Raw genomic sequence first — 57671 nt, forward strand, 5'->3', positions numbered from 1 at the left:
GAACAATTGGTCGTTGCTGTTTCTAAATTGAGTATTCTGGCCATAGCGGCCACAAAGATACTAGTTTAAGGAAATTGGAATGCCAAAGTAGAACTCCAAAATCTTCAATCTAAAAATATAATCGTATTTGGTTCGAATTACAGTTGCTTCGGCATCGTCCACTCTTGACTGTGCTTGACTAAAATCGAAAGCGTTCATCAATCCAACGTTAAATCGTTCTTTGGCATAATCATAAGCCAATCTTCTAGCTTCCAATGTTTTAACAGCAGCCTCATGTGCCTTGCTAAAAGTAGTCACATCTACATATGCCTGTTGGATGTTTGTTTCCAAATCCAATTTATCCTGTTCCAATTGAAGTTTAGCTCTTTCTAAATCGATTTTTGCACGTTTTACACCATTACGTGCATTCCATCCATTAAAGAAGGGTACATTAAGTTGAAATCCATAGGAAAGACCATCAAATCTGTATAACTGTTCCGTAAATGGTATAACTGTTAAATCTTGGGCGGAAACCAAGTTTTGATCACTATATCTGGTGTTATAGTTTATAAAAGCATTCAACGTTGGATAGTAAGCCCCTTTTGCGATTTCAATATCCTTTTCAGCAAGTTCCACATTGGATTTGGAAAACTTAATATCGTTTCTAAAGCTCAATGCCTTGTCAAAAATTACTTTAGCTGAATTGTTCAAAATATCCGAAGGAGGAATTTCAAAAGACTCATCGGCAATATCAAAATTTTCATAATCCGTTATTTGCAACAATTGGGCAAGGTTGATTCTTGAAATCAGCACCAAGCCTTCTCCGTTAACAATTTGCTGTTCTTGAGAAGCTGCTGTGGCCTCAATTTCTAAAAGATCGCCTCTTGGGGAAACTCCAGATTCCACCAATTCTTTGGTTCTTTTTAAATCCTGCTCGGTAACGGCATACTGAGCTTCAGAAACTTTGAGGGCCTCCTTGTTTGATAAAACCTGTAAGTAAGCGTTTGCCACATTAAGACGAATATCATCTTTTAAATCATCTAAACGGTATTGACTTGCAATTGCATTCATTTTAGCCCGAGTTAAATTTTTGAAATTTCTAAGGCCATCAAATAAAGTTAATGAAGAAGTCAGGTTACCAGTAAAATTAAGTTGGGTGTTTACTGGTTCTTGAGAAGTTGGGTTAAAAGACAGACCTAAATTCTCGGTAAGGCGAGCATCTCCATTAAGGTTAGGTATTAAGTTACCTAAAGCGTCCCTTTCCTCAATTTTAACTGTTTCTAGATCAAGCTGAAACTGTTCAACACTTAAATTGTTGTCAATAGCAAAAGTGACACACTCCTGCAGTGTCCATTTTTTCATTTGTGCATTGGTGATGAACATAGCACAAATTATCATGAATAATGTGATTTTAAATTTCATTCGTCTTTTGATTTTTTGATTGATATAATTGGTTGGTTCATTAATCATCAGTGTCATCCTTCTTCTCCAGTTTGTTCCATACTTTAACTTTAGCACTTTCTTCAAGTCCTGAAACCACTTCTACATCTATACCATCACTGACACCCAATTCCAATTCTTTGCGCTCAAATTCATTTTCACCTGTTTCAATTTCAACAAACGGCTTTTCAGTTTCTTTATCAAATTGCAACAGAGCTTCTTTAAGCGTTAGAACATCCTTTTTTTCCTCTAATACAATTGATGCATTGGCACTATATCCGGCTCTGACATATATGCTATCGTTAACTACTAAATCACCTTCAATTTTAAACTGTACAGCACCTTCTGTCTCTACTCCTTTTGGAGCAATGAATTTGAGTTTGGCATTAAACTTGTTTTTTTCCAACGCTCCCAGACTAATCTCCAAAGGCATTCCAATATTCAACTTGCCAACTTCTGCTTCATCAACTTCACCTTCAAAAATCATTTTGGACATATCGGCTATAGTGGCAATTGTAGTACCATCATTGAAGTTGTTACTTTGAATTACCTGATCTCCTTCTTTAACCGGAATTTCCAAAATTGTACCGGAAACCGTTGCTCTAATATTGGTATTGGCACTTGAGGAGCCGCCCGCTGAACCTTTACGGATGATTTGATAATCCGCACGGGCATTCTTTAGTTCTTGTTGGGCCTGATCAAAAGTCAACTGCTGGGTATTAAAATCTTGGCTGGCTATAACACCTTTATCAAACAATGCCTTATTTCTGTTATACTCAATCTTTGCGTTGTTCAATGCCAACTCCGCGTTACGAACACGACCCGCTGCTTGGTTTAATGATTGTTCATTGGGTACAACTTTGATGGATGCAATCAAATCTCCAGCTTTGACCTCAACACCTTCTTCCAGATATATGTTATCTATAATTCCAGAAATTTGTGGCTTAATATTGATTTCATCTTCTGGAATTACTTTACCCGTTACTATTACTTTGTTTACAATGTCCTTTTTTTCTAAAGACTCTGTTTTATACAATTGGGCTGGAGTACTGTTTTGTTTTAGGAAATATACTACTGCATATAAAATTCCAAGAGTCAGGACTCCTATTATACCGTACTTTACATACTTGTTCATTATAGCTTATTTGATTGTTATCTAATTATTTTGGTTATTCTTCTCGTAATGCTTCTATGGGTCTAACTTTTACCGCTTTATTTGCCGGAATCAATCCTATTAATACGCTAAGACTCACCATCAACAGGAATGAGATTCCAAATTGTGGTATGCTTACCATAGGGTTAACAAATGGAAAATCTTCACCACTGCCCCATAAAGAGTTTAAAATTGCCAGTATGCCTACTGAAATAGCAAATCCTATTAGTCCTGCAAAAGCTGTTAAAACAATAGCTTCTACTACAATTTGACGCTTTACGGTCCTTGGAGTAGCCCCCAATGCTCTTCGCACCCCAATTTCCTTGGTGCGTTCCTTCACTGTAATCAATAGAATATTGCTAATGGCAATAACACCAGCCAATAAGGTGAATATGCCCACAAAGAAGGAAAATCCTTTGAGTACTCCGGTAAATGCTGAGATGTTGTTAAAGATTTCAGACATATCAAAACTGCCTATAGCCCTTTCATCATCTGGGTGTATATCGTATTTTGTCTTTAGTATTTTCTTTATTTTATTTTCCACCACAGGAACTTTTGTATTTGGTTCCACTGAAATGGCCATCCAGCCCATGCGGTCTCCTGTATTAAATGCTTTTTGAAAAGTGGTAAAAGGAATGAAAACCGCATTTTCGCCATCAATATTTATGTTGTTGTTTGGCTTGTAAACTCCTACCACAGAAAAGAATACGCCATTGATTCGGATATCAGCACCTACGGCATTTTCACCTTTATCAAACAGTAATTTATAGGTTTCCTCTCCTATTACGCATATTTTTTTGGAATCAGCGATATCGGTTTTGTTCAAAAACCTGCCCTCAACCAATTTCTTTTTGGTAATGTTATCTATTTCAGGATAATCTCCATAGACCGATGAGCCACTCGTTCTGCCTTCCCTATAAACAGTTACCGTTGCTCTATGACTTCCCAGCTCTATTCTGGGGGCCAATACTTCAATCTCTGGTATTTGTTTTTTCAGAATTTCGGCATCTTCAATCTTATAGCGTATTCTTCTACCCCTTTCAAAACCTTTATAGGGTTCAGAAGTAGATTGTCCCCAAACAAATAAGCTATTTGAAGCAGTACCTGCAAAAACCTTATCAAAACCGTTGCTCATTCCATTAGCGGAGCCCAGTAGTAGTATCAAAATAATCATAGCGAAGATGACCCCCAACATGGTCAAAAATGTGCGAAACATATTCTTTCCCAACGTGTGGAAAATTTCTATCCATAAATCTTTATCAAACAACCACATAATTACTTATCGCTTAATGCTACAATTGGTTTAACATTCGCTGCCTTAATTGCCGGTATTAAACCTGCTAAAACTCCTGCCACAATTAAAATAATTGTCGCTGTAATAACCGTAGACAAACTAACCGAAGGATTACTAAATGCCGGAGTATTTATATTTGGCCCAATAAGAGACAGTATTATCCATGCAAAAATTAAACCTATAAAGCCAGATAGTGCAGTAATAAATGTTGATTCCAAAAGCACTAAATTGATTATCTGTTTTGGCATGGCTCCCAAAGCTTTTCTAACCCCTATTTCCTTTGTTCTTTCTTTTATGGTAAAAACCATGATATTACCAATTCCCACTATTCCCGCTATCAATATTAAAAAGCCAACGCCAATACTAATGGTGCTCAACACTGTCGAAAAACTGCTAATGTTATCAAAGGCTTCTGCATAATTCCAAACATTAATCCCGGCTTGATCCTCTGGAGAAATCTTGTGCCTTCTCTTCATGATATCCTCCAAGCGTCCAGAAAACTCTAGTGCCTTGGTCAAATCATATGAAGGGTTATAGGTGAGGGCTATAGCACTAATATTATTAGTGTTTCCGTAAATTCTCTGAAAAGTGCCGATAGGAGCATATATTCTTCTTTCAGCATTATCATCCCCTTCGTCTATAAAAACCCCAATAATCCTAAAGAGCGATCCATTAAATTCGACAAACTTTCCGACCGGATCTTCTTTTTTAAATAAATCTTCTACCACCTTTCTACCAATAACAGCTACCTTCGACTTGTTTGTAAGATCTGCTTCATTAAAATATCTCCCACTAGTTACTATGGTTTTTTCAATCATCTGAAACTCCGGGTGCACTGCCTGTATTGGATATGACCCTGTTTCACTTTTATATCTGGCAGATGTATTGCTATAGTATCTAGCGCTTAAGTATTCAATATCATCAGGAAAACTTCGTCTAATGTATTCAACATCGTCATTCTTAAACTGGATACGACGACCAGCTTCAAATCCTGCATATGCCTTAGCTGTAGTTCCAGGTCTAATAAAAATTGAATTGGTCGCATCGTCATTAAACTGATTGGTGAAACCGTTTTGCATACCATTAACAGATGCCAACAGCATAACAAGAATAAAGATTGCCCAACCCACGGAAAAGCCCGTCAAGAAAGTCCTAAGTTTATTATTCTTAAGTGTATGAAATATCTCTTGCCAAATATCCCTATCAAACATATTGTTCTGCCCTAACTTGTTCTATCTTTTTATCTTCTACTATAACGCCATCTTTAAGGTGTACAATCCTTTTGCACATATGAGCTATATCTTCTTCGTGGGTAACTACCAGAATAGTGTTTCCGTCATCATTGATTTTCTGAATCAAATCCATAACTTCATATGAGGTTTTACTATCCAAAGCACCTGTTGGCTCATCTGCTAAAAGTACTTTAGGTTCTGCGGCCATAGCACGTGCAATTGCTACACGTTGTTTTTGACCACCGGACAGCTCGCTTGGTAAATGTGTTGCCCACTCTTTTAACCCAACCCTGTCCAAATAATTCAATGCTTTCTCTTGGCGCTCTTTTCTTGCCACTTTTTGATAATATAAGGGTAGCGCTACATTCTCAACAGCAGATTTATAGTTAATCAGGTTGAACGATTGAAAGACAAAACCCAAAAATTTGTTTCGGTACTGAGCAGCCTTTGTCTCGGTCAAGTCTTTGATGGGCACCCCATCTAAAATGTACTCACCACTATCCGCACCATCCAACATACCCAAAATGTTAAGTAAGGTGGACTTTCCCGACCCTGAAGACCCCATAATGGCTATTAGCTCTCCTGCTTCTGCTGTAAAATTTATTCCCTTTAAAACATGAAGGGAATTGCTTCCCATTTTATAGGACTTGTGAAGATCTTTGATTTCTATCATGATTGGTGATGTTAGCTATCCGGCATATTAACTCCTGTAATAAGACTTACAAGTTGTTAAAATGTTACAAGATTATTTGAAATTTTATGTTAAATGATTAATTGGCGTTTTCTTCCTCTTCGATTGCATTCCAGACTTTAATCCTATCATCTGCATTGAGTCCGGATTTTACTTCAACAAAAATACCATCGCTTATCCCCAACTCTATATCCTTACGCTCAAATTTTTGTTCTGAAGTTTCAATTTCAACAAAGGGTTCCTTGGTTTCACCATCAAATTGTACTAGGGCCTCTTTTAGAGCCAAAACGCTGTCGGCACGAGCCAAAATAATGGAAGCATTGGCACTTAGGCCTGCCCGTATGAACACAGTATCCTGTTTCTTCAATGTTCCTTTGATTTCAAATTGTATGGCGCCATTTTCTTCTTTTCCTTTTGGCGCTATATAATCCAATACCGCGTTAAAAACCTGGTCCTCAATAGCTCCAACCGTAATTTCCAATGGCAAATCCTCTTTGATCTTCCCTACTTCGGACTCATCAACTTTGCCCTCAAAAATCATTTTTTCTACATCTGCAATGGCAGCAATGGTAGTTCCTTCATTAAAGTTATTGCTTTCAATCACCTGATTGCCCACCTCAACAGGAACTTCCAGAACCATACCGCTTACGGTAGCTTTGATCAATGTGTTGGCAGCATTTCCAAAACCTCTTGTGGTTCCAGTATTTACAATATCAAAACGTTTGTTCGCCGCTCCGTAAGACTGTTTTGCCTGATCATACGTAACCTGGGCACGTTCCAAATCGGCTTTAGAAATTACCCCTTTGTTGAAAAGCGTTAACTGGCGCTCATAGTTCCTTTTTTGATCATCTAAATTAATTTTAGCCTCGTCAATGTTGTTTCTTGCATCATTCAGTGCATTTAGATTGGGCACAACCTTTATCTTGGCCAATAAATCACCAGATTTTACATAGTCTCCACCTTCCACATATATTTCTTCTATAACTCCAGAAATGTTCGGCTTAATCAACACTTCTTCCAAAGGAAGTATGCTTCCGGTTGCAATTGCCTTTTTAACAATGTTCTGTTTAGAAAGCTTTTCTATCTCGTATACCACTGGATTTTCAGCGTTCTTTTGATACAAATAATACATTGAGCCACCGAAAACTATCACGATGAGCAACAGGATGATAATGGTTACTGACTTTTTCATTTTACTTGATATAGTTATTTTGATTGATTTTATTTTTTATTCTGTTCTTAACGCCTCAATGGGCCGCACGCGAATTGCACTTTGGGCAGGTATGAATCCTGCCAATAATCCTGAAATCATTAATATCATAAGGGCACCACTTACAACTCCCACACTTACGCTTGGATTAACAAACATGTCCACAGGACCTACACTATCCAACAAGGAGTTAATTCCATATATGACCAGAGCGCCAAAAATAATTCCGATCATTCCAGAAATAATAGTTAAGAAAATGGACTCCATTAATATTTGCTTTTTAATGGATACCGGCGCCTCACCTAAAGCTCTGCGTATCCCTATTTCCTTTGTTCTTTCTTTTACTACTATCAGCATAATGTTGCTCACCCCAATAATACCGGAAAGCAGCACCATTATACCAACAAGATATGCTATGGCCTTTAGGCCAAAAAACAAGCTTTCTACCCGATTAAACTCTTCGTACAAGTCAAAGTATCCTATTGCCCGGTTATCTTCAGGGTGCACTTTATGCCTTTCGCGCATTACATTAACAATGCTTTCCTTGAGTTGAGAAATTGAGCTCCCATCATGGGCAGTTATAGCCATCCAACCTACATCTTCACCTCTATTAAAAGCTTGTGAAAAAGAAGTGAACGGGACAAAAATTTCTTTTTGAGCTTCTTCTCCATCACCATCATTACTATTCTTTTTATACGTTCCAATGACCATAAAATTTACTCCTTGAATCTTTATGTAAGTCCCTAGAACCTCTTCTCCTTTTTCATAAAGCTCCGACTTAACTCCTTGCCCAATAATTGCTACTTTTCTTTTTTGTTGGATATCATTATGGTTTAAAAAACGCCCTGAAGTAACTGTCATAGGGTCTTGGTTAATAATTTCTGGATAATCTCCATAAACATTATAAGCACCAACCCGTATTCCCCTAATTACATTCCCACCACCTCTAAAGCCTCCCAATTGGTTCCTGGGCGAGATAAATTTTAGATTGGGTACATTATCTTCAATCGCTTGGACATCACCCACTTTAAACTCAAAACTTCTTCCTTTTGGCAGCCCTTCATATGCTTTTGTAGTACTTCTGGTCCACATGAACATGGTATTTGTTGCAATGTCTCCAAAATCTTTTCGTATTCCGTTTTCAAAACCTTTTCCAGCAGCCAACAATACTATTAAGATGAAAATTCCCCAACAAACGCCAAAAGCGGTCAGTATTGTTCTACCAACATTACTGGTAAGAACCTCCAAAATTTCTCTCCATCTGTCTCTATTGAACATTGCTCTTATTTATTTCGAAAGAATATTTTATTCATCTCTTAACGATTCTATTACCTGCACCTTGGCTGCCCTCCACGCCGGAACAAATCCTGCAAGGGTTCCTGCAAAAATGAGCACCATAACTGTTGAAAATGCAACATTGAAATTGACTGAAGGGTTGACGATGTAATCTATTTCCACATGTGGACCAACGACTTCTAACAATGTCATGCTAAAAATAAGTCCGGCAAATCCAGAAATAGCAGTCACAAAAATGGATTCATGTAAAATCATTCCAACAATGGACCATGGTTTAGCGCCAAGAGCTTTTCTAATACCTATTTCCCTTGTGCGTTCCTTTACCACAATAAGCATAATATTACTTACCCCAACCACACCTGCTATAATGGTACAAACACCAACAAACCAAAAGAAGAGTTTCATATTACCCGTAATGCCATAGTACCGCTTGGCCTCTTCCATTGCACTCCAAACCCTTACACCCGAATCATCTTGTGGAGCAATTGTATGCTCTTCTTTAAGGTAGTTTCTTAAATTGTCTTTAAAGCTTATTGCTTGAGCAACTGCTTCTTCAAAATTTTCTACTGGAGGAAGTGTATATGACAATGTATTAAGTGTGTCATCACCATTAAAAACTCGTTGGGCCGTGGTTATAGGAATGTAGATTCTTTCTTCTTCTCTTTCATTTTGTTCATTGAAAACCCCAATAATGGTAAATCTAATGCCAGAAATATCGATTTGTTCACCTACAGGGGTATCAACTTTGCTAAAAACATCTTCCTTGATTTTTCTACCAATAATTGCCACTTTTCCAAGCGAAACCTCATCTTTATAATTTATAAAACGGCCTTCTACTGTGCTAAACCCTTCAATAAATTGAAATTCTGAGGACACTCCCTGAATGCCATAGACCAAAGCTTCATTTCCATAGATGATGTTTACATTTCTAACAAAAACTCTTGGAGATTCGTACTCTATTTCTTCTTTGAATAAACGACCAGCCATTTCATAGTCGTTGTTCTTAAATCGAATACGTCTTCCTGGATTTAGGCCCTTGTACGCTTTTGATGTAGTTTCTGGCCATGCCCATATACTTGTAGTGGCATCTTGCTTGAACTCCTTTTCAATACCGTTTTGCATTCCCTGGCCAAAACCCAATAAAATAACAAGGATAAAAATACCAGAGGCCACGGATAACCCAGTAAGGAAAGTCCGCAATTTGTTCTTTCGGATGGTGTCAAATATTTCTTGCCACCTTTCAATGTCGAACATAGTGGTTGGTGTTTGATGATTGATGAAATACGCAAGCGTACTTCAATAAGACATAATCTACATCATATTGTTACACTTCACCGTTAAAAAAATTGTTAAAATTTGAAAAATGCCTTAGTTCCGCATCTTTTTATAGATAAAATAGAACAGTCCCGCTACTAAGATGTAGGGAATTGCCATTAGGTAAACAATACCGTTATTAATTCCTTCCGCAGTTTTTCCATCCGCCTCGCTTTCCACAACGGCTCTGCACATAGCACATTGCGCATCCAATGTCTGTGGAAGCGCTAATAAGACAATCAGCAATATGGCAATTCTAAACTTCATACAGATTTTCAATGTTGGTAATAGGGCGAAATCATTGCATATACTATTACACCTGTAATAGCAACATACAACCAAATTGGAAAAGTATATTTAGCCCATTTTCTATGAGCTTCAAAATCATTTAGATAGGCCTTTGCATATGTTCTCAAAACCAAAGGGATTACCGCAATTGATAGCACAATATGTGTTATTAGAATAAAGTAGTATACGTATTGTATTAATCCTTCCCCTCCATATTTTGTGCTTTCTGAAGTCATATGGTAGGCCACATACATTATTAAAAATAATAAGGAAAGCCCAATGCATGTGGTCATCGCTTTTTGATGAAGGTTTCTCTTCCCATTTTTAATGGCCCAAACAGCAAAAATCAATAGAATTGCTGTTACGCCATTAATGGACGCATAGATAGGAGGTAAAAAAGATAGCGGCTCTGCATTTGGGATTTTATATCCAAACAAAAGGGCCACTACCAATGGTATTACGATGGATATTATAGTAATCCATCTATTAAATCGTTTTTCCCTAACCGAAATTTCTTTGGTCATTCTTCCAGCAATAATTTTTTAATATCTTCTTTTAACATTGTAATCTGCTGTGGTTCCCCTTCCTTATTTACGCTTTGCTTTTCTGTAATGGTACCACGGTAATATATTAATGGATTTCCGTGTTCATCATCTCTGGAACGAATGTATCCTTGCTTATCAACCAACGCAAACATTCCCGAATGTTCAAAACCACCTGGAGCATCCTCTACTTCATTAGCAACAATGTAGAAACCTTCCTGAGCCAATTGGTATATTTCATCCCTATCACCTGTCATTAAATGCCAATCCGCATCAGTAATTCCGTAACGTTCCGAATATTTTTTTAACACCGTTGGGGTATCATATCTAGGATTAATAGTAAAAGAAGCTACTCCAAAGTCTTCGTACTCTTTAAACGTATCCTGGAGTTCTACCAAGTTTTTGGTCATTATAGGACAAATAGTAGGGCAGGTCGTAAAGAAAAATTCTACCACATAGACCTTTCCCAGGTAATCCTTGTCCGAAATAAGTAAACTGTCCTGATTTAAAAATGAAAAAGCGGGAACTTTTCTTTTTTGGCCATTGTTAATAATAAAACCAACTCCTTTTTGAAGAGAGCGAACACTCATGCGGTCTTTTTGAACCACCGAATCACTCTTAAGTCTGTTTACGATTTTTGGAATAAAAATTATTCCAAATACCAGAATGATAAGGGATACCCAGACATAAGTGTATTTCTTTTTATTATTTGCTCCTGTTGGCATTGTTTTTCTTTAAAGCGAGACGATATTCTGCAAGGATTATCTTAACATCATCTTCCATTTTATTGTTTAGTTCCGCGACGGAGGTTGTATTAAAGCCATACATAACCCCCTCATCTTCGTCATCATTACGTCCTCTTAGATTCCTGTCTTTGTCAATTATAAAAACATACGTTGTTCCTAAATTTTCATCTAGGCTTACATTGGTTTTCAAACCTTGGAAGAAAGTTTTTATTTCCTCTTTACTACCGTACGCAAAATTCCATTTTTCAACATCTGAGAGCGTCCCCAATTCATCCTTTAAAGATTTGACTTTCTCCTCAGTTCCTTCAGGAACAACCATTACAATTTGAAAATCATTAAAATCACTGAAGCGTTTGTAAATCTTCTGATTTAGATTGAATGCATTTCCTTTCTTCCTCTCTATATCACTCCCCAAAAAACCCAAAATGGTAATCTTGTCATCTAAATTCACCTTACTATCCAGTTCCGATACATTAGGGATTTTCTCAGTAAGAATAGGCAACCTTCCAAAGTTGTTGATACCTGAAGCAAAAAACAAATAGGCCACCAATGGAAAGATGAACAAAACAACGAGAACAAAGGCCTTTTTCATGATATTCTTACTTGTGCAAAAATAAAAAAGACGGTTTAAAAAACCGCCTTTATTACTCTTAATAATTAATACTTTCTTAGAAGTTCCAAGCTAGGAATCCATCTTTAAATACGTTATAAATATAATCTGCCTCAAAAAGCAAAATGAATATCAAATAACAAACCAAGAAAATTGGAGTCCATACAATTGCTCTACGCAAAGCGCTTTTTTCATCTCTTAAGTGCATAAAATCCCATGCAATGTAATATGCTTTAACCAAAGTAAGGATGATGAAAATCCAGTTAAGAAGTTTCATTCCCAAAAAGTAATTTTTGGTGAGTATTTCTGGCTTATATATTCCTAAAACTACCTCAACTATGGTAATCAAGGACAAAAAGGCCAACACCCCCCATATCTTTTGGACGTTTGACTTGAATTTTACAAGTCCTCTAAAAATTTCCAGTTTGTGTTCGTGTGCCATCTAAAAAGTTTATGTCTTGACTTCCATTCCTATGGAAGTGAAAATTAAAATTTTATACCAAATAAAAGAATGTAAATACAAATACCCATACTAAATCCACAAAGTGCCAGTAGAGACCAACTTTCTCTACCATTTCATAATGACCTCTTCGTTCATAGGTACCCAGAATGATATTAAAAAATATAATAATATTAATGACCACCCCAGAGAATACGTGGAAGCCGTGGAAACCAGTAATAAAAAAGAAAAAATCCGCAAACAGCCTACTTCCGTATTCATTACGAACAAGATTTGCCCCTTCTACCACCAGGCTTGCATCCTTAAGCTTTGCCAGAGATTCTTGACGGGTCAATAACGTTTTCTCCCCTTCCTCATTGATTGTTTCTGTACGAATTAAAATATTTGGATTCGCTTTAAAACCTTCAACTACTTCGTTAAGTGAAAAAGACGTTGTAAAGCCATCTTTCTGGTACCAGATACCGGCATTGCTCTCATGTTTTATCCTATCTTCGGGTAACGCTGTGGAGAAATCCCTTAAAGCGGCCCGCTCACCTGTGTCAGCATTTACAAACTGAAGTATTCTACCTCCTTTAGTTTCAATAGCACCATAATCGCCCTTAATAAAAGTTGCCCATTCCCAAGCCTGCGAACCCACGAAAATTGCACCTCCAATGATGGTCGCAAACATATACCAAATGACAGCATTCTTTTTCATTTTATGACCAGCATCCACAGCAAGTACCATCGTCACAGAAGACATAATCAGAATAAATGTCATAAAAGCAACATAAATCATGGGGTAATTCCCATGGAAAAAAGGTACGTGGGTAAAAACCTCATCGGCAATTGGCCAAGTTTCTATAAACTTAAACCTGGAAAAGCCATAAGAAACCAAGAAACCAGAAAAGGTCAAGGCATCTGAGACTATAAAAAACCACATCATCATTTTTCCATAACTAGCATTTAGAGGACGATTTCCGCCTCCCCAAACACTGTCTTCTGAACCGGTTGTTACCGTTGTATCCATAAAAAAGGTCGTTTTAATAAAACTTTCACAAATTTACATCTTTTGGCGTATTCAAAAAGATAAAGTTGAATGAAAACTCTTTCTCTTAAAAATTATTTCACGAAATACATGAATAGTATTAAATACACCCAAAGAAAATCTAAAAAATGCCAAAACGTGGCACCTAATTCCATCCCCAACATATTATTGGGAACATATTTTCTTCTTAGTTGTTGCACAAATACCACAAGTAGGGAGATTAATCCCGCAAATACGTGAACTATATGCACTGCCGCAATTAAAAAAACATAAGACATTTTAATGCTACTGGTAGGTCCCGTAAAATAATATCCGTTTTCAAGCATTTGAGAAAATCCTACAAATTGAAGCACAATAAAAGAGATTCCCAAGACCAAGGTTATCAATAAAAATATTGTTCCTTGTTTTTGATTATTTTTTCCTACTGCCAGCTTGGCCAACAAATAGGTCAAACTACTAAGGATAATTATGGCCGTGCTTATGAAAAACGCTTGCGGTAGTTCTAGGTCACTAATCCAATCATCTCTTTTACTACTTACAATATAGGCACTTGTCCAACCTGCAAAACCCATGATTAGGCTCACAATACCAAACCAAAGCATCATCTTCTTTGAGCGCCTATTTTTCTCCTCTATACTCCCTTGGGTTAAATCCATATTTTTCTAACTAATAAACTTATCAATAACATAAATTATCTGAATCAGTGAAATATAAGTAACACTGGCCAGCATTAATCTTCTTGCCGAAACATTATCTCTTTTCTCATAGAGTCTAAAGGCAAAAACCAACATTACCAAACCTGACAACAATACAATAACCGCAGCTGCAATAGACAAATGCAACCTTCCTGTAAAACCAAAAGCGGGCATTATAGAAATTACAATCATCCAAATGGTGTACAATATAATCTGTAATGCCGTTCCTGCATCTTTCTTTCCGGTTGGCAACATTTTAAAGCCTCCTCTTTTGTAATCTTCATCCAACATCCAACCCAAAGCCCAAAAATGAGGAAATTGCCAAAAAAACTGAATCATGAACAAAGTTCCGGGTTCAATTCCAAAATCATCTGTTGCCGCCACCCAACCCAACATAAAGGGAATTGCCCCAGGAAAAGCGCCAACAAAAACAGAAAGTGGTGTTTTTGTCTTTAATGGTGTATATACACTTGTATAGAGGAATATTGATATGGCCCCAAACATTGCTGTTTTGGGACTTAGTAAGTACAGGGCAATAACACCAAGGATTGTTAATGAGATAGCAACAACCATTGCTGTATTAACCGACATACGGCCAGAGGGAATAGGACGATTTTTGGTGCGATTCATCAACGCATCCAAATCTTTTTCTATAACTTGATTATAAGCATTGGAAGCCCCAACCATACAGTAACCGCCAAATGCGAGCAAAAGCAAGGAGATTAAATCTATCTGATAAGCCCCTAAAAAATAACCGGCTATAGATGAAAAAACCACGCTAACAGCCAGTTTGGCTTTAGTGATTTCCTTAAAATCAGTAAAAATCAAGGACCAAGACGTATTTTTTACGGAACCTACGGCAGACTTCATCCACATTTTGTATTGGCTGGCAAAGATAACGTCAGCATACATCTTTTCCAACCTATTGACTGTCTTTATGTTATTTTTGAACCACCATTACGTCTTATTTAAAGCTAATTCAAAATAATAGCCATGAACCGAAGATTATTTTTACCATTCCTTTTTCTTTTTACCCTTTTAGTGCAATCCCAAGATCAAGAAGTTACCATCACTGTTGACACTTTAACCCAAAAAGTATATATGCTTACTGGGCGAGGTGGTAATATTGGCATCTACGTTGGAAATGACAAAGTGTTTATGGTAGATGATCAATTTGCCCCATTAAGCAATAAAATTAAAGCTACCATTGCCACTCTTACAGACAAATCCATTACCTATTTGGTAAATACCCATATGCATGGTGACCATACTGGAGGTAATGTAAATTTTAACTCGGAAGCCACTACGTTGGTAGCCCAAGATAATGTTCGCAAGCGTCTGGAAAATAAAGGGAAGAAGAATTTAGCAGCCAACAAGATAAGCCAAGAAGACTACGAGAAAAATCTTCCTGAGATAACTTTCTCCGATGACCTTACTTTTTACGATGGCGATGAAACCATTATGGCATTCCATGTTCACAATGCCCATACGGATGGGGACGCCATGATTTATTTTGTTAACGAAAATGTGCTGCACATGGGTGATACTTACTTTTCAGGTCGTTATCCATATATCGATTTAAAGAGCGGAGGAAGTATTGACGGTTATATTGCTGCACATAGAAAGGCGTTGTTGGTTATTGATGAAAACACCAAAATTATTCCCGGTCATGGAAGACCATCCAATAAAGCTGAGTTAGAAGTATATGTTACCATGCTTGAAGATATAAGAACCATCATCCAAAAAGAGCTAGTTGCCGGAAAATCCCTGGAAGCGGTAAAAACCAATACCACTTTATTGGCAAAATATGATGCCACGCATGGCAATGGATATATTAATGGTGAAAAAATGCGAGAGGCAGTTTATACCAGTTTATCTAAAAAATAACATATTACTCTAAGCTTGATTTGAATGAAAAAGGGGCGTCGTTGTTTCTTTTTTTAGATTTCTAGTTACATGACATTGATTACCCCATAATTTAAGACACAAAAAAAGCCCTAACGTTTCCGTTAGGGCTTTTTCTTTCCTGCCTCAACAGAAAATAATATTTTACTGAAGCTTAAATGTAATTGGAATACTAAAAGGAACTTTTACAGCTCTACCTCTTTGTTTTCCAGGTGTCATTTTAGGAAGCTTATTGATAATACGCAATGCTTCTTTCTCCAAATTTTTGTCCGGTCCACGCATTCTAATGTTCCCGATACTACCATCTTTTTGGATAACGAAAATAACGTTAACCCTTCCTTGAACGCCCATTTCTTGAGCAATCTCTGGATAACGGAAGTTTTTACGGATATGCTTTTGCATCATATCCTGAAAACATTTCTTTTTATTGCTTGCTCCTTCACAACCTGGAAAAACAGGTACATCTTCAATTACGGCAAAAGGAACTGAAATATCTTCATCAATTTCCTCAACCTCAACCTCTTCAACTTCCATTACTTCCTCTTCTTGACTGGTCTCTGTTGATTCGATTACGGTTTCTTCAACTTCTTCTTCATCTTCAACAACCTCGATAATTTCTGGTGCAGCTGGTGGTGGTGGTGGTGGTGGAGTTTTTATCTGCTCCGTCATTGGCACCTCTTCATCCAATTGATCTTCAATGTTCATTGAAATATCATACTCATTGGATTTATCATATTTTTTCCACTCCATGGCTCCATAAACCAACCCTAAAACAGCGGCCAACCCTATGACAAAATAGAGCGAACTGTTTTTACCTACATCTGCTTTTGGATTCTTTTTTAGTTCCATCGTTTTAATTTTAGTGTTTGCTAATTTAATTATTAATTGGTTAAATAAGCAATTAAATTTTCCATTTTAACGGCCTTTCTTTAGAAAAATACCATTTAATTAAGCTAACTCCTACAAATGCTCCTAATGAATTGGCCAAAACATCACCATATTCAGCCATACGATTTGCAGTAGCTGTGTATTGTAATACTTCAATAAATATGCCATACGCAATGGCTATAAGCAACATTATTATAAGGGTTTTGCTCAGACCCATTTCACCTTGTGTTCTTTCTCTTACAAACATACAGCCCAAAACAGCAAAAATTAAATAAAATGAAAAGTGTGCGATTTTGTCCGCATAAGGAACGTTCACTGTACCAGTATCCAATCCAGAAAAAGAAAATAAGCTGAGCATTGTAATAAACAATACCCAGCTTATAAATAATAAGGTGAAAATATACTTCTTAAGCACCAATTAGCGCTTTATAGTCTTCATCAGTCATTAAAGTATCTACTTCAGAAGTATTGCTCATTTTTATTTTGATCATCCAACCTTCTCCATATGGATCGGTATTTACCTTTTCAGGCTCATCTTCCAAGGCTTCATTAAATGCCACAATCTCACCACTTAGTGGCAAAAACAAGTCAGAAACGGTTTTTACTGCTTCTACAGTACCAAAAACTTCTTCCTTTTCTAAAGTCTCGTCCAAAGTTTCAACTTCTACATAAACAATATCACCCAACTCTCCTTGGGCAAAGTCTGTGATGCCTACAGTTGCGATATCCCCATCAATTTTGATCCATTCATGATCCTTAGTGTACTTTAATTCTGCTGGTATGTTCATTGTTTAATTTGTATTAGTCAGGTCACAAATGTAAAGGATCAGAAACTGCTTTTCAAGTAAACTTGAAAACAAAATCTGTGCACTTAAAAATGGTCTTAGGCAAGGAAATATTAGTTCCCAAAGTTATATCTAAGCGTAAACCCTGTATTGATAGTGGTTTGCGGAAATGCAGTGGATACCGCAAATTGGGAAAATGAATGATCGTAGAAGAACAACGCATTCAAACTCTTGCTCAAGGCATAGTCTGCCGTGAATTTGATGGACATTAATTGCTGTCCTGATGTAATTTGGTTATTGTCAATATCCAGATTTCGAATTATGGTGATATTGTCTCTAAGGGATAAATCGGCCTTAAGGTTTAAGTCACCCTTCAATCTCGTTTTCTCGCCGCCAATATTGGTGACAAATTTTACATCTTTAAAACGATAACCCAATCCTAAGGTATATTCCTTTCCATTAATTTCCGTAAGCAGGTTGTTATCAAAACTTAAGGATAAGGTTCTATCCGTTCTTACCTCAGCTAAAAAACTAAACGAGTTCTTCATTTCAAAATCTACCCGCATTAAAGGGTTGAACTGATCGGTAAGCACTACATTATTTATAATGTTCTCTGGAAGAAAGTCTTCGGTTTCAGGGTCCGTTGCTGTATTTTCTCGCTCTAGATTGGTTTGAAAAGAGTTGATACTGTATGCTGCGCGATAGCCATGACTTAGTGAAAAACGCTTGAATTTCTTTTTAAACCATCTGTTTTTCATTAATCCAGTATACTTGATGTTCCAATTTGGAATGGGTATTTCACGGAAGGCATCTAGATTCACACGATTTACATCTTGTCCTGTATAGGCGGCAAAAAATGCTGGAAGCAATACTTCCTGTTGTGTTTTCCCATAACGTTGCGGAAATCCATCAGCATCTAGGGTGCCAGGATTCTGTCCTCGATCAGAAACCAATCTGTTAGCGATAGTTATTCTGTTCTCTTTGAATTTTTCAAAGGTTTCAGAATCGAATTCATCACTTTTGCTGAACACAGTCCCGATCATTATGGTAGATATACTAAAATTTCCAAAGGTATTGCCCAACAAATTTTCATACTCAAACTCACCACTACCCAAATCATTTACCTGGAAATTTTCTTGGTAACTATTGGACAATTGTCTATCCGCGGTAAAATCTATGGTCAAGTCTTGAGTGGGTTGTGCTGTAGCTGTAATGTTTAATTGTTTGTTTGAATTTTCAAGATATTGGGAGTTAAATTCTGGAAAAGTAGTTAACCAACCATTTCTAGCTGCTTCAAAGCGCACATCTGATTGACTTCCAAAAACAAACCCTAGAGTAGGTCTGGCAGTCCCAATAAAACCAATGGATTGTGTATACCCTGGCAATACTTTACCACTGTTCTCACTATAGTTTACGTTAACTCGTTTTACCATGGTTACAATATCAACCAAAGTATTAAAGGCCTTACTTGTCTTTTTGGGTGGTTTTTCATCTTCTGATGCAGGGTTACCAGCCTTGTCACGTCTTACACGTGCCTGAGTTGCCGTCACTTTTCCACTTTTCTTTTTAAGACCTAAAAAGTCGTAAAAGCGTTGCATGGTTAAGTTGGCCGTTATATTATGTGTATTGGCATTTTGAACCGTATTAATGTTTTCTCCAGCAACCTCATTTAAAGCATCACCTCCACGTTGCCAGTCAAAATTACTGGTGTAGGTGTATTGCGCATTGATAAAATTCAAAAACGGAAACTTACTAAACGGCAGTTCATAATTTAGTTGCATTTGTTGGGAATGTCTATTGGGTTCACCAATGTCAAAAAATCCATCCCATAAGTCCAGTGCTTGATTAATTCCTGAATCCGAATCATCATCAACATTAAAATAATTACGTACTATATTATTGTTAGATGCCGTTAGGTTTAATCGCAGCGATTTGGAAATACTATAATTTAATGCATACTGCCAGTTAAATAGGTAATTACGTTGTTGTAGCAATGGCAACTCCAAAGCATCTACACCTGGCTCCAACACATCTCTAAACCGTTGTTGGTTAAATGAACGATTGTAGTTTGCATTTACCGATAAGCTCGTAGGCAATAAATTAAAATTGAGTTCTTTAAGCCATTGCCAGTATTTACTCATAAATAATGAATCCTTCTTAACAAATGGCGCAATTGGAGCGGGTTTGAAATTATGATTGTAAACAAAACCAGTTGTTACGTTTTGGTCGCGTAAATCCGCCACTTCAAAATCTCTATGATTGGTTTCATTATAAGAATAATTGAAGGTGAAATTTTCTACATCAAAAAAGTTTTCTTCAGCTTCATCACTTCTATTTTTGCGAACTCCAATAAGATTGATGCTCGTCCTTTTGGTGTAATCCTCTGCCTGTTTTTGAATGGTTTCAGCATCTTCTGGTGTTGTTGCGGCGGCAATACGGTCATCCAACTTTAAATCGTCATAAACGGGATCAAACTCAGGAGTAATGAGACTTTCCGAAATACCGTAATTAAATGGAAGTTGAAGTCCCCATTTTTTAGGAAATAATTGGCCCACATTTACATTGGTGACCACATCATAAGAAATGGCATCTTCACGTGAACGCTCATTGGGCATCTGGTCAATGGAACCAAAACCTGAAGTACTTCTGCTTCCCGTTGCAGTAACATTTGCAAAATCTGCCATGTTCGCATCCAAAGCGGCAATTGCTGCCCATCCACCATTATTATCCAAGCCGGCCAAGCGAAGTTCGTTAAACCAAACTTCGCCTCTTGCAGGCAAATCATCAATGTTTTTAACACCCACCATCATTCCGCGAATACTTCCCAATGATGGATTACCACGGATTCCTATTCGTAATCTTCCTAAAGTTCTGGGCGCAAATTCATCCACCAAAACAGCATCACCGTCTATAATCTCGTAATAGTTAATATCATTTAGTGTCTGCTCGGCAATTCCTCTGGATTTAACTTTGTTCAAATCACTTAGGTCAATATCTATCTCATTTACATCTGGCCATATTTCATCTGGAGATGTTACATTAAAGGATGTAAACTGAAGTGGTAATTCTATTTGATAAAAGTTCTCCGAGAAATCTGTTCCTATCCGAAGAAAACCAACCAAAGGTGTGTCATCATCTGAATAATCTCCATTTAATATTTTTTCGGCATGCATGAACATCTTAATGCGCTCATACTGTCTCACATCAATATTTACGTTTTTGAAAACGCCCCGTGAATCCTCAGATTCCAGGTTTTCCACTACAAAGGACAAAGACTGCTCATTTTGTCTTATAATGGTGTTATTGTTGTTCAATTGTTCTCTTACTACTCCAGGAGGCAAAACATATGGTATAGGTTGTCTACCAAAATTCTCTTCAATATTAACCGTGTTAACATCTGTTACCGTACCGTCATCAGAAGGATCATTATCAATATCTGGCTGTAAAGAATTGGTATATGTTCTCCAATCTCCACGAACAAGGTCCAAAGTAGCAAAACGCAATGCCACATCGTCATTAAACCCGGTAAGGTACATCCGCATAAAACTGATGGAACGAAAATCTGTTATTCCACCGACCGCATCTGTAAAATCACTTAACGGAATCTTATATTGTATCCATCTTCTGTTCAACTGGGTTCCATTAGGAAGGTCTGGGGTAAGCCCTTCTCTTATGTCCGTTACGTATTGATCATCAATAGTTGTATTTGGCCTTATTTGAATACGATATTCATAATAGCTGTTAACCGTATTCATTGTTAAATCCCTATCAATATCTTCTACATCTGGCAGTGTTGTTGACCCTCTGTTTGTATTGCTTACTGCTACCGGAGAGTTACCATCAGTATTGTTGAAATCTAAATAACGTTCCAAAATACCACCTTCTCTATTTAAATAGTACTGATAGTTATCCAATGCTGGATCTTCACTTGGTCCATTATAAATTGCTTGTTCTTCCGCATCATCCAATCCATCTAACCCAATATCTTGTAATACTCTATTCGCCTCATCTGCATCAAAAGCATATACCAAAGATTGCGTAGAGGGAACTTCTCCCCAAATGGTAGTCCTGGGAATTTCTGTGTTGGTACTTGCCGGTAGCCCATTCTCATATTGTTTTCTTCCGTCTCTCAAAATATCTTCTGAGATGTTTCCTAAGTTCAACACCAACTCTCCTGCATTTGCATTATTGGTTTCTCCGTCCACATAAGGATCTAAAACCCAAAACTGAACAAATTCTACATTGGACTGTTCAAAGTTAGTACTACTCAATGGACGCATAATACCCGCCCACTTTTCATCTGGCGTTTCTGTCTCAAAGCTTGGGTTCGCATTGTAAGGCCCTTTGTCATTAGGGTAATACACCAAATCCAAAGTTCCCTGAACTTGAGTCTGGCCCTGCGCGATATCTGTTTCAGCAAAAACCTCATCAATAAAAACCCTTCGAGTAGAGTTCAGTGAAATGTCATTATCAGACATTCCAGAAGGTCTTTGATTGGTATAAAAAATTGGATCAATTGTATACCAGGCCATTTTCGCCCTTTCAAAACCGACATCAATATCTGTTCTATCCTGCAAAAATTCTACAGGTGGACTTGCCAAGGTCCATCCCAAGGATGAACGAATATCAATTAAAGCTTGCGCACCTTCAAAATCATCTAAGTACGTTGTGGTTTCTCCTTGAAAATCCGCATTCTTTGGAGAATTGGGTTTTAAGAAAGCAACTTCTCCCCTTACCGATAGATTAGAAGGAACATCCGTATCTATATTAGGAAGTTTATTTGCCAGCCTTGTTAAGAATGGTATCTCGGTGCTGAAGTTTCCGTTTAATCCAAAAATAGTATTGTTAACCGGTTCAACTCCAAAATTTGATTTTTGAGTCAGTGGTCTTTCGTTCAAATTCAAAAGAGTACCTCCCAATACAAAGTTCTCATTGAATTTATGTTCTACATTTATTCCCGTAAATCGCCTTGTTTGTTGGCCAAAAACAGCATTGTTTTCAACCGAAATATTGATGGGAGTATTGGAGGCAGCCAAACTAGGATCTAAAATCTGAACAGTACCTGCTTGATAATTTACAGTATAATCTATTCCTTCTTGTAGTTGACGACCGCCAGCCGTAACCCTAACTGAACCTCTAGGCACGTTAAACGCTCCTATTGGAATACCATTATTTCCTTGTGATTTATAACGCCCTTTAAGTTGGAAGCGATTCTTCTCAGCATCTTGCAAAGAAGCTGCTTTGGTCTTAGCATACATGTTACGGAATACATAACGCTGCTGGTTAACGTTATAACCTTGGTCATTATCCACATCATAGGTTCCACCGCCCAATTCTTCAAAAAGAAACTCCCCAAATGGCTCTACTTTTGTAAAAATAATGCGTCCCGACTGTGTATCTACCGTAATTCCTGGCACATAGTCAAAGAAACCGTCTCCACCAGGCTGCACATCATTATACACATTTAATCTATCCAGGTTGAAAACATCGATTAGGATACGGTCTTCATAACCTACTGGCCATCCTGCATTTGGATCAACTGGTGTTATGTAGTTTCTTGGGGTGGGATCAGAATATAGAATGTTTAGTTTAAAATCTTCTTCACTTAATTGAAATGCCCCGGTGGCATAGATGTTCTTCATCATCAAATCCCAAATAGGATCATCCACATTGGTAATATTACTTTTCAGCAGTTTTAGAATAAGGGTATTGTTTTCTATAATTGGATTCACTCCTCCGGAGACCGTTGTAGCATCAACCCCTCCGTTTGCAAACTCACCTACTTGGAACACTTCGCCATTGATGGTATATTGAAACGCCACCCCTAACACTTCATCATTACTAAGACGTTGGTTTAAAGAAACATATCCTAATTGTGCATCAAACTGATAATCCCTTCCCTGCTCCAGTTTCCTGGCGTTTTCCAAAATTGCATAGTCAAAACCTTGATTTGCTTCAACATTAAATCCGGCCTCCACCGTGGCTATATCTCTAATTGCAGTTGTTAATTGCCCCCCGTTTCCAATTAATGCCGGGTCAAAATCATTTGCTTCATTTCGTGGCAACGCTCCCGGTTGTAGCACGTTAAAAAATCCTCCAGGTGCATTACCCTCTTTACCAATTCTCGTAATTTCTCTTCCGTCAGCTCCCAACTCAACTTCACCTAAATCCTGAATGGCAACCACGTTCCTCACATTTAATGTCTGTTGGTTACGGTTGGTCACCCAAACTTCCAATCTTGTAATTTGAACTTGACTTTGAATAAAAGGGTAATTTGTTAATGCACGATCGTAATTATCCCTAAAATATTGAGCTAAGAAAAAGTGTTTATCCTCATCATAATCTAAGGCAGTCAAAGCAAATTCATTTACAGTACCTCCTCCTTGAGCTACCACAGTGTTGTTTTGCGAACGTTGTTCCGAGAAAACTGCAGTCACCGTAGTTCTACCAAATTGCAATTGAGTTTTTACTCCAAACAGACTTTGTGCACCTGTAATCAGAGAACTATTTAAAGGCATGTTTACATTACCAATCTCTATTTTACGAAGGATATCGTCCTCGGTTGGCGTGTAATCTATTTTTACCAAATTCTGAAAATCAAAAGTAGCTTCTGTATCGTAGTTAGCAGTCACCTGAAGACGCTCTCCCACTTTTCCCAAAAGACTTAAACTTATTCTTTGATCAAAATCAAAAGAAAGATTGGTTCGGTTTCTAGGGGAAAGTGCAGGATTATCATTTTTTTGCCATAATACTCCTAAGTCCATGGCAACGGAACCTTGTGGAATTACTTCAATCGTATTTCCGCCAAAAATTGATTCAAAGAAACTACTGTTCACATAAAAATTGGGCAACAAGTTTTTTCTAGCTTCTTGACTTCCTTCCTTTTTGCCTGTGAAAGCATCAATTTTTTCTTTGAAGTATGTTTTCATTCGTTCTTTTCGAACGAGTTCAAAATATTGATCTGGAGTAAGAATAATAGGGTAACTTATATCAAAGTCCCCAACACTCTCTGTGTAGATATATCGGTCTAGTTTAGGGTCGTAAGAATATTTAGCAATAATGCTATCTGGGTTCTCCAATATCAATTGACCAATTGCAAAACCGGTTTTCACCGAATCCTGAACTTGCTCATTGGTCTCCTGGCCCATTAGGTTAGTGGCTATCAGAAAACATATAAAAAAGAAAAAGTGCTTAAATCTTAATGATTTAAGTATTGGTTTTGCCCCTCTTTTCAAACTAGTTACAAATTTTTCAGCGCCAATTTTATAATGTCCTCAACGCTTAGTGTAGGATCCTGGGATAATACCTTGTCCACAACCTTTTCTGATTGTCTTCGGACAAAACCAAGAACCTCTAAAGCAGATAACGCTTCTTCTTTGCTTGTATTGTTTGATTGTAGGGAAACTTCGCCCATATCATAGACTTTTAAAATCTTATCCTTTAGGTCAAGGATTACACGTTGGGCAGTCTTTGCTCCTATACCCTTGATTGCCTGTATGGAAGGGACGTCTCCATTGGCAATAGCGTCACGTACCTGGACAGGAGATAATGAAGACAACATAGTCCTGGCGGTGCTTGATCCAATCCCAGAAACTGAAATCAACAGTCTAAAAATTTCACGTTCCGATTTTTCTACAAAACCAAATAAGGTATGTGAATCTTCCTTTACTTGTAAATGTGTAAAAAGTCGGATGTTTTCCTCATTCTTTAATTGTGAAAAAGTATGTAGTGAAATATTCAAAAAGTATCCTACTCCAGCACATTCAATTATAACGTAAGTTGGATTTTTTTCGACCAATTTTCCTTGTAAGTGGGTAATCATGATATAGCAGTTAAGTTTAGGGTAAAGTTTTAGCCTTGTAGTTACTCTCCCATTTTTGCTTTCTTCCGTTTCTCTCGCTCTTGGGCATCAATAACCGCTACAGCAGCCATATTAACCATTTCATCAACACTGGCACCAAGCTGCAAAATATGTGCTGATCTACGCAAGCCTACCATAATTGGACCAATAGACTCTGCATTGTTTAATCCTTTTAGAAGTTTGTACGTGATATTTGCCGAATCCAAATTAGGGAATATCAAAGTGTTTACCTTTTTCCCCGCAAGCTTTGAAAACGGAAAATTGTTATGACATAATTCTTGGCTCAAAGCAAAATCCGTCTGAATTTCGCCATCAACCACCAACTCTGGATTGCGCTCATGTAAAATCTTAACTGCTTCTCTCACTTTCTGTGCATTTGGATGGCTTGATGAACCGTAGTTGGCATATGACAACATGGCCATTACTGGATTAAAGCCAAAGGTATTCGCAACATTTGCTGTCATTTGGGCTATTTCTGCCAAATCTTCCGCGCTTGGATCTACGTTGATAGAAGTATCCGCTAAAAACAGTGGGCCTCTTTCTGTAATCATAATGTTTACTGTGGAAGCATTTTTCACCCCTTTAGATCGACCCAACACTTCAAAAACAGGTTTTAGCACCTTCGGATATGACCTGGAATATCCAGAAATCATTCCATCTGCATCACCTTCCTGAAGCATCATAGCACCAAAATAATTACGCTTACCCATGTTAACATTGGCGCTATATTTGGTTTCTCCTTTTCGCTTTCTAGATTCCCATAATTTTAAAGCATATCTATTCCGCATATCCTTGGACTCATCTGAACGGGGATCTATAATTGGAACTTCTGCATCAAAATCCAGTTCTTTTTTAAGGCCTTCTATAGTCTCCTTGCTTCCTAACAATATTGGAATTGCAATACCTTCATCATGTACAATTTGTGCTGCTTTCATCACATCTAGTAATTCGGCCTCTGCAAAAACAATTCGTTTTGGATTCAATCGGGCTCGATTGTGCATCAAGCGCACTGCCTTGTTATCATTACCTGATCTCTGGTAGAGTTCTTCCTCGTATCTTTTCCAGTCTTGTATAGGTGCTTTGGCCACTCCACTGTCCATTGCCGCTTTGGCAACTGCCGGTGGAATTTTTGTAATTAACCTTGGATCAAAAGGTTTTGGAATTATGTAATCTTTGCCAAAAGCCAATCTTGTTGTGTCATATGCAATGTTAACCTGTTCCGGCACAGGCTCCCTCGTTAAATCTGCCAAAGCTCGAACAGCGGCCATCTTCATTTCTTCATTAATTTTTGTTGCCCGCACATCTAACGCACCTCTAAAAATGAATGGAAATCCTAAAACATTGTTTACCTGATTTGGATGATCAGATCTACCTGTGGCCATAATAACATCATCCCTTGTCTTACAAGCTATGTTGTATTCTATTTCCGGGTCAGGGTTTGCCATGGCAAAAACAATAGGATCCTTCGCCATTGATTTAAGCATTTCCGGGGTCATGATATTTGCGATGGACAGTCCTATAAAAACATCTGCATCTTTTAAAGCCTCGTCCAGTGTATCTATCTTTCTGTCTGAAGCAAATTCTAGCTTTTCTTTGGAAAGATTTTTCCGATCGCTTCGGATAACTCCTTTGCTATCCAGCATTACAATATTTTCGCTTCTAGCGCCAAATGCCTTATACAATCGTGTACAGGAAACAGCTGCAGCACCTGCCCCACTCACCACAATCTTAACTTCTTCTATTTTTTTATGGGTAATCTCCAAAGCATTTAAAAGCGCAGCGGCAGAAATAATTGCCGTTCCATGCTGATCATCATGCATTACCGGAATATCCAGTTCTTCTTTAAGCCTTCGTTCTATTTCAAATGCTTCCGGGGCCTTAATATCTTCTAAATTGATTCCTCCAAACGTTGGGGCAATGGTTTTTACGGTCTCCACAAACTTATCTACATCGGTGGTATCCAATTCTATATCCATTCCGTCGATATCCGCAAAAATCTTAAACAGAAGGCTTTTTCCTTCCATTACCGGTTTTGAGGCTTCAGGTCCTATATTTCCGAGTCCCAAAACTGCCGTACCGTTAGAAATTACCGCAACAATATTTCCTTTGGCCGTGTATTTATAAACGTCATCCTTATTCTTTTCAATCTCCAAACAAGGCTCAGCAACCCCTGGCGAATAGGCAAGTGCCAAATCCCGCTGCGTTGCATACGGCTTGGTAGGAACAATTTTTATTTTACCTGGTTGGGGTTTAGCGTGGTATAATAATGCTTCCCGACGTTGTTGTTCTTTGTTCATTTGTTACAATTGAAGCTGTAAAGATAATGGTATTCCCTTGTAATGATGAAATACCAAATCCATTCTTAAGTTATGGTAAAAGTAATTTGAAAAAATACAGTTTATTCTTCTACAATGTCTGCAAGATTATCTTCTTTGGATACATTTAATCGCATTGCTAAAATTGATGCAATTACAAAGCAGGCTCCAGCAAATAAAATTGCATTTATGGAATTTCCGCCTAGAAAGTTTTTAAAAATAGGGCCAAATGTCAATGTTTGAATTCCCATTGGGATTACAATCATCATGTTTAAGATTCCCATATATACCCCTCTTCTTTCTTGGGGAACAATCTTTGAAACCATGCTATACGGAATTCCCATCATAGCTGCCCATCCAATCCCAAACAATACCATAGGAATTAACACATACACTGGATCTGCAATGTTTGGTATTGCGAACAATGCCAATGCAGTACCAAAAAGACTGAGAGCATATATCTTCTTTCCACCAAACTTCAGGGTCAATGGAACCAATATTAAAGCTACCACTGCTGTAACAACGTTATAGGTAGTACTCATTTTTGCTGCCTGCGCCGCTGCTTCAGAAGTATTATACCCCATTGTAGCTCTAAATAATGGGGTTATAAATTGCCAATAAACAAACAACGCATACCACTGAAATAGATAAACCGCCGAGAGCTTCCACATAAATTTTGGCATTTCTTTTACAGCATCTGCAATTTCAACAAAAGGTGTTTTAAAACGTTCTGCAAATGGGAGTGCCTTATGTCTGTTTATTTCTTTTAATTCTTCATCACCAGGTGGAATCTCTGGGGTTTTCAATACAGACCAGAGTATTGTTGTAATGGATAAAAATGAACCAATAAAAAAAGAATAATATAACCATTTGGGAATGGTTCCTTCAACTTCTTGCCCTCCTCCAAACCAATCTTGAAACAAAAAGATGGATGCATTGGCCAAGAGAATACCAGCACCTACAAACAAGCTCTGCATTTGGTATCCCATGCTCAATTGTTTGTCCGGTAATTTATCTCCTACAAAAGCACGGTAAGGTTCCATAGCCATATTGTTCCCTACATCAAGAATCCATAACAAACCTACCGCGAACCATAAAGCTGGGCTAAGCGGGAAAGCAAATAGACATAGACTTCCTAAAATAGCGCCAATAAGAAAAAATGGTTTTCTTCTACCCCATCTTGCCGACCAGGTTTTATCGGAAATAGCGCCAATCAATGGTTGAACGATTAAACCCGTTATGGGGCCCGCTATATTTAAAATGGGCAGTAATTCTTCTTCTGCCCCCAAGAAAAGAAAAATAGGGTTGATAGCGCTCTGCTGCAATCCAAAGCTATATTGAATGCCTAGAAATCCAACATTCATATTCCAAATCTGCCAAAAACTCAGTTCAGGTTTTTTAATTTTCATAGTTAGGTCAGTAGTTAAAAATTAGCTCCATAATGTCTTCTACATCTTATCAATATACCGATTTCTTTGTTTTTATGACAAAAACCAGGGCTTAAAACAGTGAAAATGACAACGCAAACGATTTCGCTAAACAAAAATCTATTTAAGGAATTTAATATTCCGTTGCAAACCTGAGAATTTGGTTCGCTTTACCGCAGATTTTTTGAAGATTTTTTTGAACACATCTTCGGTAATTTCCTCCCAATCTTTTTTGGACATGGACAGTAGTTCTGGATTTGGATTGAATAATGGCTCAGCATGTGGTTTTGAAAATTTATTCCAGGGACAAACATCCTGACAAACATCACAACCAAACATCCAATCCTCCAATTTCCCCTGGAACTCATTAGGAATTTCATTTTTTAATTCTATGGTAAAATAGGAAATACATTTACTTCCATCCACAACATAAGGGGCAACAATTGCTTCTGTTGGGCAGGCATCAATACAGGCGGTACAAGTGCCGCAATGATCCGTGACTGGAGTATCATAATCCAGTTCCAAATCCACAATCAACTCAGCAATGAAGTAAAACGACCCTACTTGTTGTGTTAGCAAATTACTGTGTTTACCTATCCAACCTAAGCCGCTTTTTGCCGCCCACGCTTTATCTAAAACTGGAGCAGAATCTACAAATGCTCTTCCGTGAACTTCCCCGATTTCGTCTTGAATAAAATGCAAAAGGGATTTGAGTTTATCTTTTATCACAAAATGATAATCTGTGCCATAGGCATACTTAGACACCTTATAGGTGTTCTTTATTTGATTCTGCTCTGGAAAATAATTGAGCAACAATGAAATTACCGATTTTGAACCCTCAACCAATTTAGTGGGATCTAACCGCTTGTCAAAATGGTTTTCCATATACTGCATCTCACCATGCATATTTTGGTTAAGCCATTTTTCCAATCTTGGTGCTTCTTCTTCTAAAAATTCAGCTTTGGAAACCCCACAAGACAAAAAACCGAGGCGTTTGGCTTCGGTTTTAATTAGTTCAGTATAATTAGTTTTTGTTATCAAATTAAAATAACCCTCCTTGGGTTCCATCTTTCAACCTACCCAAATGCTTGTATGCAAGCTCGGTGACCTCACGACCTCTTGGGGTGCGCATAATAAAGCCTTGTTGAATTAAAAAAGGCTCGTACACTTCTTCAATGGTTTCTGCACTTTCTGAAACTGCGGTAGCCAAAGTTGTAATGCCAACTGGACCTCCCTTAAATTTATCAATAATGGTAATTAAGATTTTATTGTCCATTTCATCCAGTCCATGGGCATCTACATTTAAGGCCTTCAAACTAAACTTTGAAATATCCATATCTATATTTCCATTACCCTTTATTTGGGCAAAATCTCGTACTCTTCTTAAAAGAGCATTGCAAATTCTTGGAGTTCCCCTACTTCTACCAGCAATCTCAATAGCTGCTTCATTGGTAATGGGCACTTTCAAAATCTCAGCACTTCGTTCTACAATGGTCGACAATAACTCTGTATTGTAATATTGTAATCTACTTTGTATACCAAATCGAGCTCTCATTGGTGCCGTTAACAATCCTGAACGCGTGGTAGCTCCGATCAATGTAAATGGACTTAGATTGATTTGAACTGTTCTGGCGTTCGGTCCTGTTTCAATCATGATATCAATCTTATAATCCTCCATAGCGGAATACAAGTATTCTTCCACAATGGGACTTAAACGATGAATCTCATCTATAAACAATACATCCCGTTCTTCAAGATTGGTCAAAAGGCCTGCCAAATCTCCCGGTTTATCCAAAACCGGACCAGAGGTAATCTTAATTCCTACTCCCAGTTCATTTGCCAGAATATGAGCCAAGGTAGTTTTCCCCAATCCTGGTGGGCCATGGAACAAAGTATGATCCAGAGCTTCACCACGAAGGTTAGCTGCCTGTACAAAAATCTTCAAATTCTCCAACACTTGCTCCTGACCAGTAAAGTCATCAAAAGTAATAGGTCGCAACGCTCTTTCAATGTCAAGCTCTTCTTGAGAAAAGCTCTCAGGTGTAGGGTCTAGATTTTCATTCATATCCTAACAAATATAGGTGAAAACCAAATGTGCTAGAAACCATTTCCTCTAAAATGCTTACTGCTTAAGATTCAAATGTCAATCTTAAAAACTAAATCTTAAATTAGATACTTCTAAGAAATAACACAATTTCTTCAACTAAGCGTTTTATGGTGAAATCTGATTACTCAATAGGCATTTTACAGTACATCCCTTTTTTTTACGTCATCTGGTCAGATGATTTGCTTTCGGCTTCCGAAATAGCTGTTGTTAAAAAAACCATTGAACAAGATTCAGTTCTTAATTCTGATGAGAAAAATCTGCTCTCACAATGGTTGGATAGAGAAAACCCACCTATAGATGAAGAGTTTAAACAATGGAAACATACTATTACGAATTCCAATGTCAAGTTGATCGAAAGTGATACTTATCCGCTAGCATCATTAAGTCAGCGTTTGGGGAATTTACATTGCGAGCGTTGCGATTTCAACGACCATTTAAAGCACATAGAAATAAACCTAGGGATACAACCCAATCATTACAATCATTTGTTTGATGTCGAAGTTATTCATCATAAAACCTCAGATTTTTATGATTCCAAAGTGCTTGATGGTATTTTAAAAGGTTCGCACGCTAAAGCGGTTGATAATTTTAGGAGTTTCCTGAATCAACCCAGTTTTCATTGGGATGTTAAAAGAAACAAAGAAGATTTTAGGGGAAAAGTACTAGAACAAGTTCAGCTTCTAGGTACGAACGGTTATGGTGCCATGGCTTATGGTCCCGAATATGGGGGGACTGGCAACATGCCGGCATACGGAGCAATTTTTGAGCACCTCATGTTTATTGATGGGAGCCTTGCTGTGAAATTTGGGGTTCAATTTGGACTTTTTGGTGGTAGTATTCAGAAGTTGGGCACTAAAAAACATCACGACCAATACTTGACCGATACAGGGAAAGCAAAACTATTGGGCTGTTTTGCCATGACTGAAACAGGACATGGCTCTAATGTCAGAGGCATAAAGACCACTGCCACTTATGACCAAAAAACTGACTCTATTATTATTCATACACCAGGACCAAACGACAATAAAGAATATATAGGCAATGCTTTGCATTCATCCATGGCTTCCGTTTTTGCACAATTGATCGTTGATGGAAAAAATGAAGGGGTACATGCTGTTTTGGTTCCAGTACGCGATAAAAACAATACCGTATTGGAAGGAATTATCATTGAGGACAATGGATACAAACTTGGTTTAAATGGTGTGGATAATGGAAAGATTTGGTTTGACCAAGTCAAAGTTCCTCGTGAAAATTTACTGAATGAATTTGGTGAAATCAGGGATGATGGCACCTATTCTTCAGCAATCAAGAATCCGAACAAACGATTTTTCACCATGCTCGGCACTTTGGTCGGTGGTCGTATCTGCGTGGCAAAAGGGGGCGTCGGTGGCGCAAAAATGGCATTGACCATTGCAGTTAAGCACGCATTGAACAGAAGACAGTTTAATGACAGTGTTAAGATTCAAGAAGATCTTATTATGGATTACCCTACACATCAATTACGACTGACCCCCGCAATTGCAAGCGCATATGTGTATCATGTGACTTTAGAGGAGATGATGAAACGATATAGTGATGATTCTCAACCTGATAAAAGAAAAGTTGAAACTCAAGTGGCTGGTCTTAAATCCATCATAACCTGGTTTGCAAATGACACCATTCAAGAGTGCAGGGAAGCTTGCGGCGGAAAAGGATATTTGTTGGAAAATAGAATTGCCGACCTAAAAGGGGATGTGGACATATTCACCACTTTTGAAGGAGACAACAACGTTTTATTACAATTGGCAGCAAAGGGAGTTTTATCAGACTTTAAAGCAGAGTTTAATAGTGCCGGATTTACTTCAGTTTTAAAATTGTTACGAAGCCAACTCGCCGATAAGTTAAGCACTATTAATCCCATTTATTCCAACAAAGTGGACAAGGAACATCTATATAATCCTAAATTTCACAAACATGCGTTTAATTATAGAACCCGTAGACTAACTTATACGCTGGCCATGCGAATAAGGAGTTATATAAAAAAGGGAATTCCTTCTTATCAAGCTTTTTTAAAAGTTCAGACTCACTTATTAGTCTTAGGGAAAGCCTATAGTGTAGAACTGGCGTATCATACGTTCAATGAATTCTGCACTTCTGTTGCAGATAAAAAACATAGGGTATTATTGGAAAAGTTAGGAACACTTTATGCCCTGGACCAGCTTTACAATGATACTGGATGGTATCTGGAACAAGGATATTTTGGTGGAACAAAATCCAAGGCTATTAGACAAAGGGTGGAACGTTTATCTACCGAACTACGACCGCACATTGAGGTATTGGTAGATGGTTTTGGAATTCCAGAGCATTGTATTACTGCTCCTATTGCCAAGTAAATAAGGTCATTCTACTTTCTTGATCAATTGGACAGTATCCAAAAATTCGAGAACCGTAATTTTGGGGTTGCCATAGAGGTATATTCTGGAGTTTCCTTTGGCACTAAGCTCCAAATCTCTATAGGCATATATGCGGGCATTTGCAGCATTTTCCAACCTGGCCTTAATGATACCCACTTCCATTTTCTCACCCTTAAATTTTGCATTCCCTGTTAAGTCGATTTCTGTTCTATCGGAAGTACCTTCATAGGTCAAGGATCCATTTCCATCCAAATCCACCAAGCTTACTTCATTTACAGAATATATATAGGCTTCAGCTCTATTATGTAGACCTATATTCAGTGAATCTACATCAACATTAAAATCTCCTTTGCTAGTATCTTCTAAATTAATGTCCATCACTGCTGCATTTGCCTTAATGTCCAATCTTGCATCAGCAAACGCATCTATAAATAACTCATCGCTGCTGATAATATCGTTTGAAACAACACTGCCTTCTTTAACCGTAATTGCTTTTAGCTCTGTATAATTTATGGTGATATCAAATTGCTTTTTGGCAGTAACAGCATAAAAAGAAGTTATTACCAATGTACTGTCCTCAACTTTAAATTTTAAAATATCTATCAGATTATCATCAGCCACAATTTGGTATCCCGGGCCAAATGATTTTTTTAGTACGATGTCTAGATTATCATTAAGTTGAATTGCATTAAAGGCAGGTAGTTCCTCGTTAACTTCGGTAACAATACGACTTCCCTTTACTTTAGGTTTGCGTTGCGCCATTAACGTGACATGACACAATAATAAAAGTAGTATTACAAGATTTTTCACAAGTATTCGATTTAAGGTTATTAAAGATATTACAATTACGGGTAACAATTGCCGTACCAAAGTCTGTAAACAAAAAACCCATCCGAATGGGATGGGCTTTGTTTTATTTTGAAGCTTAGTGGTTGAGTTCTTCTTCGTTTTCCTGAAGCGGAATGTTCTGTGGAACAAAATCCTGCCCTGGGATAATATATTCACCATTTTCATACGTTTTACTATAATCGTAAGCCCAACGGTGTACGTGAGGAATTGCACCTGGCCAATTTCCATGCATATGCTCTTGTGGAGCTGTCCATTCCAATGTATTGGAACTCCATGGGTTTTGAGGTCCTTTCTTTCCGTAAAATATACTTCTCACAAAGTTGTAAACGAATACCAATTGTGCTGCTCCTGCAATAAGTGCAAACACCGTCATCAATACTTGAACGTTTGTTAACTCATCAAACATTGGGAATGCCGTGTTTTCATAATAACGTCTTGGCACTCCGGCCATACCAACAAAGTGCATTGGAAAGAATATACCATAGGCACAAATTGCCGTAATCCAGAAATGCACATAACCCAAGTTTTTATTCATCATTCTACCCTGGAACATTTTAGGGAACCAATGGTATACCCCAGCAAAAAGTCCATACAGTGCAGAAATACCCATTACCAAGTGGAAGTGAGCTACTACAAAGTAAGTATCATGAACATTGATATCCAATGTACTATCCCCAAGGATAATACCTGTAAGACCACCAGATATAAAGGTAGAGACAAGACCTATGGAAAACAACATGCCTGGGTTAAGCTGCAGGTTTCCTTTCCATAAGGTGGTTATATAGTTGAAGGCCTTTACTGCGGACGGTATTGCAATCAATAATGTTGTAAATGTAAATACAGAGCCCAAGAATGGATTCATACCAGAGATGAACATATGGTGACCCCATACAATAGTAGATAAGAAAGCAATAGCTAAAATGGAAGCTACCATCGCTCTATAACCAAATATAGGTTTCCTCGCGTTGGTCGACATTACTTCTGAAGTAATTCCCAAAGCAGGAAGTAAAACAATATATACTTCTGGGTGGCCCAAGAACCAAAACAAGTGCTCGAACAATACGGGTGACCCTCCTTGGTAATGCAGCACCTCTCCTTGAATAAATATATCCGAAAGGAAAAAGGATGTACCAAAACTTCTATCCATTATCAACAGTAAAGCCGCTGAAAGTAATACTGGGAAAGATATTACACCGATAATTGCCGTAACAAAAAATGCCCAAATGGTCAATGGCAAACGTGTCATTGACATTCCTTTGGTTCTTAAATTGATTACTGTTACAATATAATTTAGTGAACCCAATAAGGACGAAGCAATAAATATTGCCATGGATACCAGCCATAAGGTCATGCCCATACCAGAACCTGGTTGTGCCATTGGCAATGAACTCAATGGTGGGTAAATAGTCCAACCCGCTGCTGCTGGTCCTGCTTCAACAAATAATGAAATAATCATGATAACCGCTGACACAAAAAACATCCAAAAAGAAAGCATGTTCAAGAAGCCAGATGCCATATCACGAGCACCTATCTGTAAAGGAATCAATAAGTTACTAAACGTACCACTCAACCCTGCAGTCAATACAAAGAATACCATAATGGTACCATGCATAGTAATCAAAGCTAAGTAAACATCAGCATCCATAACACCTTCAGGTGCCCATTTGCCTAAAAATGCCTCAAAAACTGAAAATGATTCTCCAGGCCATGCCAATTGCATTCTAAACAACAATGACATTGCAATTCCTATAAAGCCCATGACCAAAACACCTGTAATAAGATATTGCTTGGCAATCATCTTATGGTCTTGACTAAAGATATATTTGGTTACAAACGTTTCTTTATGATGATGTCCATGATCTTCATGTCCGTGTTCAGTAGCTGACATAATCTTTCTAAATTTTTATTATAGTTCTTTTCCTAGCCTTTATTCAACAGGTGCAACAGTTTGCGTAAATGTTGTCTGCTCAGCAATCCATTTATTGTATTCTTCCTCTGTTTCCACTATAATCTTCATTTGCATGTTATAATGGGATTTTCCACAGATTTTGTTACATAATAGGATATAATCAAACTCCCATGGCTCTGAATTCGGTTTTCCTTCTGCCGCTCGCTTTGCGCGTATGGCATTTGTTCTTTTGACTTTATCCACCACATCTGGGTTCAATCGCATTTCCTCCGTAGTTACCGTAGGTGTAAATGAAAATTGGGTAATCATACCTGGAACACAGTTCATTTGAGCCCTAAAGTGAGGCATGTATGCCGAATGCAACACATCTTGGGAGCGCATCATAAAATTTACCTTTCGGCCAACTGGTAAGTGCAATTCTTTTGTGATGACATCATCTGCTGCGTTTGGGTCCGACTCATCTAAACCAAGAACGTTTGCTCTATCAATATCTATTAAACGAACACTTGCATCTCCAAGAACATTATCATCCCCACCATAGCGAGCTGTCCAGTTAAATTGTTGGGCATACAACTCCACTATTAAAGGGTCATCTTCATCATTTATATCCATGATGTTTGTCCAGGTATACAACCCCCATAGAATTAAACCTGCAAGCACAATAACCGGAATAATGGTCCATATAAACTCTAAGCGGTCATTATCTGCAAAGAAAAGTGCTTTTTTACCTTTCTCTCCTCTATACTTATATCCAAAATAGTGCAATAAGGCTTGTGTAATGGTCTGTACAAAAAAGATAATGGCAAATGACACCCACATGAGTTGGTCATATTCCCCACCATGTGCAGAAGAAGCTTCTGGAAGCAACATCTTATTGTATTTTGCAAAACTAAATATGGTAATTCCGTAGATAAAAATCAGGAATCCGAATAACAAATAACCATTGTACTTGTTATCTGAATCTGTGGCTATCTCCGTGCTTTCTGATTTCAGTTGGGACAATTCAAAAATCTTGGTCATTTGCCAGATTGCGATTGCTACCAGTACTAAAACAGTCAATGTTAATAATGCAGTCATTGTATATCTTTCTAAGCCTTAATCGTATTAATAATGAAATTGTCTACTTTCCTCAATAAATGGATTGCGCTTTGGTTGTAATGGTTGTTTTGTAAGCGTGTTGAACACCCAGTACACAAACAGTCCTCCAAAGAACAATATTCCTCCAATTTCAGGTAATCCTATATACCATTGGTCACCAACTGTAGCGGGCATAATCATATTGAAAACATCCATGTAGTGTCCAAAGAGCACTACAATACCAGCCATGATAACAAACCAATTTACTCTTTTGTAATCACTGTTCATCAATACCAATAGTGGAAATATAAAGTTCATTGCCAACATTCCAAAGAATGGCAATTTATAATCCTCAATCCTTGTAATAAAATAAGTTACCTCTTCTGGGATGTTAGCATACCATATCAACATAAATTGAGAAAACCACAGATATGTCCAGAAAATACTGATACCGAACATGAATTTCGCCAAATCATGAATATGGCTATCATTAACATTCTCTAAATGCCCTTTTGATTTCAGATAAATAGTAACCATTGCAATTACCGTTATTCCAGAAACAAACATACTTGCAAATACATACCATCCAAACAGCGTACTGAACCAGTGTGGATCAACGCTCATTATCCAATCCCAAGACATCATGGATTCCGTAATTAAATAGAACACCAAGAAGGCTGCGGAAATTCTGAAATTCAATTTAAAGTTTGAATTATCATCAGACTCATCTTGTGCCAAGGAAAGTTTTCTAGAATATTCGCGGTAAAAAATCCAACCGCCCAAAAAGATAGCAGCACGAATTAAAAAGAAAGTAGGGTTTAAATATCCTGCTTTTCCTTGTAACAATTTATCATGTGCAACCACATCTGCATCCATCCAAACAAACATATGGTTCATGTGCAATACAGAAAGTAATAAAATAACAAATACAATTATTCCACCAGGCACCAAATATGCGGTAATACCTTCCATAACACGGAATAGCAGTGGTGACCAACCAGCTTGTGCTGCTCGTTGAATAGCATAAAAGGCCAATACACCCAATGATATCATAAAAAAGAAAAAGGCAGCTACATATAATGCAGACCAAGGTCTATTTTGTAATTGGTGCAACAAATGCTCATCATGTGATGCATCATGCGAAGCTTCCGCTCCATGGGCATCTTTTTCTGCGTGGCTGTCAGTCGTAGTTTGATGTGAAGCTTCTTCAGCATGACCTCCTCCATGACCATCACCATGTGCTGAGGCTACCATTGCCTTAGCTTCTTCCACAGTACTGGGAGCGGATAAAAAACCTGTTGCTAAACAAATCAATCCAACTGCCATTGCAATGAAAGATCCTATTTTTAGTCTGTTTGAAAACGTGTACATAGTATACTCTTATCCAATTATTTTGTTAGATCTTCCTTTAATTTCATCACATACTCGGATACCTGCCACATCTCTTCTTCATTAGCAAATTGAGCTGCGTAAGAACCCATTGAGTTTAATCCGTAATAGATGGTGTGGTAGGTAGTACCTACTGTAATGTTACGTGCTACATCATCATAGCTAGGAACACCCAATATTTTTTCTCTTTTCACCAATGTGCCCTGCCCTTTTCCTTTTGGTCCATGACAAATTGAACAATAAATATCGTAAAGCTCTTTTCCTGTTGCCAAATTAGCTTCGCTTTGTAAAGAATCCAATGGACTCAAATTCAATCTTGCCAAAGCTTTTCCTTCAGGAGTATTCTCAAATTTGTACGGCATGTATCCTCTAGGGATCGTGTTTTCTGCTGGGAGCATAGCTTCTGTCCCATTTGGAAACAATCCATTATCAACTCCCTGATAAGTTTCGTATCCCACAGGTTCATACATATTGGGCATATACTGGTAGTTTGGACTATTCTTGTCAGCGCAAGCCGCCATAGACAGGACCAAAACTAAGACAATACCTATTTTACCTAAATGCTTCATAGTTTTATGACTCCTTTTCTGTAACATTTATTTCCACAGCTCCTGTATCCCACAACAAAGCAGTAAGCTCTTTTTCATTATCATGAACTCCTATTTCCATCAAAAAATGGTCATCTGTAGTTCTTACATCTGGATTTTCCGCTTTTTTAAACGGCCACATTTTACTTCTTAAATAAAATGTGATCACCATTAAGTGGGCCGCGAAGAACACCGTTAATTCAAACATAATTGGTACAAAAGCAGGCATGTTTTCCAAGTAAGTAAAACTTGGTTTACCCCCAATATCCTGAGGCCAATCATCAATCATGATGTAATTCATCATTACAATGGCCACAGTAAGTCCCAAACAACCATACATAAAAGAAGTAATTGCTATACGGGTATCTTCAAGACCAAGTGCTTTATCTAAACCATGTACTGGAAAAGGTGTATACACTTCATCAATATGATGGTGTTCTGCTCTTACCTTCTTTACGGCATGCATCAACACATCATCATCAGTATAAAGTGCATGTATAACTTTTGATGCCATAACTATTTTTTAGCGTTTAATTTTTTTGCTTGTCCTGCCCAATCATCACGTTGCGCCCTTCCCGGGAAGGAACCAGTGATAGAATCCAGCAAGTCATATTCTTTTTCTGTCATTTTACTCACCTGAGCGAACGTAAAAATTCCTATCTGGTTCAAGGTTTGTTCCATTTGAGGTCCAATACCTTTTACTTTTTTCAAATCGTCTGCAGTTTCAGTTTCCGCATTAAATACACCAATGGTATCTAACAAGGAGGAAACTTTCTTTTCATCAGGTTTGTCCTTTTCTGCTTTTGGAGCCTTTTCTTTCTTTACCTCACCTTTTACAGCTGGCATTTCATATAGAGGTTTCCCTGCATCCCTAAGTTTCTTATACTTCTCTCCAGACGCCTTCAAAATTGATTTAACCTCTGCCTGCGCAATTACAGGGAACGTTCTGGAATATAAAAGGAACAATACAAAGAAGAAACCTATGGTACCGATAAAAATTCCTATATCCACAAATGTTGGAGAGAACATGGTCCATGAAGACGGCAAGTAATCTCTATGTAAGGAAGTAACAATAATCACAAATCGTTCAAACCACATTCCTATGTTCACCACAATGGAAATGAAGAACGAGAACATGATACTGGTACGTAATTTTTTGAACCACATAAACTGTGGGGAAAACACGTTACAAGTCATCATAGACCAATATGCCCACCAGTAAGGTCCTGTTGCCCTATTTAGGAACGCATACTGTTCGTATTCAACCCCAGAATACCAAGCAATGAACAGTTCCGTAATATAGGCACATCCAACTATAGAACCCGTAATCATAATTACAATGTTCATCAATTCTATATGTTGAACGGTTATATAGGCTTCAAGGCTACACACCTTTCTCATGATGATAAGCAAAGTGTTTACCATAGCAAATCCAGAGAAAATTGCACCCGCAACAAAGTAGGGTGGGAATATAGTGGTATGCCATCCTGGTATCACCGATGTAGCAAAGTCAAAGGATACAATGGTGTGTACAGAAAGTACAAGTGGTGTTGCCAAACCTGCCAAAACCAATGAAACTTCTTCAAAACGTTGCCAATCTTTGGCCCTACCGGTCCAACCAAAACTTAATAAACTATATATTTTCTTTTGAAATGGTTTAACAGCTCTATCGCGAATCATGGCGAAATCCGGTAACAAACCTGTCCACCAGAATACCAAGGAAACGGATAAGTATGTTGAAATCGCAAATACATCCCAAAGTAGTGGTGAGTTAAAGTTTACCCACAACGAACCAAATTGGTTTGGAATTGGAAGTACCCAATACGCCAACCAAGGACGACCCATGTGAATGATTGGAAACAAACCTGCCTGAATAACCGAGAAAATGGTCATTGCCTCCGCAGAACGGTTAATTGCCATTCTCCATTTCTGTCTAAATAAAAGCAATACAGCAGAAATCAGTGTTCCTGCGTGACCAATACCTACCCACCAAACAAAGTTTGTAATATCCCAGGCCCAGTTTACGGTCTTATTAAGACCCCAAACCCCAATACCTGTGGAAATGGTATAAATGATACATCCTAGACCCCAAAGGAATGCAACTAAAGCAATGGTAAATACAATCCACCAATGTTTGTTGGCCTTCCCCTCCACAGGAGCTGCGATATCCACGGTAACGTCATGGTATCCTTTATCTCCAAGTACTAAGGGCTTTCGAATAGGTGCTTCGTAATGCGACGCCATAATTTATCTTCTAGTTACTTTCTTATTTATTGATTAAGCCTCGTTGGTATTTCTCACCTTAACATGGTAGAAAACATTGGGTTTTGTGCCCACATGCTCCAATAGGTGATACATTCTATCATCTTCCTTCAATTCGGCAATCTTACTTTCTTTATCGTTGATGTCCCCAAAGACCATAGCTCCACTACTACAAGCAGATGAGCAAGCCGTTTGGAATTCTCCATCCTTAATTACACGTCCATCTCTCTTAGCATCTAAAATGGTCTTCTGTGTCATTTGAATACACATGGAACATTTTTCCATTACCCCTCTTGAACGTACATTAACATCTGGATTGATGACCATTTTTCCTAGGTCATTATTCATATTGTAGTCAAACTCGTCATTGTCATAATACAAGAACCAGTTAAATCTACGTACTTTATAAGGACAGTTGTTGGCACAATATCTTGTACCTACACAACGATTGTATGCCATTTGGTTTTGCCCTTGTCTACCGTGAGATGTTGCCGCTACTGGACAAACCGTTTCACAAGGTGCATGGTTACAATGTTGACACATAACAGGCTGGAATGCCACTTGAGGGTTTGCGGATGCATCTTCCATCTCCCTAAACCCACCTAAGGAACCATTATCGCCCCAAAGGCCGTCCATGTTATCCTTTTTCTCGTTATCCTGCTCAAAAGATTCTTCAGAGGAATAGTATCTATCAATACGCAACCAGTGCATATCTCTTGATTTTCTGATTTCTTCTTTACCTACAACAGGAACATTATTTTCTGCGTGGCAGGCAATAACACAAGCTCCACAACCGGTACAAGAATTTAAATCGATGGATAAGTTGAAGTGATGTCCGATAGAACGGTCAAATTCTTGCCACAAATCTGCATCTGGCGAGGTAACAGGTATTTCTTGGTGATCTTTGGATACCTGTGGAACTGCATTCCACTCGTGATGGTCTTTGGTATTGAAGATTTCCAAGGTCGTTTCCTTGATAATATCCCCTCTACCCATTAATGTTTTATGCAACTGAACACAAGCAAATTCATGTGTTCCTTCAGTTTTTTCTATACTAACCGATTGCACGTTATTGAAATTACTGTACAGTGAAAATGCATTTACCCCAGTTGCCATTTCAGCTTTCATTCCGGCTTGTTTACCATAACCAAATGAAAGACCAACTGTTCCAGGAGCTTGACCTGGCTGGATAATCACCGCAACATTATCCAAAACAGTACCATCAACAGTTAGTTTTGCATAGCTTCCGTTTAAACCACCATCGGCCACATTATAGTTTTCCATGCCCATTGCCTCAGCATCAGCTTTGGAAACTGTTACATAGTTGCCCCATGAGACTCTGGTAATCGGATCAGGAAATTCTTGCAACCATGGGTTATTGGCCTGACGACCATCTCCCATTCCCACTTTAGAATAAAGAATCAATTCTGTTCCAGAACTTGTAGTGTTCACTAAGGAACGTATTGCCGAAGCAATAGGAACAATACTTTCTTGCACTTCTTCCTCATCATTAGCAATTGCTAAAGGCTCCTCAGTCGTTTCTGGTGCAACTGGAGCAGTAAACACTCCATCTTGTAATGCTTTGTTCCAATCAGATTCTTGGAGCACTTCAGCATTCCAAGTCTCTTTGATGTATTCGTAATACGTTTTATCACTGCCCATCCATGTAAGCAAAGCAGACTGTAACTGTCTTGTATCAAAAAGCTCACGGATAGCAGGTTGCGCTAGACTGTAATGTCCTTTTTTGAATTGCGCATCGCCCCAAGATTCTAAGTAATGGGAAGCAGCTGCAACATATTTGGACGCCTGTGCAGTTTCATCATTATTAAATGAAAAACTTACAGAAACATCTACCTTATCAAGTCCAGATACAAAATCCGCTGAATTTGGGAGTGAATAAACTGGATTTACACCATCCATGATTAAAACTCCTACGCGACCAGCATTCATATCTGCAACTAACTTTGTCACTTTAGCGCTATCTCCCTGGCGAACATATCTAGGGTTCTCCGCATCAAAAGCTTCACTAGCCAACAATTTATTAATCGCTAGCACAACAGTTTGTGCATTGATATCATTTAGTCCCGTGACAACAACAGCTTTGCTACCAGCTTTTCTAATTTGAGCAGCCACTGCCTCTACCGCTTCATCAACATCAGAAGTTCCTCCACCAACATTGCTGCCATTTAACTTTCCATACAACTTTGCCAAAGCAATTTTTTGCTGTGTTGGAGTCATCGGGTAACGCTTGTCAGCATTAGCCCCGGTCAAAGACATATTGGATTCTAGCTGAACATGCTTGGACATTTTTCCATCTTTAGGAACACGCCCTCTTGCATAACCATCATCATATCCTCCTCCTTGCCAATCTCCCAAGAAATCTGCACCAAAAGAAACTATTAGCTCTGCTTTCTCGAAATCATAATCTGGTAAAGCGCGCTCTCCATAAGCAGTATCAAACGCATTTAACGCAGCATCTTCAGAAATAGCATCGTACGATATATGGTTTACGTTTTCGCCGTAGTTAGCTTTAAATTCAGCAATCAATTTATCAGTAGATGGGCTTGCATACGTTTGAGTAAGCAATACAATTTGCTTATTGGAATCTTTTAAACTCCCCAGTTTTGCTCTAACCGTCGCATCCAACACTTTCCATTCAATGGGTTCTCCATTGGCGGAAGGCCCTTGCACCCTAGTGCTATCATATAATGAAAGTACAGATGCCTGAACTCTAGCATTGGCACTACCACTTACTTTAGCCTCTGTATTATTTTCAATTTTAATAGGTCTCCCTTCTCTGGTTTTAACCAGAATACTTGCAAAATCATGTCCATCAGCAATTGTGGTTGCATAGTAGTTTGCAACTCCGGGTACAATTCTGTCTGGCTGAACCACGTAAGGAATAGACTTATGAACAGGCCCCTCACAAGCTGCAACGGTTGCTGCTGCCGTACTGAAACCCACATATTTTAAGAAGTCCCTTCTGTTGGTCGTGGAAGCTGACAGGTTTTCCTTGTCCCCCAAAAACTCATCAACGGGAATCTGTTCTGTAAATTCGTTTTGTCTTAGCGCCTCAACAATGGAATCGTTCGGATTTAACTCCGCTTCACTTTTCCAATATTTTTTGTTTGATGCCATACGATATATCTGAGATTATCTTCTTTTTAATTCTTAATAGTGACACTTACCACATTCCAAACCACCCATCATAGCAGCGGTCAGCTTATCAACCCCGTACTTTTTAGAAAGCTCAGCATGAATAGCTTCGTAGTATTCATTACCCTCTACCTTAACATTGGTCTCTCTGTGGCAATTGATACACCACCCCATGGTTAATGGAGCAAATTGGTACATCACTTCCATTTCCTCCACAGGACCATGACAAGTCTGACATTCTACTCCTGCCACAGAAACGTGCTGTGAGTGATTGAAATAAGCAAAATCTGGCAGGTTATGAATTCTAACCCATTCTACCGGCTGACTTTCACCAGTATACTTTTGGTTTTCTTCATCCCAACCCACTGCTTTATAAAGTTTCTTGATTTCGCCCGTATAGAATTCGTTGGTATAACCATTCGCTATATCATCCGCACTTGGACCTTCAGGATTACCTTTGTACTCATAAATGGATTTGTGACAATTCATACAAACATTCAAAGATGGTATTCCAGAATGTTTGGAAACTCTAGCTGAAGAGTGACAATACTTACATTCAATTTTATTGTCTCCAGCGTGTATTTTGTGCGAATAATGGATTGGTTGAACCGGAGCATATCCTTGATCAACCCCAACCTGCATCATCCAACCATAAGCAAAGTAAGCACTTGCCAACAACAAAAAGATAACACTCACTAAAACCAAAAATTGATTTTGAGCAAAGGCTTTCCAGATTGGCATTCGTGATTCAGCTTTTTCTTTCTCTAGCACAACTCCATTGGCTTCAGCAATACGTCTTAACGTATTGTTCACCAAAATCAACATGATTACCAGTAAAGCAAAAACAAGTGCAAGTGCACCTAAAATAATTTCATTTGACACACCACCCGAAGCGCCTCCTTGTTCTCCTGCGGAATCAGCAACCGCGGTAGCCACAGGTGCTGGCGGTGGCGCAGCGGTATACGCTAGAATATCATCTATATCCGCATCGGACAATGTTGGAAAAGCAGTCATAGCGGCCTGATTGTACTCTGCGTATATTTTAACAGCATAAGCATCTCCTGCCTTAATCATTCCAGGACTATTCTTAATCCAAGTGTAAAGCCATTCCTTATCCAAACCTTCATCCTCGGCCAACCTAGCCTCAACATTTGCCAATGCAGGACCCGTCATCTTACGATCTAAGGCATGACATGCAGCACAGTTTTGATTGAATAGCTGTTTACCTTTGGCAGCATCACCTCCAGCAGTGCCAGCGTCTTCAGCGACAACTTCAGTCGAAGCAGCTTCTTCCTGCGCATAAAATGAAGTGGAAAAAAGTAGGAGAGAGAAACCTAAAACTTTAGAAAATAGATGGCGGTATAAAACCTTTTTCATATTAAAGAAATTTCTGTCGAAATCTTTGGCACGGTTATTACTACTGATATTGAGTATGATAACATTTCACTGTGCTAAAATCGGTCACAAAAATACGACATAGACTTATTTTTTAAAATGTTAAGGGATTTATAATATCTAATTTATAAAGATTCTAAATAAAATGAAAACCTGTAGTATAAAACATAAAAATTTACATTTGTAAAAAGACATAAAAGAAAAGCGCCCATATATCATGAAAACCCCAGTATTCATAGCATTTTTAATAGGTTTTACCATTCAACTTTCTGCGCAAGAAGGTAGTATTACTATTGAACAAGATCCCCGCATTGAAGAATTAACAAAACTCTATACACAGGTCAATTCCAAGGCAGATTTTTATCAGATTCAAGTAGGCTTTGGCAGCTACCAAAAAGCTCAAAATCTGAAGTCTAAGATAGATATTGATTTTCCAGGGTGGTATTCAAAAATTGAATTCGAATCCCCAACTTATAGAGTACGTTTAGGTAAGTTTAAAACAAAATTGGAAGCAGAGCGAAAGTATTTGGAAGTGCGTAAAAAATATCCGGATGCTATGCTATTAAAACCTGAAAACACGTCTAGATAAATTAAAAAATCCCGCTTGAGCGGGATTTTTTAATTCGATATATTCTATAGTTTTTTCTTAACAGCTACTTCTTGGAAAGCTTCTACAATATCTCCTTCCTTGATATCATTGTAGTTTTTGATTTGTAGACCACAATCATATCCTTTGGAAACTTCTTTAACATCATCCTTGAATCGTTTGAGTGATGACAATTCCCCTGTGTAGATTACAACACCATCACGAATCAATCTAATTTGAGAATTTCTAAAGACTTTGCCACTTGTTATCATACAACCAGCAATGGTTCCAATCTTGGAAATCTTAAAGGTTTCTCTAATTTCCGCATTACCTGTAATCTCCTCTTTCATTACTGGAGACAGCATACCTTCCATGGCATCTTTCAGATCATTGATAGCATCATAGATAATAGAATACATTCTGATATCTATTTCTTCTTTATCAGCTACCATGCGTGCATTCCCCATTGGCCTAACATTAAACCCAATGATAATGGCGTCCGATGCACTTGCCAATAACACATCAGATTCTGTTATGGCACCTACACCTTTATGAATGATATTGACTTGTATTTCGTCCGTAGATAACTTTTGGAACGAATCTGTTAATGCCTCCACAGAACCATCCACATCACCTTTAAGTATAATATTTAATTCTTGGAAATCTCCTAAGGCGATTCGTCTACCTATTTCATCCAAGGTGATATGTCTTTGCGTTCGAACAGATTGCTCTCGCTGTAACTGTGAACGCTTCGTTGCAATTTGTTTTGCTTCACGCTCATCATCCAACACACTGAACTTGTCACCGGCTTGCGGCGCACCATCCAATCCTAAAATAGAAATTGGTGTGGCAGGTCCTGCTTTCTTAATATTATTTCCACGCTCATCCTGCATTGCCTTAATCTTACCACTGCAAGTTCCAGCAAGGACGTAATCCCCAATTTCCATAGTCCCTGTCTGAACCAAAACAGTAGACACATATCCTCTACCTTTATCCAAGAACGCCTCCACAACGGTACCTGAGGCCAATCTGTTTGGATTTGCTTTCAATTCCAACAATTCAGCTTCCAACAACACTTTTTCAAGCAATTCTTTTACTCCTTCACCTGTTTTTGCAGAGATATCATGAGATTGGATTTTACCTCCCCAATCTTCCACCAATAGGTTCATAGCTGCAAGACCTTCTTTAATCTTTTCGGGATTAGCGGCAGGCCTATCAATTTTATTAATAGCAAAAACAATAGGAACACCTGCTGCTTGTGCATGACTGATCGCCTCTTTTGTCTGAGGCATTATATCATCATCCGCCGCTACAACAATTATTGCTATATCTGTTACCTGTGCACCACGAGCACGCATGGCCGTAAAAGCTTCGTGACCTGGTGTATCTAAAAATGCTATTTTTTGTCCATCTTGTAATGTAACGCCATATGCACCAATGTGCTGGGTAATACCCCCACTTTCTCCAGCAATTACATTCTCTTCCCTTATATGATCCAGTAGAGATGTTTTACCGTGATCCACATGCCCCATTACAGTAACAATAGGAGCTCTTGGCTCTAAATCTTCTGGAGCATCTACCTCTTCTTCAACAGATTCTTCAATTTCTGCAGTTATAAACTCAACCTCATATCCAAATTCTTCAGCAACAATGGAAAGTGTTTCCGCATCCAAACGTTGGTTCATGGTAACCATAATACCCAATGACATACATGCAGATATGATTTGGGTCGTGGAAACCTCCATAAGTGTAGCAACCTCATTCACTGTTACAAACTCAGTGACTTTAAGGATTTTGCTTTCCAATTCTTGAAGTTCAAGATCTTTTTCTGTCTGCTGACGGTGTTGATCTCTTTTCTCTCTTCTATATTTGGCCCCTTTACCCTTGTTGGATTTACCCTGAAGTTTTTCAAGGGTTTCACGTACTTGTTTTTGTACTTCTTCCTCTGTTGGCTCAACCTTTGGAGCAGCAGAACGTTGATTCCCTCTTCTTCCTGGGCCGCTATTACCACCTGCTCTTGGAGAGCGATTACCACCAGACTGTGAAGGGTTATTACTGATAATACGCTTTCTACGCTTTCTCCTATCTGCATTGCTATCCGAAGTGGATGCTGCAGGTTTTGGTTTTTTGGGCTCTTCCTTCTTTTTCTTCGGCTTATTAAACTGGGTAAGGTCTATCTTATCTCCAGTAATTTTAGGCCCACTGAGTTTTTTGTATTGAGTCTGAATAGCTTCAGGCTCCTTAGCTTCATCTGTCTCTTCTGCTGGGGTCTCAACAACTTTCTCTACAGACTTAACAGCTTCTTTTTCTTTTACCTCAGGTTTCTCTTTTACTTCCCCCGAAACAATTTCAGGAGTAGGCTCAGCTTTGACTTTAGCTTGCTCTTCTGTCTTAGGCTCTTCAACTTTGGGTTGTTCAGGTTCTTCTACCTTTTCGGCCACCTTTGGCGTCTTAGGCTTTTTATCCAAGTCAATCTTACCGACTGTTTTGGGACCGGTAAGTTCTGCTTTCGCTTTTATTACTTGCTCGGCATTGCGCTTTTCTCTAGCAAGTCTTCTTTCTTCTTGCTCTTGCTCAATCTGAATTCTTAAAGCTTCCTTTTCCTTTCTTTTTTCCTCACCAACTTCCTTGGAAGCTACCTTTTTACTCTTATCCGTTTGGAATTCATCCAACAGCACTTGATACACCTCATCTGTAATCTTTGTTGTAGGCCTTGCCTCCACCTCATGACCCATAGAAGAAAGGTGGTCTACAGCCCTATCCAGCGAAATGTTCAATTCCCTGAGAACTTTATTAAGTCTTATTGTTGGGTTTCCTGCCATAAATTGTATTTCCTAGCCCTAAAATTTGCTGCTAATATATAGTTTAATCTTCAAACTCTTCCTTGAGAATGCGGACCACATCAAGAACAGTTTCATCTTCTAAATCGGTTCGTTTTATCAAGTCATTGACATCTTGCTCCAGAACACTTCTTGCCGTGTCCAATCCAATCTTCTTAAACTCGTCAATAACCCATGCTTCAATTTCATCAGAGAACTCGGTCAATTCTACATCTTCCTCTACACCCTCTCTAAATACATCAATCTCATAACCAGTTAGTTGACCTGCCAGACGAATGTTATGCCCTCCTCTACCAATTGCCTTGGAAACTTCCTCTGGTTTCAGGTATACTTGGGCCGTTTTTTTCTCGTCATTTAATTTAACAGATGACACTCTAGCCGGACTTAATGCCCGTGTTACCATTAATTGAGAATTATTTGTCCAATTAATGACATCAATATTTTCGTTTCCTAATTCACGTACAATACCGTGAATACGCGATCCTTTCATTCCCACACATGCTCCAACTGGATCAATTCTATCATCATAAGAATCCACTGCAACCTTTGCTTTTTCACCAGGAATTCTAACCGCTTTTTTAATAGAGATCAAGCCATCAAAAACTTCTGGGATTTCTTGAAAGAACAATTGTTCCAAGAAACTTGGTGAAGTTCTGGACATGATAATTGTAGGCTTGTTCCCTTTTAATTCCACACTTTCTATTACACCACGAACGTTATCTCCCTTGCGAAAGAAATCTGATGGAATCTGTTTTTCCTTTGGAAGGATGATTTCATTGCCCTCATCATCCAACAAAATAATTGCTTTATGACGAATATGGTGTACTTCCGCAGTATAAATTTCCCCTTCTAAATCCTTGAACTGCTTGTATATGGTAGTGTTATCATGTTCATGGATTTTGGAAATCAAGTTTTGACGCAAAGCCAAAATGGCTCTTCTTCCCAAGTCAATCAACTTCACTTCTTCAGACACGTCTTCTCCAACCTCAAAATCGGGCTCAATTTTTCTAGCCTCTGTCAAGGAGATTTCTTCATTGGGCTCCTCTACTTCTCCATCTTCAACCACAATACGGTTTCTCCAAATTTCCAAATCACCTTTATCTGGATTGATAATGATGTCAAAATTTTCATCAGAACCAAACTTCTTTTTAAGTGCATTTCGGAATACATCTTCCAAAATCGCCATAAGGGTTACCCTATCAATAAACTTATCGTCCTTAAACTCCGAAAAGGATTCGATGAGCGCTAGGTTTTCCATTTTTGAATTACAATTAAAATTTTATAATAACTTTTGCTTGATGGATATCAGAAAACGCAATATCCCGCTTTTTCTGAACCGTAACTTTTCCTTTACCAACCGGCTTGGGCTCTCGCGCCTTCCACTCTAAGGTAATACTATCTTCTGTGGCATGGGTCAGGTTTCCTTCCAACTCTTCTTCTCCTGTCCTCACCATTAATTTTCTGCCTATATTTTTCTTAAACTGACGTGGTAATTCTAACGGAGATGTAGCTCCTGCCGATGTTACTTCCAGCGAAAAATCTTCTTCTTCACGATCTAGATTATGTTCAATGGCCCTGCTCACATCCATGCAATCCTGAAGATTGATTCCTTCATCGCCATCCAAAACCACTCGGATAGTGTTATCGCCACCTATAGAAAAATCAATCAAAAATAGCAATGGATTATCCTCCAAAGCTTTGTCCAATAATGATTTTACTTTTTCCTTAAACATAAAAATTAGTAATAAAAGAGGGGACTAGAAGTCCCCTCATGAATAACCTTTTATCCGTTCAGTGGTGCAAATATATAATATTTCATTTGTTTTAGCAATTCCTTACCACATTGAAATCTTTAGAAAATCATTCGGGCTTCTTACAGGTATCATTATAGTATACAACCGCTTCCTTAATATTTCCTTTTTTATACTTGCGCTTCTTAAGCTTCTCAACCAAAGCAGGGCAATCCCTAAAGTAATAGATAGCAGCTTCCTTGAAGTTATTTGAAAAAGTAGGATTTCTAGTTAGTTTGGTAGCCATTTCTTCATTTTCCTTTTTAACGCAAAGATACTTAGACTTGCCACCACCAACAGGAAGGTTTCTTGGAGCAGTGGGATTCATTCTTGTAGATGGGTCTGTAACAAATGGACTCTTTGTTGATATTCCTTTAGTCTCATATTCATAAAGACTCACATCCCCTTTTTCCAAAAGCTTTAAGGCTTTAATCTTACCTTCTCCTATTACTTTGAAAAATTCATATGTAGCCACACGATGTTTCTCAATAATCCTGACTTTCTTCAATTTTTCAAAACGATAAAAAGTTGGACGTGCTTCCATACTTTTTCTAAACTTGACGGCACCATCACTTGAAATTGCACTATCGAATGATTTAGATTCCACGACTATTTTTGCATATCCCTTCAAAATTGCACCGTTTTTAAGATGTAATTCGGCTTGAGATTTTTGAGCAAAACCAATATTCATGGCAAAGCCTATAAGGAAAAAGCAAGTAACTATTCTTCTAAACATTTGTTTTGCTCGACTGTTCATAAATCAATGGTCTTGTTTTCTCCTTAACGCAAACTGTACAAGCATGAAAACACAGCATATAAATTTATAAAAACATTCCGACGGACATATAACTATATAGGTTTTTACATGTCTTGTTGTTGATATCACAATTCAACCACCCAATACTACATTTCGGTTAAAACAAATTCCTTTTGCCACTGCCTACTTTTAAAATTGTAGTGTACTATTTTTAATAACCATAAAAACTAAAGATGAAAAAATTACTTCTCTCCTTAAACTTGATCTTCTTTTTGAGCTTATCCGCTCAAGAGACTTTGACCGCAACCCAATGGCAAGAAGATCTTCGATTTTTACAAAATACCATAAATGAAGACTATTCCTTTCTATTCGTTAAAACCACTAAAGCAGTTTTTAATTCCGAAGTAGAAACCCTTTATAAGAATATTCCAAACTTACAGGAGCATGAGATTATCGTTGGAATGTCCAGAATAATTTCTTTGTTTAAATATGGACATACGGACATTAGCCTTAGACAAAAACCTTTTGAATTTCATTACCTGCCCTTTAATCTTTACGAATACAATGATGGCATTTACCTGCAAGGTGTTCATAAAGACTACGCCAAAGCACTTGGGGCAAGAGTTTTGGAAATAAACAAAATACCCATTGATAAAGCCTTGGAACTCATATACCCAGCGGTTAATTCTGAAAACGATCAGTATTTCAAAGCTTTTGGAATTAATTATTTGGGCATGTTAGAAGTCTTGCATGCACAAGGAATTACTACTACCCTGCAAAATTCGGTCAAGCTTACCTTGAAAAAAGATGGTAAAACCTTTGAACAGGAGTTCAATGCCTTACCAAAAGGAGAAAGAGTACCTAGAAAGTACAGTCATATTTTTCAAGATGAAAATTGGCTCGAAGCAAGAGACCAAACCAATACGCCTTTATACTTGAAAAACTTGGACAAGATCTATTTTTTTGAATATCTGCCCGAAGAAAAAACAGTTTATGTAAGACACAGCCAAATACAGGATGACCCTGAAGAAGACACCCCATCTTTTTATTCGCGTGTTTTTGATTTTATAGAAAACAATGAGGTTGAAAAATTAATTCTTGATGTTCGTTTAAATGGCGGTGGAAACAACTACAAAAACAAGACCGTTATTACTGGCATAATTGAAACCAAGAAAATCAACCAAAAAGGAAAATTATTCGTCATCACTGGTAGACGCACCTTTTCTGCCTGTCAGAATCTGGTAAACGAACTGGACAATTACACCAATGCCACCTTTGTTGGAGAGGCAACCTCAGAAAATATAAATTTTTACGGTGATGCCCGTCCAGTAGCTTTACCCAATAGTAAGATTCCTGTTTATCTATCATTTGCTTGGTGGCAAGATAAGCCGGTCTGGGAAAATGCTGATGCCACCGTACCTAATATAGCCGTTGATATGAGTTTTGAGCAATACAGGTCTAATGAAGACCCCGTGTTAGATGCAGCCTTACATTTTTCAGGAGCAAATTTCCAGCCCGACCCTATGCGTTATATCACCGATTTATATATGGCGGGAAAAATGGAAGAACTGGCCATAGAAGTGCCAAAAATGATTAAAGATTCGCGTTATAGTTTCTTTGATTTTGAAACAGAATTGAGCAATACAGCATATCACTTATTAAGCAATAACCAAATTGAACCCGCTATTGGCGTATACTCGTTTGTTGCACAACTATTCCCTGATTCCCCTAGTGCCATAAAAAACTTAGCGAATGCTTATTTTAAAGCTGGCGTAAAGGATAAAACTATTGAATTACTAGAAAAAGTTATTGCCATGGACTCCAAGGGAGCAATTGGTAAGAGCGCCAAAGATATGCTTAAGGAGGTTAGGTAATCAGCTTGTTACCGCCAGTTTGCAACTGGTGGCATTCTACATAATAAGAAAGCCTTGGAAATAATTCCAAGGTTTTCTTATTTTTTGGTTTTGCTTACTCATGTTCTAAACCACTAGTTACAAACTAGCGGTAGCGGGGTTAGATAACCTCTTTCCTCCCATATCAATAAAACAAAAACCTCCTAAACTATTACATTTAGGAGGTTAATTTGTTGGCCTACAAGGACTCGAACCTTGAACGACTGGACCAAAACCAGCTGTGTTACCAATTACACCATAGGCCAGTACCACATTTGAGGGTGCAAATTTAAGACAAACTTTTGTTTGGGCAAATATTTTAATAATATTCCAAGCTATTTTCCTGCCATCTCCCTGTTAAAGCTTTTCCAAAATTGAACAATCTTCTCTACTATATTTACTAAATTCGCCCCAACTTGGTAAACACCAATTTTTATGTTTGCAAAAGACTTCAAGAAATGGGATACTATCTTAGGATGGGCCTCCTTTGCCATTGCATTTATTGTTTATGCCCTAACTGTTGAGCCTACGGGAAGTTTCTGGGATGCCGGGGAATACATCACCACCTCTGCTAAACTACAGGTTGGTCACCCACCTGGAGCGCCCCTTCTTCAAATGATCGGTGCTTTCTTTTCCATATTTGCTTTTGGGGATACCTCCAAAATAGCGCTGATGGTCAATGCTGTTTCCATAGTTTCAAGTGCCTTTGCCGTGCTGTTTACTTTTTGGACCATAACCAATATGACACTTAAACTGGCCTCCAAAAAGAAACCTATTACCAATAGTAAGGCAATAGCCATTTTTGGAAGTGGGTTGGTAGGAGCTTTAGCGTTCACTTTTTCCGATAGTTTTTGGTTTAATGCAGTAGAGACTGAAGTGTATGCCATGGCTAGCTTTATTATGGCACTTCTACTTTGGTTAGGTTTAAAATGGACGGATAATTTAGATGACCCAAGAGGCAATAGATGGTTATTGCTTATTTGTTTTTTAATAGGACTTACCTTCGGAATTCAGTTTATGGGCTTTTTGGCCATTCCTTCCATTGGTCTGTTGTATTACTTCAAAAAATATAAGACAACAACTGTAAAGAACTTTCTATTAGCCAATATTATAGTGATTTCCCTTTTAATGTTGGTCTACAAATTCTCCTTGACCTATGTGTTAAAACTATTTGGTTGGAGCGAGGTTTTCTTCATTAATAGCATTGGACTTCCTTTTAACTCGGGAAGTATTATCATGGGACTCATTTTTGTTGCGGCTTTCTATTTTGGTTTGCAGTATACCAGAAGAAACAATTTCTATACTGGAAACACCATTGTGCTCTGTTTAATGTTCCTGATTTTTGGTTTTTCCTCTTGGTTGATGTTACCCATTCGTGCCAACGCAAAAACCGTAGTTAATGAAAATGACCCATCGGACGCCCGTTCTCTTTTGGCGTATTATAATAGAGAACAGTACCCTGGGGTAGAGAGTCCATTTTATGGTGCTTACTATTCAGATGCTTTTGCTCCAGCCGGTGAAGACATAGATGACCGCCCCAAATATGAAAAGGATGAAAAATTAGGCAAATACATTATTGTAAACAATTACAAGAATGCCATTCAAGGTCCCAATGAGAAACATGTTGGTATCCTTCCAAGATTGTGGAGCGATCAACATGCAGAAAACTACATGCGCTATTTTGGGGAACTGGAATTTCGAATAAAATCGGAATACATATCCAACAATGACTTAAGAGAAGCAGTAGCTCAATTTAAAACCGCTTACGGCCAAGGCGAGTTGGATTCTGAACAATATATTCGTTTCTTAAGAGAGTTTGGTGAATATATAGATGTAGAGCCACCTACCTTTTGGCAAAACGTGACTTACCTTTTCGAATTCCAATTTGGATATATGTACATGCGTTACTTCATGTGGAATTTTACAGGAAGACAAAACGATATTCAAGGCAGGTATGACGAAAATGGACATTGGCTCAGTGGCATTGGGTTTATAGATAGTCTTAGATTAGGCAGCCAAAACAACCTTCCTAGCGATTGGGAGAACAACAAAGGCAGGAACACCTATTTCTTTTTACCGTTACTGCTAGGTATTATTGGTATCGTTTTTCAGGTTTCCAAAAACCCAAAACACTTTTGGGTGCTCTTTGTCTTTTTCATATTTACAGGATTGGCTATTCAATTCTACACCAACCCCTATATCTTTCAACCTAGGGAACGGGATTATTCTCTGGTAGGTTCATTTTATATCTTTTGTATCTGGATTGGGATTGGGGTCTATGGGCTTTTTGATGAATTTAGAAAACTACTGTCCGCAAAAATAGCAGCACCAGTCATTACAGGCCTATGTTTATTGGCCGTACCCCTATTAATGGCTTTTCAAAATTGGGATGATCATGACCGCTCTGGTCGTTATACTGCAAATTCTACTGCCAAAGCCTATTTGGATTCCTGTAAAGAAGATGCAGGTGCTATTCTATTCACCATTGGTGATAATGATACTTTTCCATTGTGGTATGCCCAAGAAATTGAAGAATACAGAACAGATGTTCGTATTGTTAATACGAGTCTTTTTGCCACAGATTGGTATATTGACCAAATGAAGCGTAAGGCGTATGAGAGTGACCCTATTCCTTCTCAGTTAACGCATGATAAATATCGTTATGGTTCTAGAGACGCTGTTTATTATCAAGGAGTTACAGAAAATCGTTGGAACATTAAAGATTTTATCAATTGGATAGGAAGCGATAAACCGCAGACCAAGTTTAAATATTTATTGGAGAAGCAGGGTGCAGACCTCAACAATTATCCAGAAAGCAATCTGGATATTGTGTACTACCCAACTAATAAGATAAGAATCCCTGTCAACAAAAAGAATGTATTGGAAACTGGTTTGGTAAAAGCCAAGGATTCTGCCTTAATAGAAGATTTTATAGATATTGATCTTCCGCAGAGCGCATTGCCCAAGAACAGAATCTTAATGTTGGATTTGATTGCCAACAACGATTGGAAAAGACCAATCTATTTTTCAGGAGGGAGTTTTGATAAGGCAGAATATATTTGGATGAAAGATTACCTTCAACTGGATGGTTTGGTCTATAAATTGGTCCCCATCAAAACGAAAAATCAGAGCTCTTTTGAAATGGGGCGTGTGGACAGTGATTTAATGTACGATATTGTGAAGAAGTGGGACTGGGGAAATTCTGGCAGTGATAAAATTTACCATGATCCCCAAACACGTTCGCAAGGGCTTTCTTTTAGAAGCAATTTAGCTCGATTGATGGAAACATTGATTGCAGAAAACAAGATTGACAAGGCAAAGGATATTATTGACATGAGCATAACCAATATGCCTGTTGAAAACTACGGCTTTTACGCATTTGTTGAACCCTTTGTGGATGGCTATTACAAAGTGGGAGAAACCGAGAAAGCTAGAGCGCTGTTTGAAAAATTGAAAAAAGTATATCAAGAACGCTTAGAATATTATTCGGGAATACCGCTTGATGAACAATATGATAAAATTGA

44 protein-coding genes and 1 tRNA gene (2 of these 45 only partly in view) are annotated in these 57671 nt (G+C 38.1%); 5 read left to right on the forward strand and 40 right to left on the reverse strand.

Features of this window, described 5'->3' with window-relative positions:
- The 17 genes from tsaB to cyoE form a co-directional block, all read right to left on the reverse strand.
- Positions 1-44: the 5' end (the start) of a tRNA (adenosine(37)-N6)-threonylcarbamoyltransferase complex dimerization subunit type 1 TsaB gene (tsaB, locus tag LV704_RS04835; protein ID WP_163421473.1), read on the reverse strand. Its footprint begins 634 nt before the window's first position; 44 of the gene's 678 nt are visible here — the first part of the coding sequence; its start codon is at positions 42-44; the stop codon falls past the left edge of the window.
- A gap of 16 nt (positions 45-60) precedes the next feature.
- Positions 61-1401, reverse strand: a complete 1341-nt coding sequence (locus LV704_RS04840; protein ID WP_163421472.1) for a TolC family protein — start codon at positions 1399-1401, stop codon at positions 61-63.
- 40 nt (positions 1402-1441) lie between these two features.
- Positions 1442-2554, reverse strand: coding sequence for an efflux RND transporter periplasmic adaptor subunit (locus LV704_RS04845; protein ID WP_163421471.1), 1113 nt, complete (start codon positions 2552-2554; stop codon positions 1442-1444).
- 34 nt (positions 2555-2588) lie between these two features.
- Positions 2589-3788: an ABC transporter permease gene (locus LV704_RS04850; protein WP_233782146.1), complete on the reverse strand. Its 1200-nt coding sequence runs from the start codon at positions 3786-3788 to the stop codon at positions 2589-2591.
- 59 nt (positions 3789-3847) lie between these two features.
- Positions 3848-5077, reverse strand: a complete 1230-nt coding sequence (locus LV704_RS04855) for an ABC transporter permease (protein WP_163421469.1) — start codon at positions 5075-5077, stop codon at positions 3848-3850.
- Positions 5070-5771, reverse strand: a complete 702-nt coding sequence (locus tag LV704_RS04860) for an ABC transporter ATP-binding protein (protein WP_163421468.1) — start codon at positions 5769-5771, stop codon at positions 5070-5072. The genes LV704_RS04855 and LV704_RS04860 overlap by 8 nt, the downstream gene beginning before the upstream one ends.
- Before the next feature lie 97 nt (positions 5772-5868).
- On the reverse strand, positions 5869-6981 hold the full coding sequence (locus tag LV704_RS04865; RefSeq protein WP_163421467.1) for an efflux RND transporter periplasmic adaptor subunit: 1113 nt from the start codon (positions 6979-6981) through the stop codon (positions 5869-5871).
- A gap of 36 nt (positions 6982-7017) precedes the next feature.
- Positions 7018-8277, reverse strand: a complete 1260-nt coding sequence (locus LV704_RS04870) for an ABC transporter permease (RefSeq protein ID WP_163421466.1) — start codon at positions 8275-8277, stop codon at positions 7018-7020.
- A gap of 27 nt (positions 8278-8304) precedes the next feature.
- Positions 8305-9549, reverse strand: coding sequence for an ABC transporter permease (locus LV704_RS04875; RefSeq protein WP_163421465.1), 1245 nt, complete (start codon positions 9547-9549; stop codon positions 8305-8307).
- A gap of 114 nt (positions 9550-9663) precedes the next feature.
- Positions 9664-9876, reverse strand: a complete 213-nt coding sequence (locus tag LV704_RS04880) for a hypothetical protein (RefSeq protein ID WP_163421464.1) — start codon at positions 9874-9876, stop codon at positions 9664-9666.
- 8 nt (positions 9877-9884) lie between these two features.
- Positions 9885-10421: a DUF420 domain-containing protein gene (locus LV704_RS04885; RefSeq protein ID WP_163421463.1), complete on the reverse strand. Its 537-nt coding sequence runs from the start codon at positions 10419-10421 to the stop codon at positions 9885-9887.
- Complete coding sequence (locus LV704_RS04890) at positions 10418-11164, reverse strand: SCO family protein (protein ID WP_163421462.1); 747 nt, start codon at positions 11162-11164, stop codon at positions 10418-10420. Before LV704_RS04890 ends, LV704_RS04885 begins: the two co-directional genes overlap by 4 nt.
- On the reverse strand, positions 11145-11777 hold the full coding sequence (locus LV704_RS04895; protein WP_163421461.1) for a hypothetical protein: 633 nt from the start codon (positions 11775-11777) through the stop codon (positions 11145-11147). Before LV704_RS04895 ends, LV704_RS04890 begins: the two co-directional genes overlap by 20 nt.
- A 76-nt stretch (positions 11778-11853) precedes the next feature.
- A complete protein-coding gene (locus LV704_RS04900; protein WP_163421460.1) occupies positions 11854-12237 on the reverse strand; it encodes a cytochrome C oxidase subunit IV family protein in 384 nt (127 codons plus the stop codon).
- A gap of 52 nt (positions 12238-12289) precedes the next feature.
- Positions 12290-13264 carry a cytochrome c oxidase subunit 3 gene (locus LV704_RS04905; protein ID WP_163421459.1) on the reverse strand — a complete coding sequence of 325 codons (975 nt, stop codon included), beginning with the start codon at positions 13262-13264 and terminating at the stop codon, positions 12290-12292.
- Between the two features lie 92 nt (positions 13265-13356).
- Positions 13357-13938, reverse strand: coding sequence for a cytochrome c oxidase subunit 3 (locus LV704_RS04910; protein ID WP_163421458.1), 582 nt, complete (start codon positions 13936-13938; stop codon positions 13357-13359).
- 6 nt (positions 13939-13944) lie between these two features.
- A complete protein-coding gene (gene cyoE, locus LV704_RS04915) occupies positions 13945-14847 on the reverse strand; it encodes a heme o synthase (RefSeq protein ID WP_163421457.1) in 903 nt (300 codons plus the stop codon).
- A 123-nt stretch (positions 14848-14970) separates the two neighbouring features.
- Here cyoE and LV704_RS04920 point away from each other — a divergent pair, with 123 nt between their 5' ends.
- The gene (locus LV704_RS04920) at positions 14971-15864 is read left to right on the forward strand and encodes an MBL fold metallo-hydrolase (protein WP_163421456.1); all 894 of its coding nucleotides are present in this window, start codon (positions 14971-14973) and stop codon (positions 15862-15864) included.
- 162 nt (positions 15865-16026) lie between these two features.
- Here the strand turns inward: LV704_RS04920 and LV704_RS04925 are convergent, their stop codons facing one another.
- From LV704_RS04925 to ruvB, 9 genes are all read right to left on the reverse strand, one after another.
- Positions 16027-16731 (reverse strand): energy transducer TonB, encoded by a 705-nt coding sequence (locus LV704_RS04925; RefSeq protein WP_163421455.1) that lies wholly within the window; start codon positions 16729-16731, stop codon positions 16027-16029.
- 52 nt (positions 16732-16783) lie between these two features.
- A complete protein-coding gene (locus LV704_RS04930; RefSeq protein ID WP_163421454.1) occupies positions 16784-17128 on the reverse strand; it encodes a VanZ family protein in 345 nt (114 codons plus the stop codon).
- Between the two features lie 49 nt (positions 17129-17177).
- A complete protein-coding gene (gene gcvH, locus LV704_RS04935) occupies positions 17178-17558 on the reverse strand; it encodes a glycine cleavage system protein GcvH (RefSeq protein ID WP_163421453.1) in 381 nt (126 codons plus the stop codon).
- Between the two features lie 110 nt (positions 17559-17668).
- Entirely contained in the window at positions 17669-24790 is a 7122-nt protein-coding gene (sprA, locus tag LV704_RS04940; RefSeq protein WP_163421452.1) for a cell surface protein SprA, read from the reverse strand.
- Positions 24791-24795: 5 nt separating this feature from the next.
- Positions 24796-25377 carry a Holliday junction branch migration protein RuvA gene (gene ruvA, locus LV704_RS04945; RefSeq protein ID WP_163421451.1) on the reverse strand — a complete coding sequence of 194 codons (582 nt, stop codon included), beginning with the start codon at positions 25375-25377 and terminating at the stop codon, positions 24796-24798.
- A 41-nt stretch (positions 25378-25418) separates the two neighbouring features.
- Complete coding sequence (locus LV704_RS04950) at positions 25419-27713, reverse strand: NADP-dependent malic enzyme (RefSeq protein ID WP_163421450.1); 2295 nt, start codon at positions 27711-27713, stop codon at positions 25419-25421.
- A 101-nt stretch (positions 27714-27814) separates the two neighbouring features.
- Positions 27815-29140 carry an MFS transporter gene (locus LV704_RS04955; RefSeq protein ID WP_163421449.1) on the reverse strand — a complete coding sequence of 442 codons (1326 nt, stop codon included), beginning with the start codon at positions 29138-29140 and terminating at the stop codon, positions 27815-27817.
- A gap of 138 nt (positions 29141-29278) precedes the next feature.
- A complete protein-coding gene (gene queG, locus LV704_RS04960) occupies positions 29279-30226 on the reverse strand; it encodes a tRNA epoxyqueuosine(34) reductase QueG (protein WP_163421448.1) in 948 nt (315 codons plus the stop codon).
- The gene (gene ruvB, locus LV704_RS04965) at positions 30201-31223 is read right to left on the reverse strand and encodes a Holliday junction branch migration DNA helicase RuvB (protein ID WP_163421447.1); all 1023 of its coding nucleotides are present in this window, start codon (positions 31221-31223) and stop codon (positions 30201-30203) included. The genes queG and ruvB overlap by 26 nt, the downstream gene beginning before the upstream one ends.
- Positions 31224-31372: 149 nt before the next feature.
- Here ruvB and LV704_RS04970 point away from each other — a divergent pair, with 149 nt between their 5' ends.
- Entirely contained in the window at positions 31373-33637 is a 2265-nt protein-coding gene (locus LV704_RS04970) for an acyl-CoA dehydrogenase (RefSeq protein WP_163421446.1), read from the forward strand.
- Positions 33638-33643: 6 nt separating this feature from the next.
- Here LV704_RS04970 and LV704_RS04975 read toward each other — a convergent pair whose 3' ends face one another.
- The 9 genes from LV704_RS04975 to LV704_RS05015 all read right to left on the reverse strand — a co-directional run bounded on the left by LV704_RS04975 (position 33644) and on the right by LV704_RS05015 (position 46264).
- Positions 33644-34468: a GIN domain-containing protein gene (locus LV704_RS04975; protein ID WP_163421445.1), complete on the reverse strand. Its 825-nt coding sequence runs from the start codon at positions 34466-34468 to the stop codon at positions 33644-33646.
- Positions 34469-34583: 115 nt separating this feature from the next.
- A complete protein-coding gene (locus LV704_RS04980) occupies positions 34584-36395 on the reverse strand; it encodes a cbb3-type cytochrome c oxidase subunit I (protein ID WP_163421444.1) in 1812 nt (603 codons plus the stop codon).
- A 39-nt stretch (positions 36396-36434) separates the two neighbouring features.
- Positions 36435-37493, reverse strand: a complete 1059-nt coding sequence (locus LV704_RS04985; protein ID WP_163421443.1) for a cytochrome c oxidase subunit II — start codon at positions 37491-37493, stop codon at positions 36435-36437.
- 27 nt (positions 37494-37520) lie between these two features.
- On the reverse strand, positions 37521-38864 hold the full coding sequence (locus LV704_RS04990) for a quinol:cytochrome C oxidoreductase (RefSeq protein WP_163421442.1): 1344 nt from the start codon (positions 38862-38864) through the stop codon (positions 37521-37523).
- Between the two features lie 17 nt (positions 38865-38881).
- Entirely contained in the window at positions 38882-39451 is a 570-nt protein-coding gene (locus tag LV704_RS04995; protein ID WP_163421441.1) for a c-type cytochrome, read from the reverse strand.
- A 4-nt stretch (positions 39452-39455) separates the two neighbouring features.
- Positions 39456-39983 (reverse strand): DUF3341 domain-containing protein, encoded by a 528-nt coding sequence (locus LV704_RS05000; protein WP_163421440.1) that lies wholly within the window; start codon positions 39981-39983, stop codon positions 39456-39458.
- 2 nt (positions 39984-39985) lie between these two features.
- Positions 39986-41713, reverse strand: coding sequence for an NrfD/PsrC family molybdoenzyme membrane anchor subunit (nrfD, locus tag LV704_RS05005; protein WP_163421439.1), 1728 nt, complete (start codon positions 41711-41713; stop codon positions 39986-39988).
- A gap of 33 nt (positions 41714-41746) precedes the next feature.
- Positions 41747-44869 carry a TAT-variant-translocated molybdopterin oxidoreductase gene (locus LV704_RS05010; RefSeq protein ID WP_163421438.1) on the reverse strand — a complete coding sequence of 1041 codons (3123 nt, stop codon included), beginning with the start codon at positions 44867-44869 and terminating at the stop codon, positions 41747-41749.
- A gap of 33 nt (positions 44870-44902) precedes the next feature.
- The gene (locus LV704_RS05015) at positions 44903-46264 is read right to left on the reverse strand and encodes a c-type cytochrome (RefSeq protein ID WP_163421437.1); all 1362 of its coding nucleotides are present in this window, start codon (positions 46262-46264) and stop codon (positions 44903-44905) included.
- Positions 46265-46499: 235 nt separating this feature from the next.
- On the opposite strand from LV704_RS05015, the gene LV704_RS05020 reads away from it, so the two are divergent.
- The gene (locus LV704_RS05020) at positions 46500-46871 is read left to right on the forward strand and encodes an SPOR domain-containing protein (protein ID WP_163421436.1); all 372 of its coding nucleotides are present in this window, start codon (positions 46500-46502) and stop codon (positions 46869-46871) included.
- A gap of 44 nt (positions 46872-46915) precedes the next feature.
- On the opposite strand, the gene infB is transcribed toward LV704_RS05020, so the two are convergent.
- The 4 genes from infB to LV704_RS05040 all read right to left on the reverse strand — a co-directional run bounded on the left by infB (position 46916) and on the right by LV704_RS05040 (position 52234).
- Positions 46916-49690 (reverse strand): translation initiation factor IF-2, encoded by a 2775-nt coding sequence (gene infB, locus LV704_RS05025; RefSeq protein ID WP_163421435.1) that lies wholly within the window; start codon positions 49688-49690, stop codon positions 46916-46918.
- Positions 49691-49733: 43 nt separating this feature from the next.
- Entirely contained in the window at positions 49734-50966 is a 1233-nt protein-coding gene (gene nusA / locus LV704_RS05030) for a transcription termination factor NusA (protein WP_163421434.1), read from the reverse strand.
- A 13-nt stretch (positions 50967-50979) separates the two neighbouring features.
- Positions 50980-51441 carry a ribosome assembly cofactor RimP gene (gene rimP / locus LV704_RS05035; protein ID WP_163421433.1) on the reverse strand — a complete coding sequence of 154 codons (462 nt, stop codon included), beginning with the start codon at positions 51439-51441 and terminating at the stop codon, positions 50980-50982.
- Positions 51442-51568: 127 nt separating this feature from the next.
- Entirely contained in the window at positions 51569-52234 is a 666-nt protein-coding gene (locus LV704_RS05040) for a hypothetical protein (protein WP_163421432.1), read from the reverse strand.
- A gap of 254 nt (positions 52235-52488) precedes the next feature.
- On the opposite strand from LV704_RS05040, the gene LV704_RS05045 reads away from it, so the two are divergent.
- Entirely contained in the window at positions 52489-54129 is a 1641-nt protein-coding gene (locus tag LV704_RS05045) for a hypothetical protein (protein WP_163421431.1), read from the forward strand.
- A gap of 212 nt (positions 54130-54341) precedes the next feature.
- On the opposite strand, the gene LV704_RS05050 is transcribed toward LV704_RS05045, so the two are convergent.
- A tRNA-Gln gene (locus tag LV704_RS05050) sits at positions 54342-54413 on the reverse strand.
- Between the two features lie 169 nt (positions 54414-54582).
- Between LV704_RS05050 and LV704_RS05055 the strand changes: the two genes are divergently transcribed.
- A protein-coding gene (locus LV704_RS05055) for a DUF2723 domain-containing protein (RefSeq protein ID WP_163421430.1) crosses the window boundary here: on the forward strand, positions 54583-57671 show its 5' portion. Its footprint extends 241 nt past the window's final position; 3089 of the gene's 3330 nt are visible here — the first part of the coding sequence; it begins with the start codon at positions 54583-54585; its stop codon lies beyond the right edge, outside the window.

It is taken from the genome of Flagellimonas sp. CMM7 (assembly GCF_021390195.1).
Lineage (GTDB): Bacteria > Bacteroidota > Bacteroidia > Flavobacteriales > Flavobacteriaceae > Flagellimonas.

Bases quoted from the DNA above. Each gene is read 5' to 3' on its own strand.
- LV704_RS04980 (WP_163421444.1), bottom strand. From the start codon at position 36,395: ATGTCAGCTACTGAACACGGACATGAAGATCATGGACATCATCATAAA.
- LV704_RS05015 (WP_163421437.1), bottom strand. From the start codon at position 46,264: ATGAAAAAGGTTTTATACCGCCATCTATTTTCTAAAGTTTTAGGTTTC.
- LV704_RS04910 (WP_163421458.1), bottom strand. From the start codon at position 13,938: ATGGATTTAACCCAAGGGAGTATAGAGGAGAAAAATAGGCGCTCAAAG.
- LV704_RS04950 (WP_163421450.1), bottom strand. From the start codon at position 27,713: ATGAACAAAGAACAACAACGTCGGGAAGCATTATTATACCACGCTAAA.
- LV704_RS04870 (WP_163421466.1), bottom strand. From the start codon at position 8,277: ATGTTCAATAGAGACAGATGGAGAGAAATTTTGGAGGTTCTTACCAGT.
- LV704_RS04845 (WP_163421471.1), bottom strand. From the start codon at position 2,554: ATGAACAAGTATGTAAAGTACGGTATAATAGGAGTCCTGACTCTTGGA.
- queG (WP_163421448.1), bottom strand. From the start codon at position 30,226: ATGGAACCCAAGGAGGGTTATTTTAATTTGATAACAAAAACTAATTAT.
- LV704_RS04985 (WP_163421443.1), bottom strand. From the start codon at position 37,493: ATGACTGCATTATTAACATTGACTGTTTTAGTACTGGTAGCAATCGCA.
- LV704_RS05020 (WP_163421436.1), top strand. From the start codon at position 46,500: ATGAAAACCCCAGTATTCATAGCATTTTTAATAGGTTTTACCATTCAA.
- LV704_RS04865 (WP_163421467.1), bottom strand. From the start codon at position 6,981: ATGAAAAAGTCAGTAACCATTATCATCCTGTTGCTCATCGTGATAGTT.
- LV704_RS04895 (WP_163421461.1), bottom strand. From the start codon at position 11,777: ATGAAAAAGGCCTTTGTTCTCGTTGTTTTGTTCATCTTTCCATTGGTG.
- LV704_RS05010 (WP_163421438.1), bottom strand. From the start codon at position 44,869: ATGGCATCAAACAAAAAATATTGGAAAAGTGAAGCGGAGTTAAATCCG.
- LV704_RS04890 (WP_163421462.1), bottom strand. From the start codon at position 11,164: ATGCCAACAGGAGCAAATAATAAAAAGAAATACACTTATGTCTGGGTA.
- LV704_RS04900 (WP_163421460.1), bottom strand. From the start codon at position 12,237: ATGGCACACGAACACAAACTGGAAATTTTTAGAGGACTTGTAAAATTC.
- rimP (WP_163421433.1), bottom strand. From the start codon at position 51,441: ATGTTTAAGGAAAAAGTAAAATCATTATTGGACAAAGCTTTGGAGGAT.
- nusA (WP_163421434.1), bottom strand. From the start codon at position 50,966: ATGGAAAACCTAGCGCTCATCGAATCCTTTTCGGAGTTTAAGGACGAT.
- LV704_RS04925 (WP_163421455.1), bottom strand. From the start codon at position 16,731: ATGGAACTAAAAAAGAATCCAAAAGCAGATGTAGGTAAAAACAGTTCG.
- LV704_RS04875 (WP_163421465.1), bottom strand. From the start codon at position 9,549: ATGTTCGACATTGAAAGGTGGCAAGAAATATTTGACACCATCCGAAAG.
- LV704_RS04840 (WP_163421472.1), bottom strand. From the start codon at position 1,401: ATGAAATTTAAAATCACATTATTCATGATAATTTGTGCTATGTTCATC.
- LV704_RS04930 (WP_163421454.1), bottom strand. From the start codon at position 17,128: ATGCTCAGCTTATTTTCTTTTTCTGGATTGGATACTGGTACAGTGAAC.
- ruvA (WP_163421451.1), bottom strand. From the start codon at position 25,377: ATGATTACCCACTTACAAGGAAAATTGGTCGAAAAAAATCCAACTTAC.
- LV704_RS04970 (WP_163421446.1), top strand. From the start codon at position 31,373: ATGGTGAAATCTGATTACTCAATAGGCATTTTACAGTACATCCCTTTT.
- LV704_RS04955 (WP_163421449.1), bottom strand. From the start codon at position 29,140: ATGAAAATTAAAAAACCTGAACTGAGTTTTTGGCAGATTTGGAATATG.
- cyoE (WP_163421457.1), bottom strand. From the start codon at position 14,847: ATGAAGTCTGCCGTAGGTTCCGTAAAAAATACGTCTTGGTCCTTGATT.
- LV704_RS04920 (WP_163421456.1), top strand. From the start codon at position 14,971: ATGAACCGAAGATTATTTTTACCATTCCTTTTTCTTTTTACCCTTTTA.
- LV704_RS05045 (WP_163421431.1), top strand. From the start codon at position 52,489: ATGAAAAAATTACTTCTCTCCTTAAACTTGATCTTCTTTTTGAGCTTA.
- infB (WP_163421435.1), bottom strand. From the start codon at position 49,690: ATGGCAGGAAACCCAACAATAAGACTTAATAAAGTTCTCAGGGAATTG.
- LV704_RS05000 (WP_163421440.1), bottom strand. From the start codon at position 39,983: ATGGCATCAAAAGTTATACATGCACTTTATACTGATGATGATGTGTTG.
- LV704_RS04885 (WP_163421463.1), bottom strand. From the start codon at position 10,421: ATGACCAAAGAAATTTCGGTTAGGGAAAAACGATTTAATAGATGGATT.
- LV704_RS04990 (WP_163421442.1), bottom strand. From the start codon at position 38,864: ATGTACACGTTTTCAAACAGACTAAAAATAGGATCTTTCATTGCAATG.
- LV704_RS04850 (WP_233782146.1), bottom strand. From the start codon at position 3,788: ATGTTTCGCACATTTTTGACCATGTTGGGGGTCATCTTCGCTATGATT.
- gcvH (WP_163421453.1), bottom strand. From the start codon at position 17,558: ATGAACATACCAGCAGAATTAAAGTACACTAAGGATCATGAATGGATC.
- LV704_RS04860 (WP_163421468.1), bottom strand. From the start codon at position 5,771: ATGATAGAAATCAAAGATCTTCACAAGTCCTATAAAATGGGAAGCAAT.
- LV704_RS04855 (WP_163421469.1), bottom strand. From the start codon at position 5,077: ATGTTTGATAGGGATATTTGGCAAGAGATATTTCATACACTTAAGAAT.
- LV704_RS05040 (WP_163421432.1), bottom strand. From the start codon at position 52,234: ATGTTTAGAAGAATAGTTACTTGCTTTTTCCTTATAGGCTTTGCCATG.
- LV704_RS04995 (WP_163421441.1), bottom strand. From the start codon at position 39,451: ATGAAGCATTTAGGTAAAATAGGTATTGTCTTAGTTTTGGTCCTGTCT.
- LV704_RS04905 (WP_163421459.1), bottom strand. From the start codon at position 13,264: ATGGATACAACGGTAACAACCGGTTCAGAAGACAGTGTTTGGGGAGGC.
- nrfD (WP_163421439.1), bottom strand. From the start codon at position 41,713: ATGGCGTCGCATTACGAAGCACCTATTCGAAAGCCCTTAGTACTTGGA.
- ruvB (WP_163421447.1), bottom strand. From the start codon at position 31,223: ATGAATGAAAATCTAGACCCTACACCTGAGAGCTTTTCTCAAGAAGAG.
- LV704_RS04880 (WP_163421464.1), bottom strand. From the start codon at position 9,876: ATGAAGTTTAGAATTGCCATATTGCTGATTGTCTTATTAGCGCTTCCA.